The organism is Neisseria subflava (assembly GCF_024205705.1).
Taxonomy (GTDB): Bacteria; Pseudomonadota; Gammaproteobacteria; order Burkholderiales; family Neisseriaceae; genus Neisseria; species Neisseria subflava_D.
The window spans coordinates 57,672-115,342 of sequence record NZ_CP073115.1 but is presented as its reverse complement, the minus strand read 5'-3'; the positions used below and the strand labels follow the sequence as shown (position 1 = coordinate 115,342).

The 57,671-nt window shown below is 47.5% G+C and carries 50 protein-coding genes and 3 pseudogenes (2 of these 53 cut by a window edge); 33 read left to right on the top strand and 20 right to left on the bottom strand.

Translation table 11 applies throughout. The features are described from left to right. Positions 1 to 215, top strand: partial view of an STAS domain-containing protein gene (locus KCG54_RS00545; protein ID WP_036493932.1) — the 3' portion only. Its footprint begins 64 nt before the window's first position; only the last 215 of its 279 coding nucleotides appear in the window; the start codon falls outside the window, past its left edge; its stop codon occupies positions 213 to 215. Further along, positions 212 to 1,039, top strand: coding sequence for an MlaA family lipoprotein (locus KCG54_RS00540; protein ID WP_254324336.1), 828 nt, complete (start codon positions 212 to 214; stop codon positions 1,037 to 1,039). The genes KCG54_RS00545 and KCG54_RS00540 overlap by 4 nt, the downstream gene beginning before the upstream one ends. A 223-nt stretch (positions 1,040 to 1,262) precedes the next feature. Here KCG54_RS00540 and KCG54_RS00535 read toward each other — a convergent pair whose 3' ends face one another. Genes KCG54_RS00535 through KCG54_RS00500 form a run of 8 tightly spaced genes read right to left on the bottom strand, consistent with a single transcriptional unit; the run spans position 1,263 to position 11,510 of the window. After that, entirely contained in the window at positions 1,263 to 2,744 is a 1,482-nt protein-coding gene (locus tag KCG54_RS00535; RefSeq protein WP_254324335.1) for a hypothetical protein, read from the bottom strand. Positions 2,745 to 2,789: 45 nt separating this feature from the next. Then, positions 2,790 to 3,203, bottom strand: coding sequence for a type VI secretion system baseplate subunit TssE (gene tssE, locus KCG54_RS00530; RefSeq protein ID WP_049332879.1), 414 nt, complete (start codon positions 3,201 to 3,203; stop codon positions 2,790 to 2,792). Then, entirely contained in the window at positions 3,203 to 3,742 is a 540-nt protein-coding gene (gene tssJ / locus KCG54_RS00525; protein WP_049332881.1) for a type VI secretion system lipoprotein TssJ, read from the bottom strand. The genes tssE and tssJ overlap by 1 nt, the downstream gene beginning before the upstream one ends. A gap of 19 nt (positions 3,743 to 3,761) precedes the next feature. Further along, entirely contained in the window at positions 3,762 to 4,871 is a 1,110-nt protein-coding gene (tssG, locus tag KCG54_RS00520) for a type VI secretion system baseplate subunit TssG (protein ID WP_254324334.1), read from the bottom strand. Beyond that, complete coding sequence (gene tssF / locus KCG54_RS00515) at positions 4,835 to 6,124, bottom strand: type VI secretion system baseplate subunit TssF (RefSeq protein ID WP_254324970.1); 1,290 nt, start codon at positions 6,122 to 6,124, stop codon at positions 4,835 to 4,837. Before tssF ends, tssG begins: the two co-directional genes overlap by 37 nt. Before the next feature lie 53 nt (positions 6,125 to 6,177). Further along, the gene (locus KCG54_RS00510; protein WP_254324333.1) at positions 6,178 to 6,600 is read right to left on the bottom strand and encodes a type VI secretion system baseplate subunit TssF; all 423 of its coding nucleotides are present in this window, start codon (positions 6,598 to 6,600) and stop codon (positions 6,178 to 6,180) included. Positions 6,601 to 6,609: 9 nt separating this feature from the next. Further along, positions 6,610 to 8,232 (bottom strand): type VI secretion system protein TssA, encoded by a 1,623-nt coding sequence (gene tssA, locus KCG54_RS00505; protein WP_254324332.1) that lies wholly within the window; start codon positions 8,230 to 8,232, stop codon positions 6,610 to 6,612. Positions 8,233 to 8,234: 2 nt separating this feature from the next. After that, positions 8,235 to 11,510 carry an ImcF-related family protein gene (locus KCG54_RS00500; RefSeq protein ID WP_254324331.1) on the bottom strand — a complete coding sequence of 1,092 codons (3,276 nt, stop codon included), beginning with the start codon at positions 11,508 to 11,510 and terminating at the stop codon, positions 8,235 to 8,237. Positions 11,511 to 11,927: 417 nt separating this feature from the next. Between KCG54_RS00500 and KCG54_RS00495 the strand changes: the two genes are divergently transcribed. The 5 genes from KCG54_RS00495 to cysS all read left to right on the top strand — a co-directional run bounded on the left by KCG54_RS00495 (position 11,928) and on the right by cysS (position 16,117). Continuing rightward, a complete protein-coding gene (locus KCG54_RS00495; RefSeq protein WP_003681812.1) occupies positions 11,928 to 12,290 on the top strand; it encodes a hypothetical protein in 363 nt (120 codons plus the stop codon). Then, positions 12,290 to 12,673, top strand: coding sequence for an acyl-CoA thioesterase (locus KCG54_RS00490; RefSeq protein WP_254324330.1), 384 nt, complete (start codon positions 12,290 to 12,292; stop codon positions 12,671 to 12,673). Before KCG54_RS00495 ends, KCG54_RS00490 begins: the two co-directional genes overlap by 1 nt. Before the next feature lie 4 nt (positions 12,674 to 12,677). After that, a complete protein-coding gene (locus tag KCG54_RS00485; RefSeq protein WP_254324969.1) occupies positions 12,678 to 13,157 on the top strand; it encodes a peroxiredoxin family protein in 480 nt (159 codons plus the stop codon). 143 nt (positions 13,158 to 13,300) lie between these two features. Continuing rightward, positions 13,301 to 14,455 (top strand): GTPase ObgE, encoded by a 1,155-nt coding sequence (gene obgE / locus KCG54_RS00480; protein WP_254324329.1) that lies wholly within the window; start codon positions 13,301 to 13,303, stop codon positions 14,453 to 14,455. Positions 14,456 to 14,695: 240 nt separating this feature from the next. Next, positions 14,696 to 16,117: a cysteine--tRNA ligase gene (cysS, locus tag KCG54_RS00475; RefSeq protein WP_254324328.1), complete on the top strand. Its 1,422-nt coding sequence runs from the start codon at positions 14,696 to 14,698 to the stop codon at positions 16,115 to 16,117. A gap of 112 nt (positions 16,118 to 16,229) precedes the next feature. On the opposite strand, the gene KCG54_RS00470 is transcribed toward cysS, so the two are convergent. Beyond that, a complete protein-coding gene (locus tag KCG54_RS00470) occupies positions 16,230 to 16,835 on the bottom strand; it encodes a nitroreductase family protein (RefSeq protein ID WP_254324327.1) in 606 nt (201 codons plus the stop codon). 15 nt (positions 16,836 to 16,850) lie between these two features. After that, positions 16,851 to 17,246, bottom strand: a complete 396-nt coding sequence (locus KCG54_RS00465; protein ID WP_254324326.1) for a DoxX family protein — start codon at positions 17,244 to 17,246, stop codon at positions 16,851 to 16,853. Between the two features lie 127 nt (positions 17,247 to 17,373). On the opposite strand from KCG54_RS00465, the gene KCG54_RS00460 reads away from it, so the two are divergent. Continuing rightward, on the top strand, positions 17,374 to 18,264 hold the full coding sequence (locus KCG54_RS00460) for a LysR family transcriptional regulator (protein WP_150536997.1): 891 nt from the start codon (positions 17,374 to 17,376) through the stop codon (positions 18,262 to 18,264). A gap of 57 nt (positions 18,265 to 18,321) precedes the next feature. Here KCG54_RS00460 and KCG54_RS00455 read toward each other — a convergent pair whose 3' ends face one another. Together KCG54_RS00455 and KCG54_RS00450 are read right to left on the bottom strand one after the other, a co-directional pair. Then, positions 18,322 to 18,663 (bottom strand): hypothetical protein, encoded by a 342-nt coding sequence (locus tag KCG54_RS00455; protein ID WP_003683849.1) that lies wholly within the window; start codon positions 18,661 to 18,663, stop codon positions 18,322 to 18,324. Positions 18,664 to 18,793: 130 nt separating this feature from the next. Next, positions 18,794 to 19,528, bottom strand: a pseudogene (locus tag KCG54_RS00450) (Fic family protein); the annotation flags it as partial. Positions 19,529 to 19,591: 63 nt separating this feature from the next. Between KCG54_RS00450 and KCG54_RS00445 the strand changes: the two are divergent. After that, positions 19,592 to 20,599, top strand: coding sequence for an IS5 family transposase (locus KCG54_RS00445; RefSeq protein WP_254324231.1), 1,008 nt, complete (start codon positions 19,592 to 19,594; stop codon positions 20,597 to 20,599). A gap of 146 nt (positions 20,600 to 20,745) precedes the next feature. Here the strand turns inward: KCG54_RS00445 and KCG54_RS00440 are convergent. The 6 genes and pseudogenes from KCG54_RS00440 to KCG54_RS00415 all read right to left on the bottom strand — a co-directional run. Continuing rightward, positions 20,746 to 21,084 (bottom strand): annotated as a pseudogene (locus KCG54_RS00440) (Fic/DOC family N-terminal domain-containing protein); the annotation flags it as partial. A gap of 145 nt (positions 21,085 to 21,229) precedes the next feature. Next, entirely contained in the window at positions 21,230 to 23,503 is a 2,274-nt protein-coding gene (locus tag KCG54_RS00435; protein ID WP_254324324.1) for a Tex family protein, read from the bottom strand. A gap of 63 nt (positions 23,504 to 23,566) precedes the next feature. Then, positions 23,567 to 24,217, bottom strand: coding sequence for an ABC transporter ATP-binding protein (locus KCG54_RS00430; RefSeq protein ID WP_003747991.1), 651 nt, complete (start codon positions 24,215 to 24,217; stop codon positions 23,567 to 23,569). After that, positions 24,214 to 25,011 carry an ABC transporter permease gene (locus tag KCG54_RS00425; protein WP_254324323.1) on the bottom strand — a complete coding sequence of 266 codons (798 nt, stop codon included), beginning with the start codon at positions 25,009 to 25,011 and terminating at the stop codon, positions 24,214 to 24,216. Before KCG54_RS00425 ends, KCG54_RS00430 begins: the two co-directional genes overlap by 4 nt. Beyond that, a complete protein-coding gene (locus KCG54_RS00420) occupies positions 25,011 to 26,192 on the bottom strand; it encodes a capsule biosynthesis protein (protein ID WP_254324322.1) in 1,182 nt (393 codons plus the stop codon). The genes KCG54_RS00425 and KCG54_RS00420 overlap by 1 nt, the downstream gene beginning before the upstream one ends. Before the next feature lie 582 nt (positions 26,193 to 26,774). Continuing rightward, the gene (locus tag KCG54_RS00415; protein WP_254324321.1) at positions 26,775 to 27,938 is read right to left on the bottom strand and encodes a polysaccharide biosynthesis/export family protein; all 1,164 of its coding nucleotides are present in this window, start codon (positions 27,936 to 27,938) and stop codon (positions 26,775 to 26,777) included. Between the two features lie 245 nt (positions 27,939 to 28,183). Between KCG54_RS00415 and KCG54_RS00410 the strand changes: the two genes are divergently transcribed. From KCG54_RS00410 to KCG54_RS00345, 14 genes and pseudogenes are all read left to right on the top strand, one after another. Next, entirely contained in the window at positions 28,184 to 29,281 is a 1,098-nt protein-coding gene (locus tag KCG54_RS00410; RefSeq protein WP_254324320.1) for a stealth family protein, read from the top strand. A gap of 13 nt (positions 29,282 to 29,294) precedes the next feature. After that, positions 29,295 to 30,719, top strand: a complete 1,425-nt coding sequence (locus KCG54_RS00405) for a glycosyltransferase (protein ID WP_254324319.1) — start codon at positions 29,295 to 29,297, stop codon at positions 30,717 to 30,719. Then, complete coding sequence (locus KCG54_RS00400) at positions 30,716 to 32,035, top strand: hypothetical protein (RefSeq protein ID WP_254324318.1); 1,320 nt, start codon at positions 30,716 to 30,718, stop codon at positions 32,033 to 32,035. Before KCG54_RS00405 ends, KCG54_RS00400 begins: the two co-directional genes overlap by 4 nt. A gap of 16 nt (positions 32,036 to 32,051) precedes the next feature. After that, complete coding sequence (locus tag KCG54_RS00395; protein WP_254324317.1) at positions 32,052 to 33,206, top strand: glycosyltransferase family 2 protein; 1,155 nt, start codon at positions 32,052 to 32,054, stop codon at positions 33,204 to 33,206. A gap of 30 nt (positions 33,207 to 33,236) precedes the next feature. Next, positions 33,237 to 34,255: pseudogene (galE, locus tag KCG54_RS00390) on the top strand (UDP-glucose 4-epimerase GalE). A gap of 116 nt (positions 34,256 to 34,371) precedes the next feature. Further along, positions 34,372 to 35,439, top strand: coding sequence for a dTDP-glucose 4,6-dehydratase (gene rffG / locus KCG54_RS00385; protein WP_254324316.1), 1,068 nt, complete (start codon positions 34,372 to 34,374; stop codon positions 35,437 to 35,439). A 73-nt stretch (positions 35,440 to 35,512) separates the two neighbouring features. Next, the gene (gene rfbA, locus KCG54_RS00380; protein ID WP_049332928.1) at positions 35,513 to 36,379 is read left to right on the top strand and encodes a glucose-1-phosphate thymidylyltransferase RfbA; all 867 of its coding nucleotides are present in this window, start codon (positions 35,513 to 35,515) and stop codon (positions 36,377 to 36,379) included. Positions 36,380 to 36,432: 53 nt separating this feature from the next. After that, positions 36,433 to 36,972, top strand: a complete 540-nt coding sequence (rfbC, locus tag KCG54_RS00375; RefSeq protein WP_254324968.1) for a dTDP-4-dehydrorhamnose 3,5-epimerase — start codon at positions 36,433 to 36,435, stop codon at positions 36,970 to 36,972. Between the two features lie 56 nt (positions 36,973 to 37,028). After that, positions 37,029 to 39,113: a capsular polysaccharide biosynthesis protein gene (locus KCG54_RS00370; RefSeq protein ID WP_254324967.1), complete on the top strand. Its 2,085-nt coding sequence runs from the start codon at positions 37,029 to 37,031 to the stop codon at positions 39,111 to 39,113. A 136-nt stretch (positions 39,114 to 39,249) separates the two neighbouring features. Further along, a complete protein-coding gene (locus tag KCG54_RS00365) occupies positions 39,250 to 40,509 on the top strand; it encodes a capsule biosynthesis protein (RefSeq protein ID WP_254324315.1) in 1,260 nt (419 codons plus the stop codon). Positions 40,510 to 40,875: 366 nt separating this feature from the next. Further along, positions 40,876 to 42,282 (top strand): tetratricopeptide repeat protein, encoded by a 1,407-nt coding sequence (locus tag KCG54_RS00360; RefSeq protein ID WP_254324314.1) that lies wholly within the window; start codon positions 40,876 to 40,878, stop codon positions 42,280 to 42,282. A 216-nt stretch (positions 42,283 to 42,498) separates the two neighbouring features. Beyond that, on the top strand, positions 42,499 to 43,713 hold the full coding sequence (gltS, locus tag KCG54_RS00355; protein WP_254324313.1) for a sodium/glutamate symporter: 1,215 nt from the start codon (positions 42,499 to 42,501) through the stop codon (positions 43,711 to 43,713). A 105-nt stretch (positions 43,714 to 43,818) separates the two neighbouring features. Further along, a complete protein-coding gene (locus KCG54_RS00350) occupies positions 43,819 to 44,841 on the top strand; it encodes a lysozyme inhibitor LprI family protein (RefSeq protein ID WP_254324312.1) in 1,023 nt (340 codons plus the stop codon). 54 nt (positions 44,842 to 44,895) lie between these two features. Next, positions 44,896 to 45,891: a S49 family peptidase gene (locus KCG54_RS00345; RefSeq protein WP_254324311.1), complete on the top strand. Its 996-nt coding sequence runs from the start codon at positions 44,896 to 44,898 to the stop codon at positions 45,889 to 45,891. A 185-nt stretch (positions 45,892 to 46,076) separates the two neighbouring features. Here the strand turns inward: KCG54_RS00345 and pdxA are convergent, their stop codons facing one another. Then, on the bottom strand, positions 46,077 to 47,081 hold the full coding sequence (gene pdxA / locus KCG54_RS00340; RefSeq protein ID WP_254324310.1) for a 4-hydroxythreonine-4-phosphate dehydrogenase PdxA: 1,005 nt from the start codon (positions 47,079 to 47,081) through the stop codon (positions 46,077 to 46,079). Between the two features lie 156 nt (positions 47,082 to 47,237). Next, positions 47,238 to 47,768, bottom strand: coding sequence for a cytochrome b (locus KCG54_RS00335; RefSeq protein WP_254324309.1), 531 nt, complete (start codon positions 47,766 to 47,768; stop codon positions 47,238 to 47,240). Between the two features lie 234 nt (positions 47,769 to 48,002). Between KCG54_RS00335 and KCG54_RS00330 the strand changes: the two genes are divergently transcribed. The 10 genes from KCG54_RS00330 to waaA form a co-directional block, all read left to right on the top strand. Further along, positions 48,003 to 49,532, top strand: a complete 1,530-nt coding sequence (locus KCG54_RS00330; RefSeq protein ID WP_254324308.1) for an ABC transporter permease — start codon at positions 48,003 to 48,005, stop codon at positions 49,530 to 49,532. A gap of 114 nt (positions 49,533 to 49,646) precedes the next feature. Next, positions 49,647 to 50,210 carry a hypoxanthine-guanine phosphoribosyltransferase gene (locus KCG54_RS00325; RefSeq protein ID WP_254324307.1) on the top strand — a complete coding sequence of 188 codons (564 nt, stop codon included), beginning with the start codon at positions 49,647 to 49,649 and terminating at the stop codon, positions 50,208 to 50,210. Positions 50,211 to 50,268: 58 nt separating this feature from the next. Next, on the top strand, positions 50,269 to 50,697 hold the full coding sequence (locus KCG54_RS00320) for a PTS sugar transporter subunit IIA (protein WP_049344952.1): 429 nt from the start codon (positions 50,269 to 50,271) through the stop codon (positions 50,695 to 50,697). 49 nt (positions 50,698 to 50,746) lie between these two features. After that, positions 50,747 to 51,016, top strand: a complete 270-nt coding sequence (locus KCG54_RS00315; RefSeq protein ID WP_003683718.1) for an HPr family phosphocarrier protein — start codon at positions 50,747 to 50,749, stop codon at positions 51,014 to 51,016. Beyond that, entirely contained in the window at positions 51,016 to 52,779 is a 1,764-nt protein-coding gene (gene ptsP, locus KCG54_RS00310; RefSeq protein WP_254324306.1) for a phosphoenolpyruvate--protein phosphotransferase, read from the top strand. The genes KCG54_RS00315 and ptsP overlap by 1 nt, the downstream gene beginning before the upstream one ends. A gap of 505 nt (positions 52,780 to 53,284) precedes the next feature. Continuing rightward, positions 53,285 to 54,400: an ABC transporter substrate-binding protein gene (locus tag KCG54_RS00305; RefSeq protein WP_254324305.1), complete on the top strand. Its 1,116-nt coding sequence runs from the start codon at positions 53,285 to 53,287 to the stop codon at positions 54,398 to 54,400. Positions 54,401 to 54,925: 525 nt separating this feature from the next. After that, positions 54,926 to 55,972 (top strand): FecCD family ABC transporter permease, encoded by a 1,047-nt coding sequence (locus tag KCG54_RS00300; RefSeq protein WP_004519102.1) that lies wholly within the window; start codon positions 54,926 to 54,928, stop codon positions 55,970 to 55,972. A 10-nt stretch (positions 55,973 to 55,982) separates the two neighbouring features. Continuing rightward, positions 55,983 to 56,750 (top strand): ABC transporter ATP-binding protein, encoded by a 768-nt coding sequence (locus tag KCG54_RS00295; RefSeq protein ID WP_070712368.1) that lies wholly within the window; start codon positions 55,983 to 55,985, stop codon positions 56,748 to 56,750. A 168-nt stretch (positions 56,751 to 56,918) separates the two neighbouring features. Further along, complete coding sequence (locus tag KCG54_RS00290; protein ID WP_070590107.1) at positions 56,919 to 57,350, top strand: plastocyanin/azurin family copper-binding protein; 432 nt, start codon at positions 56,919 to 56,921, stop codon at positions 57,348 to 57,350. Between the two features lie 138 nt (positions 57,351 to 57,488). After that, positions 57,489 to 57,671, top strand: partial view of a lipid IV(A) 3-deoxy-D-manno-octulosonic acid transferase gene (gene waaA / locus KCG54_RS00285; protein ID WP_254324304.1) — the 5' end (the start) only. It continues 1,080 nt past the right edge of the window; 183 of the gene's 1,263 nt are visible here — the first part of the coding sequence; its start codon is at positions 57,489 to 57,491; its stop codon lies beyond the right edge, outside the window.

Sequence of the window (57,671 nt, the reverse complement as noted above, 5' to 3'; positions counted from 1 at the left end):
CTGCCTCCGCCTTTGCGCGCTACGAACAACAATGCCGTCTGAAAGAAACAGACAGCATAGACTTCAGCCAAGTAGGCAAAGCAGATTCCGCCTGCGTTTCCCTGCTGCTCAACGCTCTGCGCCGGACAGACAAAAAACCGACCATTCAAAACATTCCCGATTCCGTCCGCGCACTGGCCGAACTTTACGAAATCAAAGACTGGTTGCAATCATGAAAAAAACCACCGCTTCCCTCTGCCTCATCATCAGCCTTGCCTCCGCTCCCGCACTTGCCGAACGCAATCCGGCCGACCCTTACGAAGGCTACAATCGCACCGTTTCCAAGTTCAACGACAAAGCAGACAAATACGTCCTTTCCCCTGTAGCACGCGGCTATCGCAAAGTAACGCCCAAACCGGTGCGTACCGGCGTGAGCAACTTCTTCAACAACCTGCGCGATGTTGTCAGCTTCGGCAGCAACGTGCTGCGCCTTGACGTCAAACGCGCCAGCGAAGACCTCGTCCGCGTCGGCATCAACACCACCTTCGGCCTTGGCGGTTTAATCGACGTAGCCGGTGCAGGCGGCGTACCCAGCAATAAAAACACCCTCGGCGACACCTTCGCCTCATGGGGCTGGAAAAACAGCAACTACTTCGTTGTCCCCCTACTCGGCCCGTCTACCGTACGCGATACCGTCGGCAACGCCGTTACCACCGTCTATCCGGTTAAAAACGCCGTCTTCCACACCAGAGCAGGACGCTGGGGCACAACCGGCCAGCAAGCCATCAACACCCGTGAAGAACTGCTCGACCTGACCGACAGCCTCGAAGGCGCAGCCATCGACAAATACAGCTACACACGCGACCTTTACATGAAAGTCCGCTCCCAACAAACCGGCGGCACGCTTCCTCAAAGCGAAGACGACAACATCGACATCGATGACTTGGTGGACAGTAACACCACTTCCGAACCGGTAGCAGCACCCCAAACCGCTCCGGCAGAAATCCCCGATACAGCCAATCCCCAAACCCTGTATCAAACACTATCAGAAAATCTCTGATTTTCTGGGTATAAGAGCTACGAATAATTCATATGCTTACTGCCCATTAAATACAAAAAAAGCTTACTTAATGATATAAGTAAGCTTTTTTATTCACGAGAACGAATTTCTTAAGATCTTTTACAATTGCCTGAAGAATCAAAATCCATTTAACTTAAAACTAAGATTCTTCAGACGGCCTTTTCTCATAACTGAAGACTAACTCGACTATATTGGTTACCTTTTACTCAGCCACATCATCTTCATGCACAATAATGTGATTCACATAAACTGGCTGTGCAGAAACTTCATTCGATAATGAATCAGTTATTGGTGTTGATGCTTCGGTTCCCGATAAAGTATCGTGTGTAGAATGAGTTTCTTCTGTTACCTGGTCGGCTTGCGTCCCTACAGACGGAATACCCTCTAATTGTGTAGATTCTTGATTATCAGTTTTAGGCTGAGTTTCAAATACCGTTACACGATCTTCCACAGAGGACGATGCTGGAGTAACAACCTCTGGTACAGACGGTTTCTCTTCTACCCTATGATCAGCCTCTATAGAAGTCTCTTCTATTATAGGATTGTGTACCGTTTCAGAAGCTCCAGTCGGTTTAAATGCTTTGACTTCCTCCGGTTGTTCTACAACTTTAGGCTCTTCTACTACCGGTGGTTGTACTACCTCGGATGCTTCTACTGCCGATGACTGTTCTACAGTCTTAGCCGTTGCTGCATCCACTGGCTGCTCAACTTTAAACTCATCCACTATAGGTTGCACCACTACTGCAGGCATATCTGCTTCAGACGGCTGTTCTACAGTCTTAGTTTCTACAATCACTGGCTGTTCTGCAGCTTTAGATTCACTTGCTATTGGTGGTTGTTCTACTGCCTCAGGTGTTTCTACCATAGATGACTGCTCTACGGACTTAGTTTCTTCAACTACTGATTCTTCCACAGCCTTAGATTCATCTACTGCAGGTTGCTCTACCTTTTCAGGAGTCTCTACAGATTGAACATTTGGCTTAGATATATTTAACGTTGCAGGATCAACTGGAGTAGCATTTCCTCTATCCAATTTTTCAATATCTGCCTGTTTAGCATCTTCTGTTTTAACCTGCTTATCAAGAAGATTATCAGAAGAATATTGATCATCTTTAGACTTTTTACCGTCTTCAGCTTGTGTAATTTTTGAATGATGAGCCGGCTCAACTGATATCGTTGTTCCTGGTTCTTCTGCTGTTTGTTTCAGATTTTCTGGTTCTGTCACCGCTGGTTCTGCTTCCACCGGCTTCAATGCAGGATTGTGTGGCTCAGCCTTAGAATTTTTGTCTTCTAAATCTGGCTGCTGGTTTTCGCTTGGATATTTCTGAACAGCTTTTTCAGGAGATGAGGATTTAGTTTTGGCTGTATGGCAGTTTTCCCCTATTTTGATGAGTTCAATTCCAGAAACTAAAAAATTGGGGCTTTCTAATTTTCCTTTTAAAGCAACATAGATTGGCATGCTTTCAGGCATATTTTTTCTGGCACTGACAATCTCTGCTGTCGCTTCATAGCCATTTCCACTACCGGGTAATAAAGCATAAGTATTTTTCAGATTACAACTCTCAATTCGTACATAATTATTTTGAGTAACTAATGTACCTTCTAAATCATACTCTTTAGCTAAGGCTGTCTGGGCAGCTGCTGAAAGCAATACACTGCAAGTAAGAAAAAAGTGTTTAACCATATATTTAGTTCTTAATTTTAAAGTAATCTGTTGATACCTAAAAAGTTACGCTCGGCTGCGTTTAACAGAAACCGTTCCTTCAGGCATAAAATAAGTGTCTATGACTACAGCACCAGCATTTTCAATTTCACATTCAAGCTGATAGCATAAAACCATAATATTGTCTTTAGACTCAGTCAGTCGAATGTCTAAATTTCTCAATCTGGGTTCATATTTTAATAAGGTCTTCCGCATGAAATATCGTAAATCATGTGCACTAGACGGTAAATTCTTATAAACCATACTAAGGTCAGGGATTCCATAATCAGGCAAATGCTTCAAGGAACCACTCCGACTATTGAGAATGCGTTGGATATTATCTAAAACACTCCTAACTAACTGGAAACCATCTGGAAGCCCATCTAGTGGCAAGCCATCAGAATAAAACCCCGTTAATTTCTCATAGAGGGCTGCATCCATTATTTGACTTTCTTTTCGGTCTCTTGAATGACAACTTTATTATCTACCAACTCAACAACTAAAGGCTTTTTATTTTTCAGCTGTTTTTTGGATAGAAGCATTTTCCACGGTTGATCCTCTCCTACCCGATTATAAAAAGCCACGATACCAACATACTTGGTCTCTTTATCCAAGGTTTCATCCAAGCTGATAGTTTCACCAGGTCGAATGGTATATTGCTTATACCCTTCTACCAAATCATTGCCCAAAATGGTTTTATCTTGATTAAGCAAGTCACGATAAGATGCAACTTCATAATTCTGCTTATCTCTAAGCTGATAAATGCGAACAACTGTTGATAACGATTGACCCCGTTCATTTTGATTCAAACCATTACGAGCAACCAAGTCAATCTTTAATATCTTTAACTTAGTATAAAAGATACTTTTAGTTACATTGGTCGTACCATCTTTCACGCCTTGCAAAACCCCGCAACCTGATAATACCGCGCACAACAAAGCTAATGCACAGACTGACTGAATTCTAGTTTTCTTATTCATGATTTTCCGTTTTCTTAAATTAGTTTGAATATGTATAGTTCGCTATCTTTATTTGCTTGTCTTGATGCATCGTACCTAAACCGGTATTAATCCCCAACATTTGTTTTTTTGCTAAACGGCTTTGAGGTATCCATTGCTTCTTGATGTTTAGGTAAATGCTTGCATCAAAACGGCAACCCAAATAAAGCTTCAATAATTCAAGTAATTTTTGGTGTAATGTTTGTTTTGGTAATAGAAGTTGTGCATTCTCAAATGTATCTGGTGTAATCTCAATACGTATCAGATGACTATGATCTTTTATTCTACTGCCTAAAGATGCACTTCCTCCATCCAATCTCAAACCGGCTTTCCCCAACTCACGATTTTTTTCCAATATTACCCACTGAGGCTGAAATTCTTTTACTGTTACATCTGCAAAAGGTAACAAATATCTAACTATACTGATAATACCTTCTTTTGTTCGGGTGCGCTGATAAAAAACACTGAACAATCCCAAGATTCTGCTATCTAGCAAAGGATGTATAAATTTGCCGTTTACCATCCCCTGCCCAATAAGGTGCAGAAGAGAGCGAGATAAATCATCCTGCCCTTCATTTTGAAACAAAAACGGATAGCGGTATTTTTTCCATGCCTGAAAAAACAGGGTTGTAATTCTATGGTTAAAAATATCCAAAAATGCGGCTAAGCTTTCACTACCGTCTTTATGCGTTGCAATATCGTTCAGAAAATAATCCGGCAAGACAGCATCTACGCCATACAAACCTAAAAATGTTGTCCTTACAGTTGGTAACTCGGCTTCCGCATCATATTCAACCGATGCAATTTCCCCAGAAGGGAAAGATAGAGACTTCACCCTTCTGAATCTTACCATTGACTCTACAGCTTTTTCTTCAGCACCATCGGCAAGCGTTTCCAAAACCCGACAAAATTGGAAAAAATTCATTGTTGCTGCATTGCGTACAATAAACTCTCCCAATTTCTCTTGAAAAATTTCAGATGCTATACCTTCGCGATGAGATTTATTTCTGGGAATCTCCCATAGAGGAAGTGTCTGTCTGCCGTTATTTTCTTTAGCACTTTTATGCGCTGTTTCTAAAACCGTGTGATAGTTGTTTTGCTGTCTTTCCATGTATATGTTTTCCCGGATGGCAGAGAAACTATGCTGAACCGGGTAAATAGGTTCAAATCAGCATACATTGCAAAAAATTCGTTCAATAATTCTCCGAACAAATAAATTTCTGCTTCCCCATTAAATGCAGTTGAATCAAATGTTACCGTAATATGAACTCCACGATGAACTGCACCACGCTCAATTCTTTGTACCGTTTCATGCTTAACATCAACAATCCCGTTCAATCTGCGCTTATTCAATTCATCTTCGGTCCAATCGTAAATCGACAATGCACCTTTTAAACTATCAACGTTTAGTAATGATAAATAATTTGGTGACAAATGGGACAAGATACGCCATTGAAATCTGTCTTCTGTTGGAGGATAACATGACAACGTCGGAGTCGTAAGGTTTCTTACCATTTTAATATTGGGCTCGGCTATATCCGTGTCTTGAATCTGGGTTTCCCTCAAACTCTTACGTGGCAAAGCACCATTGGTCCCTACTACTTTTAGAGAAAGTGTTTCAGTAGGCAGAATATCTTTTCTATCCCACAACAATCCTCCAAGCATAATAAATGTTTCATGCTTTCCAGATACTCCTCGTTTTACCTTCGTATGGTAATACCGTTCCGGAGCATCATATTTCATCAACCCACCACGATGTTGGAATGACGAGAAAGGAATATATGAGTAGCGCTTGCCTGTCTCATGATTTACAGCTTTCACTTCATTTACTGAATACACCTCTACTGCCATACCTTCATGCAACAAAGGCTTAACAGGGTATTCAAATGCCTTGTGATCCACCCGAATAGGCTCAGCCTCCATGTCAAAGAGGTTAATGGCAGGAACACAGTTTAATTTCAGGCAATCTGGAGGAAATCTAAGCTCTGAAGGATATTGTTTGGATAGAACTACATTAATACTAAACTCATTAATGCGTTCCGACCATTCTTCGGCATCAATACCAATCAAATCAATAAAGAAAAACTTCTGTTTAAAACAAAAATATTCCAATAGTAATTGATATCCACTGAAACTGTTATTTACTTTTTCCCACAATCTCTCATCTTCGGCAAATCCGACAGCCTTAAACCGTATATTACCTCCAGATGGTAGTTCGGCATGATGGATACTAATTTGAGCAGCCTGATTTAACAAGGCATGACGTAATGCAAAAGCAACTGGTTCATCAGCAGAAATATAAATTCTGATTTTAGAAAAATCCAAATTGTCTTTCTGTGTCTGCCTGTGAATACCAAAAGTCAATTTGATGACACTTTGACCATTTGCATCATAATCCAATAACGTATGCAAAATACTCAGGGCTGGAGTTTAACATCACCTGTAGTTCGGTACAGGCATCTCGTCAACCTGTCATTAATATTAATGGGCTCAGATTGTACGGATAGTCCTTTTTTAACAAGCTGCCCACCCTGCAACTTTTTATCATCTGGAATTAACTCTAAAACAGTCAAAGAAGGAATCATCCTCAGATAATGAGGCCACAGCATATTGACCAAACCCTCAGTCAATTCTGGAAAGTCATCATCAAGTTTTTGTCTGATTCTTCCTGTTAAGAAAGCAAAGCCTTCAAACAATCGCTCCACATAAGGATCGCGTGTACCTACTCTGTCTAAATTCAGCATTGCGGCACGATCAGGGTGAGCTTTTGAAAACTCTAACCCTGCTTCCTTGAGATACCGCATCTCTTCTTCATAATAACGTAATGTGAGATCTGACATAATATATGTTTAATCGATTAATTCTAATGCACGGACAATATCAGCCTGCATTAATTCAGTTCGTAAAAATTCAAGTTGCCCAGTAGCTTCAGTATCTTTCTTATCAAGATTTTCATTTAACAGTTGATACCACAAAGCATATACATCAAATGCAAAATGTTTATCCCACTCTTTTACTGTCAAAACCTGCATCTGCCGTGAAGCCTGTTCCAACAGTTTCAATGCCCAATCTGCTTTTTGATTGTTTGCAGCCAAACGGGCCATCATCAGCCACTTTTTAACCTGCCCTGCACCTGACTTCAACTCTGGTAATGTTTCCAGCCAAGCAAAAGCAGCATCCAAGCCTTGTTCTTGTGTTTTTAACAAAGCCTGTTGCCATTGACTTTCTTGGTTTTCTACCTGAGATGATGATTCTATTACTGCTTTTTGAACTGTTCGGCTACTAGTCTGCTTACGCGTGGATGGCATAACCTTTTGCTCCAACCACGTAAGCGTATCGGCTGAGACAAATGGAAATCCGTTATCAAAACTTAATCCGGTCAAGCCATCACATCTGGTCAGTAAAGATTTCAGCTCAAATAATGATGAGTCAACCTGAGAAAGATATAAACCACCCAACGCCTGCTGTCCTTGCCACGCGTAATATTGCAAATCGAGCCAATACTGATTAGCACCTTCTAAAAAAGCCGCTTCTACTCTATCAAGCAAATCCCGCCATTGCTGCTCATTAACCAAACGATTTAAAGTTGCCAATAAATCTGTCCTTGGAGCTTTCAAACGAGTCTGACCATTTTGATGAGGAGGGGTACCATTTAGCCCACCCCAACGTACAGCACGAATCATCTTATATGCAGGCCAATATCCATCATCCTGCTCTCTTAAATAGGCAGCATTAATCCTAACTTGATCGAGTAAGGCTTTAGAAGAGTTAACTTGAGTGACAGCTAAACTTTCAGACGGCCTCTGACCCTCTTGACGAATCTGTGGTACAACTTCCTGATCAATAGGCGTACTGACTTCCTGACTTTGACTTGTACCTGTCTGAGGTGATGAAAAACGAACAGATGACTCTTCAAAATATTGCAATAACGGAAACAGGCTGGGGCGTACTGATTCTTCCCATCCCTCAAGATGATGTTGCAACGACATTAACGCCGATAATGTCCGCTTGAGGTCTACCGAATTAGATAATTCAGTCCCTTTGAGCGTATCCAACACTCTTTCCCCAGACAGCCAATTTAATGCATTGCGTTTTTGTACCGGCTTTTTCGGCCATAGTGATTGATCAAATTTTTGCAGCAATCCACATAAAATTTCCAAACCATCTGAAAAACCTGCCAACCCCCTATCTCGCAAAGCGGCAAAAATATAATAAGTTGCTACTCTCAAGTCTTTAGATTGACGTTTTAACAAGCGTTCAGAAGCATCCAAAATCAATCGGCAATCAATACCTGAAAGCTTGGCCAATTCAATTTTAATAGCCTCAAAATCATCGGCATATGCAACATCCTCGCCACAAGGGTGGCCGTCTGAAACAGGTTCCAGCCACTCTTGCCAGCGATGAATATTGTTATCGGTGATTGATGTACCCTCATCACCAAGTATCGGCTTTACCCATTGGGGTAATGTCATGATTATTTAACCTCAAAAATCTTATTCGGCAGATGGATATTCTTCAGTTCCAACAATCCCAAAGGTCCTTTACCGGAATTAGTTCTCATATAGAACCTCATCAATTTGTCTTTTTCCAATGGGAATTCGACTAAATAAGTGCCACTGTCAATCGGTGTAACCCTAGATTTTTCAAGCATACGGATAAAACCGAAGCGACCACTAATTTCTTGAGTCTTACGCATACCTTCTGCCTCAGTTTCCCAAGAAATACGAAGACCGGCATTGCTGACATCTCCAGGCCATTTGAATGTCTTCCACTCTGTTTGTTGGTTGAAATAATCTAAAGACTGGCCGTCGATAATTAAATCATACTGAACAATACCTTGAGTAGATGTCGGCTTCAGCTCAAAGCTATAACCACCCTCTCCGTTAACAAAGAAGTCTTCAGAAATAGCACTCAATTTATTCAATTGTTGCAGCAATCCCGGATTAACTTTCAATTCACTTCCGGGAGCAACAATCCATTGGTTACCTTGTTTGGTTAAAACACCTGCCAATTGGGTTGTGATAAACTGATTAAGTGCACCTTTGTTAACATCCAAATATTTTGCCAATACAGGAATCGAAACTTCGATTTCTGATCGAACAAATGGATATCTGCCACCCAGTTCAGACTGCATAGGATTGACAAAATTGCTTGCCCACAAATTATTGATGTCTTTTTGAGCAACACCGGCAATTGAATCCCATACGGAATTAAACGGCAATACAAAAACATTTCGTGCAAACGGCAACAATCTGTCACCCACACCGGCCTCAATCAAACGTGCGTACTGTATGCCATCGAGGAACTCATTATCACCACCGTTTAAAACACCTTGCACGGCTGTTCTTGCCGCACCTCCGGTATCAGAGGATGCCGTCATTTGAATCAAACGCTGCTTCACAGTAGTTACACGTTCAAGGTAACGCTGCAAACTCAAATCACTCTTTGGATTAATTTGTGCATCAATCAATTGCAACAGAGTTTCAAATTCCGCTTCTAACGGCCCTGCCAGATAATCATTTACCTTATCTTCCAAAGCATTAATATTTTCAGTTTGAGAATTCAATACCACATCCGCAACCTTACGCGAGCGAGTAGACAGTTGTCTTGCAGCTACACGTTTAGCTGCATCTGCAACAGCAGGATTGACATCAACTTTCTTGCTATCCAGCTGACTGCTTTCTTTTACTGCATTAAATAATGCCACCAATGGCGAACGTTGAGGATCCGCATAGACGTGAAGCTGATTAACTGCATCCAAGCTGGTTGTTCTCGGTTGCCATGTAATGCTGTTCATCATGTTATACCAAGCGGTAGCATATTCCTTAAAGTAGCGTTCTTTCAGGCTATTGATTGCCGCTTCTGTTACCGAAGCTTGGTACACATTACCGCCCAATACCCAATCATTGCTCTTGCTGTCTTTAATTGCCTGCTCTAATCCCGGCTTAATATATTTTTCCCAACCCTCAACCGTATATATACGCGGCAAAGGTTTTCCAACATTCCAAATACCTTTCAAATCCTTATTAAGCAATTTGTCTAAGGTAATGGTTTGCAACTTGGCATTCGTACCCTGAATAATGCGTTTATACAATTGCTCACTGCCTTGGTCGCGATTGATCCAGTCCACCAAGACCTGACGGCTTCTTGATACCAATTCAGTTTGTTCAGGCTCTGCCAAATTATTTTTCTGTGACATACGCGACACAAAAAATTGTGCCAACGTTTGCGCATCTTTTGCCGCCACATTTTGCGTCGTCAACATCTGCGTCAATTTGGTTACTAAGAATTCCGCATCTTTTGTGCCTTTTGTTTTCTCAACATGAGACGTCAGCATCAAATATGCTTTCAAATCTTGATAAGCACTATCCTGAAGTTCAAAATCATCAGGAATTCTGCCTTCCAACATTACCAATTCATCTAACTTGTTCTCAAAAAATGCAGTAGCAGGACGGCTGATAACATCTTTTGCCAAATTATTATATTTACGGTAAGCAACAGCCAAGAGCTCTTGTCGATGCTCATACCCCAAAAACTTAACTGCATATTGTGAGAAGCTTCGACGAGACTCCAAATCTGTAATATCTTGTTGCAATCGAATAAGTGTAGCTACTTTCTCTGCACGAGATTTTACTTTCTGTACGCTTTCAAAATCGGCCTTCAAACGGCTGAGTTCTTGATAGCTGCTATATGCACTGACTGCAAACGCACCACCGACAAGCAAGGCAACTGCACTTAAGCCCAAATAAATTTTTTCCGTTTTAGAAAAACGCAGTTTCTTTCCGGAACCCAAAACAGATAAATCGTTGAATGCACGGAAAATCAAATCTCCTGATTGTTCAGGTTGATTTGATTGGATAAAAGAAATACCTGCAACAGTATCCAGTTTTCCTAATCCCCGCTTTTCTGCAGCAATATAATCAGCCAACGCCTGAGTTTGTGACGGCAGTTTGGCGGACAATTTCGCAATGGGTGTTTGTTCTAAATCTGCTTCAATCAATCGTGTACCCACAGCTGCCAACCGATTAGCAAATTGATCCAACTCTTTCATCAACTCTGCTGAAGATACTGTTGAACCATATTTCAAAGCATGACTGACTGCTGATGGCATTTCATTGGCATCATTTACAAAATGAACTTGATTAATTGGAAGTTTCCAGCCAAGTTTTTTCATTAACTCAAGCAGTTGAGCGGTATTTTCCTGAACTGAAAACTCTCCTTGAAGCTCAACAATACCTTCTGCAGGACGTTTTCCCACACCCCTCAGATACTGCCAACCATTCGCAGGTTCCATTGCCTGAGCATCTATCCAAATCGCAGAAGCCGTTTCTACCCAAAGTTGCGGGCGAATATTAGGCAAAACTCTATCCAAGAGCATTGGTTCTTGGGTTACAACGAAAATCCAAGGCTTACGATGTTTTTTATATTGTCTAGTCAATAAGTAAATATGGCGTAGCTGCTCCCAACGTTCCGCTATACCAATCAGAGTTGAAGACTCTCCATTATCCCCACTTAAATCTTCAGGATTTAAATGTTTCAAACCGGAGTATTTATCGGAGCTCCTAGCCCAAAAAAATCTCGTAATCAAAGGAGTAAGGAGTATCAATGAGATCACCATTGATACACATGCCCAGACCACAATTTTTGCAATAGTCGACGTAATGCCAAGATTTTGGCCAAAAAAGTATAATAGGATTGCGCTGATGGCACTTCCAATAAAGATGATTACCCCTGTTGTAATAGGCTTCATAGTAGAGTTTTCTCGAAAAAGATAAGGGATGGATTATAATAGGATATTTCCTCTCCGTCATTATTACATATAAATCTTATTTGAATAAATATTCATTTAACCCAATATTTATCATCACCTTTCGATGTTGCTTCAGCCTCTGACTCATAAAAACTATTCGCTAGTCGCACATATAATCAACCAAACCAACACACCCTCCGAAAGTATCAAAGTTATATTCAAAACTTGATATCTTCTCCTCATACCAATATAGATGTAGAAAATAACCGTGTTGTTTACACAACAGATTTAAGAAACAAACCCTATCTGGCTATACCTTGAATCGTATTTTTTTCAGACGGCCTTTATCCCCCAAAAGATAGCCAGTCCCTCACCTTTGCTATATCATTCAACTATACAGAAACCAAGGAAAACACCATGTACGAAGTCAACCGCAGCGTCTTCCTACTTATCCCCCTCGATCCTTTTTGGAACTGGCTGAAATCCCTGCCCGGCAATCACCTTGATGGCCTGACACTTGAAGATATCCAAGCCGATGCCAATTCCTACCTCGTTCGCCCGTGCGAAACCGCCGACGAAGTATGGGACGAAATCGAAGCGCGTTTTGAAGATATTTTTGCTGCCGAATTGGCCGACTGGTGCGAAGACGAAAGCGAATGGCCGGATTTGGATGCTGACATTTTCAACGAATGGTTCGACATCCAACTCTCTACCGTGATTACCGACCTCGAACACGAACCAATCGCACGCGAAGAGTTCCAACCCATCAATCTCAACTGATGAAACTGACCGTCCGCAACTACCACCTCGACGGCTACGGCCACGTCAACAATGCGCGCTATCTCGAATTTCTCGAAGAAGCGCGCTGGACGTTTTTTCAAGAGCATGACCTTCTGTCCGAACTCAAAGGCATCATGCTCGTTGTTGCACGCGTTGATATCCGTTATCGCCGTCCGTCGCTTGAAGGCGATGTCTTGACCTTTACAGGCCGTCTGAAAGACATCGGCACACGCCACATCATCCTCAGCCAAACCGCGACTCTGCCCAACGGCAAAGCCGCCATCGAAGCTGAAGTTACCCTTATGCCCGTCAGCAGCGAAAGCGGCCGCAGCATCAGCGTTCCCCCAACCTTAGCACACGCCATTCAAAACCTCGAATTATGAAAAAATACTCACACTCCTTGTCGTTGCCACAATTGGCGCGCTTCTTGCCTTTGTCCTTATCCCCAGCAACAAAGCCGCCCCTGATTTCGCCCTGCCCGACCTGCAAGGCAAAACCATTACCAACGCCGATTTGAAAGACAAAGTTACCCTCATTAACTTCTGGTTTCCCTCCTGCCCCGGCTGCGTGAGCGAGATGCCTAAAATCATCAAAACCGCCCAAGATTATCAAGGCAAAAATTTCCAAGTCCTCGGCATTGCCCAGCCCATCGACCCTATTGAGAGCGTCCATCAGTACGTCAAAGAATACGGCCTTCCCTTCACCGTCATGTACGATGCCGACAAAACTGCCGCAAAAGCCTTTGGCACACAGGTTTACCCGACTTCTGTCCTGATTGACAAAAACGGTAACATCCTCAAAACCTACGTTGGCGAACCCAATTTCACCCAACTCTATCAAGAAATCGACCAAGCCCTCGCCCAATAAATCCAAGGCCGTCTGAAACCATATTTCAGACGGCCTAAAACCGAAATATCCTTTATAATAAGCAACATTTTATCCGTTCAGACACCAAACTCCTCTATCAACAAAGGTCGTCTGAAACAACCGAATACCCATAAGAGAACATCATGAAATTTATCGACGAAGCAAAAATCGAAGTCGCCGCAGGCAAAGGCGGTAATGGCGCAACCAGTTTCCGCCGCGAAAAATTCGTGCCCCGCGGCGGCCCTGACGGCGGCGACGGTGGCAAAGGCGGCAGCGTTTGGGCAGAAGCCGACGAAAACACCAACACCCTCGTCGAATACCGCTTCGTCAAACGCTACCAAGCCAAAAACGGCGAAAAAGGCCACGGCTCCGACCGCTACGGCGCAGGTGCGGACGACATCGTCCTCAAAATGCCCGTCGGCACCCTTATCCGCGACCTCGACACCGACGAAATCGTTGCCGACCTCACTTATCACGGCCAACGCGTCTGCCTCGCCAAAGGCGGCAAAGGCGGCTTGGGCAACATCCACTTCAAATCCTCCGTCAACCGCGCGCCCAAACAATCCACTCCCGGCGAAGAAGGCGAAACCCGTTCCCTGCAACTCGAGCTTAAAGTCCTCGCCGACGTCGGCTTGTTAGGCATGCCCAACGCCGGCAAATCCACCCTGATTACCGCCGTATCCGCCGCACGCCCCAAAATCGCCAACTACCCCTTCACCACCCTGCATCCAAACTTGGGCGTCGTGCGCATCGACGAAAACCATAGCTTCGTCATGGCCGACATCCCCGGCCTGATTGAAGGCGCAGCAGAAGGCGCAGGCCTTGGCCACCGCTTCCTCAAACACTTATCGCGCACCGGCCTGCTGTTGCACGTCGTCGATTTGGCTCCTTTTGACGAAACCGTCAACCCCGCCGAAGAAGCCCTCGCCATCATCAACGAATTGCGCAAATACGACGAAGAGCTCTACGACAAACCACGCTGGCTGGTTCTGAACAAACTCGATATGCTTGATGAAGAAGAAGCCCAAGCGCGTAGCGCCGCCTTCCTCGAAGCCATCGGCTGGGATTACCCCAAACCCGATGACCGCTTCCAATTCGACATGGAAACCCCGCGCCTCTTCCAAATCAGCGCACTAACCCACCAAGGTACGCAGGAATTGGTACACCAAATCAACCAATACCTAACCGAGAAAAAACGCATCGAAGCCGAAAAAGCAGAAGCGGAACAGGCAGTGGCAAAAGCCGAAATTGCCGAGCAGCAGCCTAAAACGGATACTGGCGTGTTTAAACCGGAGTAAAAAATTTCAGACGGCCTTTTTTATCCACAGGCCGTCTGAAAATACAAAACATAGGGCGGGTTTTATACCTGCCCTTTCGGTAAGCAGCATTCTCCTTTTTTCAAAAATCAAACGATAAAGTAGCAACGGACACAGCCATAAATTTGTTTTAGAATTCTATAACCGTATTCAATTTATAAACGCCGTTAAAGTATGATTAAGACGGCCTCTACACCAAACGACAACCTTTAGCGAAACCTCATGACCACCATCTACAATACCCTTACCCGTCAAAAAGAACCCTTCACCCCCATCGACCCTAAAAACGTGCGTATGTACGTTTGCGGCATGACTGTTTACGACTATTGCCACTTAGGCCATGCCCGTGTGATGGTTGTGTTCGACATGATTGCCCGCTGGCTGCGCGAGTGCGGTTATCCGCTCACTTATGTGCGCAATATCACCGACATCGACGACAAAATCATCGCCCGCGCGGCTGAAAACGGCGAAACCATCGGCGAACTGACTGCGCGTTTCATTCAGGCTATGCACGAAGATGCCGATGCTTTGGGTGTGTTGCGTCCGGATATTGAGCCGAAGGCAACAGAAAACATTCCGCAGATGATTGCCATGATTGAAACCCTGATTCAAAACGGCAAGGCATACCCTGCTTCAAACGGCGACGTTTACTACGCCGTGCGCGAGTTTGCCGCTTACGGCCAATTATCGGGCAAATCGCTAGACGACCTGCGCGCAGGCGAGCGCGTGGAAGTGGACGGTTTCAAACGCGATCCGCTTGATTTTGTGTTGTGGAAAGCGGCCAAAGTAGGCGAACCGGCATGGGAAAGCCCTTGGGGCAACGGCCGTCCGGGTTGGCATATTGAATGCTCGGCCATGAGTGAAAACCTGTTTGGCGATACTTTCGACATTCATGGCGGCGGCGCGGACTTGCAGTTCCCGCACCATGAAAACGAAATTGCCCAAAGCGTCGGTGCCAGCGGTCATACCTGTGGCCACGACCACGCGCAAACCCATCACGGTCAAAGCATCGCCAGCCACGTCAAATACTGGTTGCACAACGGCTTCATCCGTGTGGACGGCGAAAAAATGTCCAAATCGTTGGGCAACTTCTTTACTATCCGTGAAGTGTTGAAACAATACGACCCTGAAGTCGTGCGTTTCTTCATCCTACGCGCCCACTACCGCAGCCCATTGAACTACTCCGACGCGCATTTGGACGACGCAAAAGGTGCGCTGACCCGTCTGTACACTACATTGAAAAACACACCAGCGGCTGAGTTTGATTTGTCTGAAAACGCCAACGACTACACCCGCCGTTTCTACGCCGCCATGAACGACGATTTCGGCACGGTTGAAGCAGTTGCTGTGTTGTTCGAACTGGCAGGCGAAGTGAACAAAACCAATGATGCACACCTTGCCGGCTGCCTGAAAGCTTTGGGCGGTATCATCGGCCTGTTGCAACGCGATCCGATTGAGTTCCTGCAAGGCGGTGCTGTTTCAGACGGCCTCTCTAACGAAGAAATCGAAGACTTAATCGCCCAGCGAAAACAGGCGCGCGCCGATAAAAACTGGGCGGAATCCGACCGCATCCGCGACCTTCTGAACGAACACAAAATCATTCTGGAAGACAACGCCGGCGGTACGACTTGGCGCCGCGGTTGATTTTATGGCATAGATAAAAGGCCGTCTGAAACTATTTTCAGACGGCCTTTTTAATTTTGTTATTTCAAAAAGGGCGCAAACATCGCACCCTTTATGTAAAACATCATTTCATTTATGCGCCGAATACTTTCAGACGGCCTTCGATTGGTTGGAAGGCTTTTTCACCGGCTGAAGCCGCGATACCGCCAATCACCATTTGCGCACGCAACAACCAGCTTTCCGGCAGATTCCATTCTTTGGCAATGGCCGTATCAGGCAGCGGATTGTAGTGTTGCAGATTGGCGCCGATACCGGCAGCCGCCAATGTTGTCCAAACAGCATATTGAACCATGGCATTTGCCTGATCCGCCCAGATCGGGAAGTTGGCCGCATAAGATGGGAACTGCTCTTGCAAGCCTTTGACAACATCTTGATCTTCAAAGAACAAAACTGTCGCCGCACCTGCTTTAAACAAGTTCAGTTTTTGTGCAGTTGCTTCAAACTGCTCGGCAGGAACAACCGCACGCAACGCTTCTTCAACAAAATGCCACACTTTGGCATGTTCTTCGCCAAACAATACGACCACTCGGGCAGATTGCGAATTGAAAGAAGACGGCGTATGCAAAACGGCGTGTTCGATGATTTTGGTTACTTCCTCATTGGACAGAGGCAGGGTGTTGTTCAATGCATAGATAGAACGACGGGTTTCAGCAGCTTGTTGCAAAACAGAATAAGTCATGATCTTTTCCTTAAATTAATCTTTATCTTTACCAAAAGCGTTATCCAAAGCCCACGCTCCGCCACCGGCTACTGCCAGATACAGGAACACGAAACAGAACAAAACGGCAGATTCGCCATGGTTGGCCAATGGGAACAAAACATTACCAGAAGACGCGTGTGCCATAAAATAGGCGGCTGCCATCTGACCGGATAAAACAAACGCGGCCGGACGGGTGAACAGGCCCAATATCAATAAGATACCGCCGACAATTTCCAAAATACCGGCCACCAGCATCAAACCCTCAGGCGCGCCACCCATGGACATCGGAAAACTGAAAAACTTGGCCGTACCATGCAGCAAAAACAAATACGCCGCAACAATACGCAAGACAGACAATACAACAGGTTGGAATGATTTGAGGGCTGACATCTTAATAATCCTTATTTTAATGGCTACCTGAAGAGGTATAGAGCAATTTCAATAAGTGCAGTATAGATAATTCCCAGTAAGAGATATATACTCGAATTATTGATACAACGTTTCCTAATAAGAAATAATGGATACCCTATTTAGCCTAAAAGTTTTCCGCCAAGTTGTTCAAAGCGGCAGCTTTACCCGTGCCGCCGATCAGCTCGGCATTTCCACCGCCATGGCCAGCAAACACGTCAGCCATCTGGAAAACACCATTCAAGCCAAGCTCTTACACCGCAACAGCCGCAACCTCCATCTGACCGAAGCAGGCGAAGAATACTACCGCCAATGCAGCTACGCGCTGGATACCTTGGACACCGCCGCCCAAAAAGCGGCAGGCGGTACCGACACGCCGCAAGGTATGTTGCGCGTTACCATGCCCCTATGGTTTGCAGGCGGCAATATGAGCGCATGGCTAGCAGAATACCGCCAGCGTTATCCCAAAGTAACGCTCGACCTCGTCCTCGACAACCGCCATATCGACCTCATTGCCGAAGGTTTCGACCTCGCCTTACGCGTTTCCAAAACCCCCTCCCCTTCGCTGATCGTCAAACCGCTGGCCAAAATCGAGTTCGTCCTGCTTGCCGCTCCCGACTATCTGGCCCGACACGGCACACCCGATACGCCCGAAGCCGTCATGCAGCATCAAGCCATCCTGCCTTCCTATACCAGTCAACAAAACTGGGAGATTACCCACCGCATTACCGGAGAAAAAGCCATTCTCCACCTCTCCCCGGTTATCCGCAGCGACAACACGCTGATGATCCGCGAACTGATTAAAGCAGGCGCAGGCATAGGCTATCAGCCCCTTTGGGCAGTTCAGCAGGAATTGAAGGACGGCACATTGATCCAACTCCTGCCCGATTACACCATCTGGACAGACCAACTGAACGCCACTTATGTCGACAGGGCATTCCTCAGCGCGAAAGTGCGCAGCTTTATCGACTTTCTCAATGAAAAAATATCGGAAGGATAAACATCAAGGCCGTCTGAAACACTTTTCAGACGGCCTTTAATCAAAGCAACAATCCAATCAATAATTGGTCGAGCAGAACTGTTCGCGTTTGTCCGCATCAGCGGCATAGCATGTCAAACCCATGCCTGACGCATTGCTGTTGTTCGCTTTCGCACCCGGTTTCTTGTTCACCAAAACCTTACCGTTTTTTCCGATTTCCACGGTTACGCCTTTGCCGTTTTTCAGCTTCCATTTCAACACTTGCGCATCAGCACTTTGGCACTTGCTGACCGTACAGCCGCCTTCTGTCGCAACATTGCCGTTTTTATAAATCACGCACTGTTGCTGGCTGTCGGTACAGGCCGCATACGCAGCAACGGAGAAACAGGAAATCAGCGCGGCAAACAAAACAGGTTTCATGGTTTGAACTCCTAAGGTTGTGATGATGGGTTTGTGATATTTGGAACTATACGCTTGTTTATATCGATAAGCCATCAAGCATGATGGCAAACAATATATTGATTTAATATTGTATAAATTTCAAATATTATCAATTAGTTGGTATTAATATACTCATTAGCGCAATATTGATATAGTAGTTGCTTCTGCCTATCTTTTCTTTGTAAAGGAACCCACCTTCTGTCAGTTCGTCTAGATATTTGGCGGCACTAGGGCGAGAAACGTTCAGCGTTTTCATCAGGAAATCGATTTTTGTGTAGGGATGATTGAATAGGTGGTTAATCAGGTCTTGGCTGTAGAAGCTGAAGTTTTGCCTGATGCGGTGTTTGTAGTCCAGCATCGCCTGATGGATGTGCTGCACGGTATCGATGCCGTCCTTGGCGGTTTGTTCCGCGGCTTCCAGCATATACAGCAGCCAGCCTTCCCATTCACCCGTATCGCGTACATATTGTAACAGTCGGTAATATTCGCTTTTGTTCCGTACCAGATAACGGCTGAGGTATAAAACGGGAATATCCAGCAACCCGGTTAAAACCAGATACAGCACATTAATAATCCTACCGGTTCTGCCATTGCCGTCGTAAAACGGGTGAATGCTTTCAAACTGGTGATGGAGCAACGCCATACGGATAAGCGGATCGATAGGTTTTTCCGTGTTGTCGTTGTTGATAAATGCTTCCAATCTGCTCATCAGGCAAATGATGTCGTCTATATGTTGCGGCGGCGTATAGACGGTTTCGCCTGTACGGTCGTTTTTCAGCATCGTTCCTGACTGTTTGCGGAATCCGGCACAGTTCTTTTCCAACTCGGCCTGTATTGTCAAAATGAGACCTTTGCAAAATTCCCCAAAATCCCCTAAATTCCCACTAAGACATTTAGGGGATTTTCCATGAGCACCTTCTTCCAGCAAACCGCCCAAGCCATGATTGCCAAACACATCGACCGTTTCCCACTATTGAAGTTGGATCAGGTGATTGATTGGCAACCGATCGAACAATACCTGAATCGTCAAAAAACCCGTTACCTTCGAGACCACCGCGGCCGTCCCGCCTATCCCCTGTTGTCCATGTTCAAAGCCGTCCTGCTCGGCCAATGGCACAGCCTCTCCGATCCCGAACTCGAACACAGCCTCATCACCCGCATCGATTTCAACCTGTTTTGCCGTTTTGACGAACTGAGCATCCCCGATTACAGCACCTTATGCCGCTACCGCAACTGGCTGGCGCAAGACGACACCCTGTCCGAATTGCTGGAACTGATTAACCGCCAACTGACCGAAAAAAACCTAAAAATAGAGAAAGCATCCGCCGCCGTCATTGACGCCACCATTATTCAGACCGCCGGCAGCAAACAGCGTCAGGCCATAGAAGTCGATGAAGAAGGACAAGTCAGCGGACAAACCACACCGAGTAAAGACAGCGATGCCCGCTGGACAAAGAAAAACGGTTTATACAGACTCGGTTACAAACAACATACCCGCACCGATGAGGAAGGCTATATCGAGAAACTGCATATTACCCCCGCCAACGCCCATGAGTGCAAACAGTTGTCGCCTTTATTGGAAGGTCTGCCCGAAGGTACGACCGTCTATGCCGACAAAGGCTATGACAGTGAAGAAAACCGGCAACATCTGGAAGAGCATCGGCTGCTGGACGGCATTATGCGCAAAGCACACCGTAACCATCCGCTGACGGAAGCGCAAACCAAACGCAACCGGTATTTGTCGAAGACCCGTTATGTGGTCGAACAAAGCTTTGGTACGCTGCACCGTAAATTCCGCTATGCCCGGGCAGCCTATTTCGGGCTGGTTAAAGTAAGTGCACAAAGCCATCTGAAGGCGATGTGTTTGAACCTTTTGAAAGCCGCCAACAGGCTAAGTGCGCCTGTTGCCGCCTAAAAGGCGGCCGGATGCCTGATTAATCAGGTATCCAAGGAGGATTAAGAGGGTATTTGAGTAGAATCAGTGGATATTTGAAACAAAAACAGCCGAAAACCTGTGTTTGGATTTCGGCTGTCGGAAAGAAAGGAATTTTGCAAAGGTCTCAAAATATGATTGTTGGTTAGCATTCCGTGTTCTTGGATAAGTTCGAAGCCGCAATGCAGTGCTGAAGCATAATTCTGCACTTCTTTGATGGCAGGACTAGACGGGCTTGCCGATATTCCTGCGCGGAACAGTTCGTCATGGGTGGTAATGATATTTTCGATTTCGGAACTGTCTTTGGCTTCCTGCAAAGACAGCGTGTTAATCAGAATGCCTTGGTTGGGAATACTGCGGCAGATGCCTTTTAATTCGGCCAGATAACGATGGGCGGAAGCCAGTTTTTTCAAGACGGCGACAGTTTCGAAATCTATTTCGGGAGGGAATTGTTCGATCGAGTACATTTTAGGGTTTCGGTTAAATGATAAAAAAATCCTGTTTTTTTGCTATATCGCTTCGATATGATAAAAAAACGGGATTTTTTTTACAATTTAATTTTATTTATTTGTTTTAAAACGTTTTTACTTTAAAATAGCACTTCGACTACTGTTACCACTTCAACTTCGCAAACGCATCTGCCATCGCCGAATTGGTCGGGGCGCGGTCGTTGCGTTGGGGTTTGCGGTCGCGGCGTTCTTGATGTCGGGTTTCAGACGGCCTGTTGCTTTTGGTGGCACTGCCTGGTTCGTCATCCAGCCGCATGGTCAGCGCGATGCGTTTGCGTGCGGCATCGACTTCCAGCACTTTCACTTTCACCACGTCGCCGGCTTTCACCACTTCGCGCGGGTCTTGGACGAATTTATTGGACAGGGCGGAGATGTGCACCAAGCCGTCCTGATGGACGCCGATGTCCACGAATGCGCCGAAGTTGGCGACGTTGGAGACCACGCCTTCGAGTATCATGCCGACTTGCAAGTCGCTGATTTCGTGGATGCCTTCGGCGAATAATGCCGTCTGAAACTCGCCGCGCGGGTCACGGCCGGGTTTTTCCAGCTCGGACAGGATGTCCAGAATGGTCGGCAGGCCGAAGCGTTCGTCGGTGAAGTCGGACGCTTTGATTTGCTTGACGCGCTCGCGGTTGCCGATGAGTTCGGCGGCGGTAATGCCTTGTTGCGCCAGCATTTTGGCGACGACGGGATAGGCTTCGGGGTGGACGGCGCTCGCGTCCAGCGGCTCTTTGCCGCCGTTAATCCGCAAAAAGCCCGCCGCCTGCTCGAAGGTTTTTTCGCCCAAACGCGGCACTTTCAGCAATTTTTTGCGGCTGTCGAACGCGCCGTTTTCATCGCGGTAGGCGACGATGTTTTGGGCAAGGGTTTGATTCAAACCGGAAATCCGCGCCAAGAGCGGGGCGGACGCGGTGTTCACGTCCACGCCGACGGCGTTCACGCAGTCTTCGACCACCGCGTCCAGCGATTTGGCGAGCTGGCTTTGGTTCACGTTGTGCTGATACTGCCCCACGCCGATGGATTTGGGGTCGATTTTGACCAACTCGGCGAGCGGGTCTTGCAGCCTGCGGGCGATGGACACCGCGCCGCGCAGGGAAACGTCCAAGTCGGGGAACTCGCGCGCCGCCAGTTCGGACGCGGAATAAATCGACGCGCCGGCTTCGGAAACGACGATTTTGTGCAGCCCCATTTCCGGCATTCCGCGCACCAGTTCGCCCGCGATTTTGTCGGTTTCGCGGCTGGCGGTGCCGTTGCCGATGGCGATGAGCCTCACGCCGTGTTGCTTAATCAGGCGCGACAGCGTTGCCAACATATTGTTTTCTTGATGCAAATAGACAATGACCGTATCCAGCAGCTTGCCCGTATCGTCCACCACGGCGCATTTCACGCCGTTCTTGTAGCCGGGGTCGAGGCCCAAAGTGGTCAGCCGTCCGGCAGGCGTGGCAAGCAGCAAGTCTTTGAGATTGCGGGCAAACACGGTAATCGCGTCGGTGTCGGCGGCTTCTTTCAGACGGCCCAAGGCTTCAAGCTCCAGCGACAAAAAGATTTTCGCGCGCCAAGTCAGGCGTACGGTGTCGCGCAGCCATTTGTGGCCGTCTGAAACCTTAAAGCGATGGGCGATGATTTGCTCGTATTCGCTTTGCTGCGTAATCGGCGTGTCGTCGGGCTGGTATTTGAGGGCAATGTTCAACACGTCTTCGTTGCGGCCGCGCAAAACCGCCAATGCACGGTGGCTGGGCATAGTGCGAATAGGTTCGCGATGGTCGAAATAATCGCTGAATTTTTCGCCTTCGGTTTCTTTACCTTCAACGACTTGCGCGTGGATTTCGGCTTCGTTCCACAGCTTGTCGCGCAGCGTGCCGATGAGTTCCGCGTCTTCGGCAAACTGCTCCATCAGAATCGCACGCGCGCCATCCAGCGCGGCTTTGGCGTCGGGGACGTTTTCGTTCAGGTAGCCCTGCGCGGCGGCTTCCACGTCCTGCGGCTGCTCGGCAAGCAACATGTCCGCCAGCGGATGCAAACCGTGTTCGCGCGCGATTTGCGCTTTGGTGCGGCGCTTGGGTTTGTAGGGCAAATACAGGTCTTCCAGCGCGGTTTTATTGTCGGCGGCTTCGATTTGCGCTTTGAGGTCGTCTGAAAGTTTGCCTTGCTCTTCAATGCTTTTTAAAACAACAGCTTTGCGATCTTCCAACTCGCGCAGGTATTGCAGCCGCTCGGCAAGCTGGCGCAGCTGCGTATCGTCCAGCCCGCCTGTAGCTTCTTTACGGTAACGCGCGATAAAGGGGACGGTCGCGCCGTCGTCTAAAAGCTCGATAGCGGCATTGATTTGCGCGGTAGTGGCGGAGAGTTCTTGGGAAAGAATGTGAGTAATGTTCATCAATAGAATTCCAACAGACAGGCCGTCTGAAATTTCAGACGGCCTAATTTAAAAACAATCGCTTTAAGGCAGCGAATTATAATATTCGTAGGCTTTGTCCATATCTTCAAACTGGTACATATGCCCTTTTTCCAGCACCATCGCATTATCGCAATATTGCTTCATGGCGCTGTGGCTGTGCGACACCAAAATGATGGAACGGTCTTTGCGCTTTTCAAACAACTCATACTTACATTTATCGGCAAAGCGCGAGTCACCAACTGCAATCACTTCGTCAATCAGATAGCAGTCAAACTCTACCGCCAACGACAAAGCAAATGCCAAACGCGCCTTCATACCTGAAGAATAACGCTTAACCGGCTCGTAAAGATACTGACCCAGCTCGGAAAACTCTTCGGTAAAGTTCTTCACATAATCGATATCGACATTGTAAATCCGACAGATGAAACGCAAATTGTCCATACCGGTCAGACTGCCTTGAAACGCACCGGAGAATGCCAAAGGCCAAGAAATACTCATCGTCCGCTTGATTTCGCCCGTAGTCGGCGGCTCAACGCCACTGATCAAACGGATGAGCGTCGATTTACCTGCACCGTTGCGGCCGAGAATACCGATTTTCTCGCCCTTCTCCATTTTGAAGTTGATGTCGTGCAAGACTGTCCGCCAACCCTGGCGGGTCAGATACCGTTTGGAAACGTGTTCAACTGAAATCATTGCGGCTCAACCCCTTTGCTGAAATCTGATACCATCACTAAACCTAATAGTGTCAGTATCATATTGGTCAATATTAGAAACCAAGGGTTTTCCATGGTTATTACACTACTGCCAAAATAACCATGGCGGAACATTTCTGTGCCATGAATCATGGGCACCCATAGCAAATACTCTTGCATCGACAAAGGTAAAGCATGAACAAAGAAAAAAACTCCTGATAAAGGTAACGATACGAAAGTAATCGTACTCCAAATTTTGCCAAATGCCTCATACTTAAAAGCAATAGAACAAACAATCAGTCCCAGCCCTATAGCAAACCAAGCCATCAATACCCAAGCCAACAGCATATAAAATATGTCTGAAGGTTGTTCAATCCAGCCTATAACCAACAAAATTGCACTGATTGCAATCTGTGCAACCGTTGCACCAGCAATTTCTAAAAACATTCGGGCAAAAATAGTGTCAAGAACACGTACATTACGGTGATATAAAAGACTAGCATTTGCATCAATAGAACCAACTGCTCGACCAGTTACATTACGCCACATCATAACCATCGGATAACCGGTAATTACAAAGCTAACAACATTAAGCCCTGATACTTGACCTGCTCGCAAGAATTTCCATATGAGAACAATAATAAACGTAACAAGCAACGGTTCAACAAACAACCATAAAAAACCAATATTATTGCGCCCATAACGGGTAATAGTTTCACGGATAATCAATGCACCAATAACCCGACCTTGTATTACCAATGATTCCCAAAATGAGGTAATATGCAATTCTTTCATCAATTTTTATGCTCACGTACACTGGCAGCTAGAAGACTCAAAATACCGTAGAGCATCAGACCAATGAAAAATGTAGATACAATGTTATAAAGTCGTTTAGGCTGCAAAGCCAGATCAGGTTTGCTCGGTTGAGAAATGACTTCCAAATAAAGCTGTTGTCGGTCGGCCTCTGCTTTAGCAGTTTCCAAAGCTGTTGTAGCTGCTGCCAATTGTTTTTCTGCTAACTCATTTTCCAACATCAATTGTTGGTACTCTGAAGCCTGTCCTGCCAAAGAGTCACCACTTTCACCCGAAATAATTTTCATTTGTTGTGCAATTTCCTTACGCAGGCTTTGTTCACGTGCTTTCAGGCCAGAAATTTGTGGATTATCGGGAGTGATGGCACGCACTTGATCTAGCTGTGTACGAATTACAATCAGCTCATCTTGGAGTTTCGATACCAATCCTATTTTTATTTCCGACTGCGCTTTTAAATCAAATACGCCATGGTTAACACGATAGTTTGTCAATTCGTTAGCAGCAGCCTGCACTCTTGTCATTGCAGTATCTAATGCTTCCTGAGCATAGCGGATAGTATCTTGACGTGCTCGCTTATTGAGTCGGTTAATCAGCGCTTCCCCTTGTTTTAATAAAGCTGTATTAATTTGCTGCGATTGTACTGCTTCAAAAGAAGATATACTTAAAGTGGTCATACCCGTTACTGAGTCAAATTGTACGCCTACTTTATCACGGAAATATTGAAAAAATGCTTCATTCGAATTAGAAAAACCGAAACTATTAAAGCGGCTAATAGCATCTCCGTTTTGTTCATAGAAACTACGAACAGGAAGCGTTTTTTGTAAATCTATTAGCGCAGTACGTGAACGCATGTATTCCTGTACCGTATAGGTATCATCTTGAGCTCGTGTAAAACCTACATTTTGCAAAATTGCACCAAAACTAGTAGATGATGCTTGGTTGCTAGGAGAGCGAATTACAAAAGTCGATTCAGACGTAAAACGGTCAGATGCTATACATCCAAAATACACAACCGACACCGCTGTTGGAATAATTACGGTTACCCAAAATAATAGTTTAATTTTCTTCAATCGGGATTTTAGTTTATTTTTTCCTGCCTTTTCCTTAGCAGATGTGGTTTTTACTTGTGGTATTTCCACATTTTCAGATTCTTGTTCAGTCATTGTTCACTCAATAATTTTGATATGTTGTAAATAGTTTTCTGACAGCTTTCTTTGTAAGAAAACACCGCATTGTTTACACAACAGTTTAAGAAAAATAAGCCTGTAAGACCTCAAAAGGTGTAGCTACCTTCAAGCACTTATGTGGCTTTACCGTATTAAAATTTACAAAGCAACACAGCCCCTTTTGCCAAATTCCGAATCCCTAAACGGCAATTTATCATGCAATATCTTCATTAAGGTACGGACCACCCACTCCACCTTACCGTTGTCCTGCAATCAGGCAATGCAGGTAAAATTGGTCTTCTACACACAGGCGGATGTGACGTATTGCAGTGATACATCATGCCATTATCCAAATAAGCGTATTCAATGGTATACGGGCAGCATTAGGCAGAATAGCCACATACAGCTAGCAAGAACATTTACCAATGGCGACGAACAGCTTGACGTGGGTGAGGTATGAGGCGGGTATTCTTAGAGTGTTCACAACAACAGTATTGTGTTTCAAATACTGTGAACAACACTAGGACTTCTTACACCCTTATTCATCTAGATTACCTAAACACAATAAAACTATTTTGATTAGCGACCCAAATTACTCAAACTATTTACACCACTTGTAACCGGTGAAAACACAAACTGCAGGAATTTTTGAACCTCAGATAAAGGAGCATTTGATACATACACAACATCCTTATTTTTCATAGGAAAACGCTGCATCCAAAATAATGAGTTGGCATCTGATAGATTTAAACGGTAAACAACCGGGATTTCAGCATCCCCACTATAACCTTTATTAAACCATTTTTGTTGTCTATCTACATCTAATACCTCCACTGGCTGATAACGGAACACAAACACCCCACGTGCATCTGCACGATAATCCTGCAACCCACCCATTCTACCTACCGCTTCTGCGAGTGAAAGACCTTTTACAGAGAAACCTATTTCTTGTGTACGCCCTACCGCACCCATTGCTGTAAACGTATTCGGATTAGTAATCAATGTAACGATATCACCTTTTCGTAGGCGAATATTTTGATATGGACTAGCAACTAAGTCCTCCAATGCAACTGTTTTAACCTGCTTACCACGTGTAAGCTGCACATTAGTATCCTGCACATTGGATGTAGAACCTCCTACAGCAGCAACTGCATCCAAAACACGCTCGCCCACTGAAGTCAACGGAAATCGTACACTATTCCCTGGACGGATAACCGACACTGTCGCCGCATTATTTTGTGAACGTCGTACCAGTACCTGCGGCTGATTGGCTTTTAGTCTCAGGCGTTCTTTAATCAAATCCTGAATCTGAGCCGGTGTTTTACCTACTACTCGAATATCTCCTGCAAATGGTATGGAAACGGAGCCTTGGCTAGTAACTGCCTGATCTGGCAATCTTACTACTTGCGCCACCCCTGAACCGACGGACGATAAGGAACCACCGAACAATACCGCAGGTGCCGTTTCCCATATTGTAACTTCCAACATATCGCCAACATCTACTGCATCAGAAGAGATATACCCCTCACCTAAAGACGAAAAAGTTTGCCCTGAATGCATACGATATAGACTCTCTACAACTCTTGCATCAATTTCCACTATTTCTACTTCAGGAACAACACTCTTATGCTGCCTCCCCAAAGTTGTTACATTCTTACCACTAGGACCAGAAGAAGGCAGAGAGCCACAGGCTGAAATTAGTACTGCAGACAGCCCCCAAAATATTACATATTGTTTTAACATGAAGAATCCAAAAATAAATACAATACCAAAAGGATTTCAAAATTCAGATAGTATTATACTCCGTATGTAAATACTAGTAAGAATTCTGACCTAATTTTGCAATTCATCTACAGAAACCATTGAATCAGAATAAATATTTTCGAATAATTACCACAAGAACAGATTTTGAAGTTACAATACCCCCAAGTATCTGCACCTTTTAGTATGCACATATGCTGAATACATAAATACTGAAGATATTATATATGAAAAAAATCCAGAAATTTTTCAAGCACCCGGGACTATTTTTCCGAGATTATTTCAACAAGAAATACCCAGTTATCAATAATGAACAAAATGTTTATGAAGATGACGAATATACTCTCATTAAAAATAGCCTTAAACTTTCTGTGCTAGATGCTACTGTTAAGAAAGATGCTAATATTGATGTTGTCTTTACGTGGGTAAATAATCAAGACCCTGCATGGCAAAAGAAATACTCTGTTGTTGCTGAAAGTTTTCCTTGCACTGCCCTCTATAGTAATGATGAAGCACGCTTCACTAATCATAATGAACTTTATTACTCAGTACTCAGTGTACAAAAATTTATGCCATGGATACGAAATATCTATATTATTACTGATGCGCAAACTCCCTCATGGCTTACACCAGGTAAGGTGGATAATATCCACCTTATCGATCATACAGAAATTATTGAGAAGCAGTATCTACCCACTTTCAACTCTCATGTAATTGAGGCAAATCTACACAAGATTCCCAATTTAAGTGAAAACTTTATCTATTTTAATGATGATGTTTTTGTTGCACGTCCATTAACGAAGGGACATTTTTTTCGCTCAAATGGTATCGCATCAATTTTTATTGCTGAGAAACAGCTAACTACCATGCAGAAAAAAGGAGTAATGACACCAACGTTACATGCATCTTTTAACTGTATTAACCTACTTAAAAGAAGGTACAGTTCCTATATTAACATGCCTTTGGTTCATACCTATGTTCCATTAAAAAAAAGTATCTATAATCTTGCATGGGAACAATTTGAGACTGAAATCAGATCATTTTTACCCAACAAGCTTAGAACAAATTACGACTTGAATATGGCTACCTTCCTGGTACCTTGGTTGATGTATCTAGAAGGACAATCCGTATTTACACATGAAATCTGTTACTACTTCAATATCCGCTCCGCACATGCACTGACACAATACTGTAGACTTTTAAATAACAAGCGCGTAGAACGGCAACCTCATTCTTTCTGTGCAAATGATTTCAATAGTTTGAGAAGCATACCAAATTATCAAGATAAGTTGATTACAATGCTCAAAAACTATTATCAGATTTAAGAAGGAGATTTGGATGAATAGAAAAATTAAAAAATTACTACGAGAACCAAATCTATTTTTTAAGGACATGTATCGAAAATACGAAATAAAAATTAAAAGAAAAATTCCATTTAAATACAATGGTACTAATCAATTTACTGTCGTGTCAGCTGTCTATAATGTTGCTCCTTATTTAGATAAATATTTTGAAAGCTTAGTAACTCAAACACTAAATTTTAAAAAACACATTAGTTTGATATTGGTAGATGATGGTTCTACTGATTCTTCGGCTAAAATTATTAAGGAATGGCAGAAAAAATTTCCGAATAATATTCACTATATTCATCAGAAAAATAATGGCATTTCAGCTGCACGGAATACAGGATTAAAACATGTTTCAACTCCATGGGTAACTTTCATTGATACTGATGATTTTATTCATCCTGATTATTTCATGGTTGTAGATAGTATTTTGACTAAAAATAAATCGATCACGTTAGCTGTTGGTAACCTAAAATTCTATTTTGATGAGACTAAACTAGTTAAAGATCGACACGCGCTAAGGTATCGTTTCTATAAAAAAGTAAATATTGTACCAATAAGTAATCTTGGTAAAAATATTAATCTGTTTGTAACTGTTTCCTTTTTTCAAACAGCTTTGCTACATAATCAACATATTGTTTTTGATGAAAGGATTAAGCCAAACTTTGAAGATGGGAAATTTCTTGCAGATTATCTTCTACATGCTGAGCACGGCAATGTTGCTTATTTGCGAAATGCTGTTTTCTTCTATCGCAAACGTGGAAATGGTAGCTCAACTATTGATAATTCTTGGCTAAAAAAGGAAAAATACTATAATACTTTTCTATATGGTTACATACCAATGCTAGAAGCATATAAAGAAAAATATGGATCAATACCAAAAAATATACAATGGACTGTTTTGTATGAAATTTTTTGGCATATAAAAAAGCTAGTGAATCATAATGAATATTTAAAAGTCCTAACAACTGAAGAAACTGAAAACTATAGAAATCTTCTAAAAAAAACATTGGCCTATATTGATGATAATCACATTATCAATTTTGATTTAATTGGTATTGAAAATTTACATAAAATAGGTCTAATAGGAATCAAAAATATTTATAAATCATCTGTAAAAATAACTATAGAGTATATCAGCTGCTATAAACAATCTCTCCTACGTTGTTATAGTAATCATAATATAGAAATATCATTTTTACTGAACGGCCAACAGATCCATCCAGACTCTTCCCAAACTACTACTCATTTTTTTACAGGAAAGCCTTTCGTTTACGAAAAAAATATACATATTCCTTATTATTTAGATACAGATATATTATTAGCTTTTACCCCATATATATTCGAAAATGTATTATCAGGAATTATCTTTAATTTTGACTCAACCAACAATATGCTAGATTGGGAAGTACTATGAAGAAAGAAATTTTTATTAAAAAAAAATGGTCATTATATATAGATGGTTGGTTCCATCATAGCCTAATAGAATTTTTACCAAATGGAAAAATTAACAATAACGGTACAGAAGGATTTTATCGCTGGAAAATCAATAATAGTATCCTTGAGTTATATGATGAGAGAAACAAACTCTGCTATAGTTTGAAATATATTAAATCAGCGAATTTACTAATCAATACAGCAGAACATAGAATTAAAAATAACAATATATTTTTAGCTCCTGAATATACGGAAGAAGAATTAGAACAATTTTTCCAAAATGATAACTTCTCAAAATTAATTGCTAATAAATCTGCTTTATATAAAAGCTCAACTGGAGAAATTTGGGGGCAAGGTATTTTTTTTGGAATTAATGGAGAAATTTATAATTACCACAACCCAAATGAAAAATATTGGAAAGTTGAAGATGGATGTCTAAAAATATATAATGAAAATCAAGAGCTAATTCTAGAGCAAGAAACAGTCAGCTATACGAACACTCACCAAAAATCTATCAAACAAATTTCCTTAAACTTTCTTTTTGGAAAAGACAAACACTATTTGGATTTTTTACGGATAAAAGATACTTCACGGACTGTCAAACCACTTAATTTTTTGAACATTGATGCCTGTTTTAGTAATCGCTCGGATACTTTGCTGGTTATTTTCAACTCCGCAGGTGGTGAATATAATGGACAAACTGTATTCCATGAATTTTATCATACGCCATATCAATTTGCAGTCGACTACATCAGAATATCCCAGTCCAAACCAACTAGAGTTTATTTAGATAGCTATCAAAAAATTGAAGCTTTAGTTAATATCAACAACTATAAAAAGATTGTATTTCTAGGAATGTCTATTGGTGGATATGCAGCACTATGGTTTGCAGAAACAATAGCAAGAAAAAATCCATTGACTGATTATTGCTCTATTGCAATTCAACCATTAACCTCATTAAAACAAGATTTTGCAGATCAAATGAGAATGAGATTTAGCGATGGAGACAGAGCAAAAACCTTAACAAACGAAATTATAAATGAATATATAGCACAAGGCTTAGAATTAGATTTATCCGAATATTTAAAAGAGCATATTAATAATGTATGTCATTATGTTGTTTATGATGCATTAAATGAAGCAGAAGCTATTAGTTCCATGAAAATAATTTCCAATAGAACAACTTTAACAGGTTTTGATTACGGGTTAAACCATTCAGAAGGATGTATTAGAATTTATGACTCCGGCTTTCTAGAAATGTTGTTAAAAAAAGTATTAATTACTTCATATCAATAAATTATAGGGATAAAAAATGTTTCTTAGTATTATTGCTCCTTATTACGATTGCGGTCCTTACATATATGCTTGTTTAAAATCACTTCAAGACTGTCTAAATAAAATTCAAAATTTAGATATTAATGTAGAAGTAATTGTAGTAGATGACTTCAATCATAATGACAAAGGAGCGTTGTCACTGTTACATGGGGCAGTCTCTGCAATTGACCATATTGCATTCAGAGTTGTCAGGCCAGAAAAAAATCTTGGTCTAGCTGGAGCACGTAATTTCGGTAAAAATCTCGCTAAAGGAAAATATTTATTCTTCTTAGATTCTGACGACTATATTAACTCTGAAAACTTAGCTGAAATTTTGCATATTTTAAGAGTTGTTGATACTGATATCATTTATTTTGACAGCCATTCTTTTAAAAATGAACATACTTGGAACGATATGCATAAATTCTCGTTTCACCCACGTTCAATTCAACCCGTAACAGAAGAAGTTATTAGTGAATATCTCCGTGATTCAACTTTTTATGCATGGAGATTTATTGTTAAAGCTAAAATTATGAATGACATTGACTTCAAATCCATGTATATGGAAGATGTTGCGACCACTCCAACAATTTTGGCAGCTTGTAAAGATCTATGGTATGAGCCTATCAGTGTCGTTAACTATCGTATTCGCCCAAATTCAATTATGACAAGTTGGAACCCAAAAAAGATTACCGATATGGTTAGCGCACCTGCCATAACAAAAACTAGTCTGACGAATAGATTTAATGACTCTACCATCTTATATGTTGAAAACAAAATTATGGGGTACCGTTTTTTCTATTGGGCAATTAAAGATGCTAGAACATTGAACAAGAATATGGATAAAGATTTCTATTTAAATATTAAAAATCTTTATATTGAGAATTTTGGTACATTCAATTTTAGAACCGATTTACCACTTTTGAAGCAGATATATGAAACTCATGAAATTATTAAATGGCTGCTAATGTATTACAACTGGAAACTCTTTATCTGTCTGGTTACTCCTGCAAATAATTTCAAATTTAAAGCACTGAGAAAGAAATTATGGGTACTATTTATTTCATTTTGGAAAATTACTTTACCAATATTAGTTCTTTTATTACTAATATTGAATGCTTATAATTACCTACATGCTGGAAAATTATCTTAAATTTTCTTTTTTCAATTATTTTTGAGTACTATGAAAAAAATCCTAATTACCGGCGGTACCGGTTTTATCGGTTCTCATACCGTTGTTTCCCTGTTGGAATCAGGCTTTAATGCCGTGATTTTGGACAATTTGTGCAATTCGTCTGCCAACATCCTCCCGCGCTTGGAAAAGATTACCGGCAAGTCTGTGCCTTTTTACCAAGGGATATCCGTGATCGTGAAGTGTTGCGTCAAATCTTTGCAGAACACGATATTGATGCCGTCATCCATTTTGCCGGCTTAAAGGCAGTCGGTGAAAGCGTGGCCGAACCAATGAAATACTATGACAACAATGTGTCGGGCAGCTTGGTTTTGGCTGAAGAAATGGCGCGTGCCGGCGTATTTAAGATTGTGTTCAGCTCATCGGCTACGGTTTACGGCGATCCGGGTAAAGTGCCTTATACGGAAGATATGCAACCGGGGGACACGACCAGCCCTTACGGCACGTCTAAGTCTATGGTGGAGCGCATTTTGACGGACATCCAAAAGGCCGATCCGCGTTGGAGCGTGATTTTGTTGCGCTATTTCAATCCTATCGGTGCGCATGAAAGCGGTTTGATCGGCGAGCAGCCAAACGGTATCCCAAACAATCTGCTGCCTTATATCTGCCAAGTGGCTTCAGGCAAGCTGCCGCAGTTGTCGGTTTTCGGCAACGACTACCCTACCCCAGACGGTACGGGTATGCGCGACTATATCCATGTAATGGATTTGGCAGAAGGCCATGTGGCGGCGATGCAGGCGAAAAGCGATGTTTCGGGCGTACACCTGTTTAATTTGGGTTCGGGACGTGCTTATTCGGTATTGGAAATCATCCGTGCCTTTGAAGCGGCCTCTGGCTTGACTATTCCGTTCCAAATCAAACCGCGTCGCGATGGCGATTTGGCCTGTTTCTATGCCGACCCTGCCTACACCAAAGCACAAACCGGTTGGGAAACCAAGCGTGATTTAGCGCAGATGATGGAAGACTCATGGCGCTGGGTCAGCAACAACCCAAATGGCTACGACGATTAAGTTGACTTAATACAGGCCGTCTGAAAGAGATGTTTTCAGACGGCCTCTTTATCTGAAAAACACACATTCTGTCTGCTATAATCCGTTTATATTATTTTGACTATCCTCTGAAACTTATGAAAAAAATCCTTGTTACCGGCGGCGCGGGCTTTATCGGTTCTGCCGTTGTCCGTCATATTATCCAAAACACCCAAGACTCTGTCGTCAATGTCGATAAGCTGACTTATGCCGGCAATTTGGAATCTTTGACTGAGGTAGCAGGCAACCCTCGCTATGCTTTTGAGCAAGTGGATATTTGCGACCGCGCCGAACTCGACCGCATATTCGCACAACACCAGCCTGATGCCGTGATGCACTTGGCTGCGGAAAGCCATGTCGACCGCTCTATCGATTCGGCAGGCGAGTTTATCCAAACCAATATCGTCGGCACATTCAATCTGCTTGAAGCAGCCCGCGCCTACTGGCAACAAATGCCGTCTGAAAAACGTGAAGCCTTCCGCTTCCACCATATTTCTACCGATGAAGTCTATGGCGATTTGCACGGCACAGACGATTTATTTACCGAGACCACGCCATACGCGCCGTCCAGCCCTTACTCTGCTTCTAAAGCGTCCAGCGACCACCTCGTCCGCGCATGGTTGCGTACATACGGTTTGCCGACCATCGTAACCAACTGCTCCAACAACTACGGCCCGTACCACTTCCCGGAAAAACTCATTCCGCTGATGATTCTGAACGCGCTTGACGGCAAACCGCTGCCCGTTTACGGCGACGGTATGCAAATCCGCGACTGGCTGTTTGTCGAAGACCACGCACGCGCACTGTATCAGGTTGTTACCGAAGGTGTTGTCGGCGAGACCTACAATATCGGCGGCCACAATGAGAAAGCCAATATTGAAGTCGTCAAAACCATCTGCACCCTGCTGGAAGAGCTTGTTCCTGAAAAACCGGCCGGTGTGGCACGTTATGAAGATTTGATTACTTTCGTACAAGACCGCCCCGGCCATGACGTGCGCTACGCTATTGACGCTGCCAAAATCGGCAGGGAACTGGGCTGGAAACCGCAGGAAACATTCGAATCCGGCATCCGCAAAACAGTGCAATGGTATTTGGACAACAAAACCTGGTGGCAAAACGTATTGAACGGCAGCTACCGTTTGGAACGTTTAGGAACAGGAAAATAAGTTTTCAGACGGCCTGTTCCCATATTAGGCCGTCTGAAAATCACGCAAACACACACTACTCAGGAGAAAACCCATGAAAGGCATTATCCTCGCCGGCGGCAGCGGTACACGCCTATACCCCATTACGCGCGGCGTATCCAAACAACTGCTGCCCGTGTACGACAAGCCCATGATTTACTATCCCCTGTCCGTATTGATGCTGGCAGGAATCCGCGATATTTTGGTCATTACCACGCCCGAAGACAACGCCTCTTTCAAACGTCTGCTCGGCGACGGCAGCGATTTCGGCATTTCCATCAGTTATGCCGTGCAACCCAGTCCGGACGGCTTGGCACAGGCATTTATCATCGGCGAAGAATTTATCGGCAACGATAATGTCTGCTTGGTTTTGGGTGACAATATTTTCTACGGCCAATCGTTTACGCAAACATTGAAACAGGCCGCCGCCAAGACACACGGCGCAACCGTATTCGGTTATCAGGTCAAAGACCCCGAGCGTTTCGGCGTGGTTGAATTTGACGAAAACTTCAACGCCCTGTCTATCGAAGAGAAACCGCAACAGCCCAAATCCGATTGGGCGGTAACCGGCTTGTACTTCTACGACCAACGCGTTGTAGAATTTGCCAAACAAATCAAACCGTCTGCCCGCGGCGAATTGGAAATTTCCGATCTCAACCAAATGTATTTGGAAGACGGTTCATTGTCGGTACAACTTTTGGGACGCGGTTTCGCATGGCTGGACACCGGCACCCACGAGAGCCTGCACGAAGCCGCCTCATTCGTCCAAACCGTGCAAAACATCCAAGACCTGCAAATCGCCTGCCTGGAAGAAATCGCTTGGCGCAACGGTTGGCTTTCCGATGAAAAACTGGAAGAGCTGGCGCGCCCGATGGCAAAAAACCAATACGGCCAATATTTGCTGCGCCTGTTGAAAAAATAGTGTTTGAGGCCGTCTGAAACTTTTCAGACGGCCTTTAGATGAAAGATAAAACGATGAACATCATTGATACCGCCATTCCTGACGTAAAACTGCTTGAGCCCCAAGTCTTCGGCGACTCGCGCGGCTTTTTTATGGAAACCTTCCGCGACGAGTGGTTCAAAACCCAAGTCTGCGAACGCACCTTCGTGCAGGAAAACCATTCCAAATCCAGCAAAGGCGTATTGCGCGGCCTGCACTATCAAACTGAAAACACACAAGGCAAACTCGTACGCGTGGTTGTCGGCGAAGTATTCGACGTGGCTGTTGATATGCGTAAAGACTCCCCCACGTTCGGCAAATGGGTAGGCGAGATTCTGTCTGCAGAAAACAAACGCCAACTGTGGGTACCTGAAGGCTTCGCTCACGGCTTCTATGTACTGAGCGATGAAGCCGAGTTCGTCTACAAATGCACGGATTATTACAACCCCAAAGCCGAACACTCGCTGATTTGGAATGATCCAACCGTCGGCATCGACTGGCCGTTGCAAGGCGAGCCGAACCTGTCGCCTAAAGACTTGGCAGGCAAAGTATTGGCTGAAGCAGTCACGTTTTAAAAAAATAATTCAGGCCGTCTGAAAGAATGCTCCTCTTTTCAGACGGCCTATAATCCATTAATAACAATAATCGACGAAAACGCATTGTGAAAAACGCCTACATTCCCTCTCGCGGCATCCGCAAAATCCCCCATCTCTCCACCCTATTGCCTGAGTTTCAAATCTGCAAAGACGGAAAAGGAGCAGAGGCTGTTGTCGGCTGGGGTTTGCGCCCGACGACACACAAAGCACGTGCTTTTGCCGCCGAACACCAGCTTCCCTTTATTGCTTTGGAAGACAGCTTTTTACGATCACTCGGACTGGGTGTCGCCGGTTATCCGCCCTATTCCATCGTCTATGACGACATCGGCATCTACTACGACACCACGCGTCCCTCGCGTTTGGAACAACTGATTCTTGCCGCCAATGCCATGCCGTCTGAAACCTTGGCTCAGGCGCAGCAGGCGATGGATTTCATCCTGCGACACCACCTGTCCAAATACAATCACGCGCCCAAACTTTCAGACGATCATCCTTTACGTTCCCCATCCAAACCCGAAACCGTCCTCATCATTGACCAAACCTTCGGCGATATGGCCATCCAATATGGCGACGCAGACGCCTCTACGTTTGAACTGATGTTTCAGACGGCCTTAAATGAAAACCCACAAGCCGATATCTGGGTCAAAACCCATCCCGATGTTTTGTGCGGCAAAAAACAAGGCTATCTGACCCAACTGGCGCAGCAACACCGCGTCCATCTTTTGGCAGAAGACATCAATCCGATTTCTTTGTTGCAAAACGTCGATAAAGTTTATTGCGTTACCTCGCAAATGGGTTTTGAGGCGCTTTTGTGCGGCAAACCACTGACCACCTTCGGTCTGCCGTGGTATGCCGGATGGGGCGTGAGCGACGACCGCCATCCAAAAATCGACAGTCTTGTTCAAACCCAACGCCGCGCCCCCCGCAACTTGCTGCAACTCTTCGCCGCAGCCTATCTGCAATACAGCCGCTACCTCAACCCCAATACCGGCGAAGCAGGCAGCCTCTTTGATGTCATTGACTATCTGGCGACGGTCAAACGTAAAAACGACAAATTGCGTGGAGAGTTATATTGCGTCGGCATGTCTTTGTGGAAACGCGCGGTTGCCAAACCGTTCTTTAACGTACCCTCATGCCGTCTGAAATTTATCTCTTCCACCCAAAAACTGGCCGGAGTCAAACTGTCCGACGATGCACGCATCCTTGCCTGGGGCAACGGCAAAGAGGCCATCGTCCGTTTTGCCGAACAACATAATATCCCCCTGCTGCGCATGGAAGACGGCTTTATCCGCTCGGTCGGGCTTGGTTCTAATTTAGTCCCACCACTGTCGCTCGTTACCGACGATATGGGCATTTATTTCAACGCCGAAACCCCGTCCCGTCTTGAACACATCCTGCAAAACCAAAACTTCGACAATCAAGACTTTCAGACAGCCTTGAAGCTGCAAAAAATGTTGACCGAAAACCACATCAGCAAATACAACGTCGGCAGCTCAGACTTCACTGTCCCGTCAACCGACAAAACCGTAATCCTCGTTCCCGGCCAGGTTGAAGATGATGCGTCTATCCGCTACGGTTCGCCCCAAATCTATCGCAATCTGGATCTGCTCCGTACCGTACGCGAACGCAATCCCGATGCCTATATCATCTACAAACCGCATCCCGATGTAGTCAGCGGTAACCGTATCGGCCATATTTCCCCTGAAGATGCTGCACGATATGCCGACCAAACCGCCGAACAAGCCGATATCCTGACCTGTCTCCAATACGCAGACGAAGTTCATACCATGACTTCGCTGACCGGTTTTGAAGCCTTGTTGCGCGGCAAAAAAGTCAGCTGCTACGGCCTGCCTTTCTATGCAGGTTGGGGGCTTACCCAAGATCTGCTCCCCATTCCGCGCCGCAGCCGCAGGCTTGAGCTTTGGCAGCTGATTGCCGGTACGCTCATACACTATCCCGACTATATCCATCCCGAAACCCATCAGGCCATCAATGCGGAAACCGCTGCCCAAATCCTGATACGACAAAAAAATATGCAAAAAAACAACAACGGATTACATCGCGGGTACTTTGCTAAAAAATTAGGTAAAATCAAACAACTATATCGATCTTTCAAATAAACACCATCTAAATTAACGACACGTCATAAACTTGCCTCTATTGCGGCATCATTGCCTTTGCATCGTTAATTCTCTTGGCGTATGCTTGAAAGTTCAACCTAAAACTATTACATAAAAAACAAAACCACATTGCGACATGAAACAGACCGTCCTCAAAAACAACCTGCAAAACCTGCTTGAAAGCGCAGAAAATATCCTGCTGCTTCAAGGACCTGTCGGCAATTTTTTTCTGCGTCTTGCCAATTGGCTGACTGAAAATGGCAAAACTGTACATAAATTCAACTTTAATGCAGGCGACGACTATTTTTATCCGCCCACTCAAGCGCATACCGTTGTTTTTAACGACAACTACGATGCCTTTCCTGAATTTTTGCAAGAATACATCGTTCAACATCACATCCAGGCCGTTGTCTGCTTTGGTGACACACGCCCTTATCACGTCATTGCAAAACGCATTGCAAACGAAAACCAAGCCAGTTTCTGGGCGTTTGAAGAAGGCTATTTCCGCCCCTACTACATCACCTTAGAAAAAGACGGCGTCAACGCATTTTCCCTATTACCGCGCCGTGCCGACTTTTTTTTGGAACAATTCCCTAAGCTTGCCCAGCAGGAATACAAAGCGCCGACGCCGGTACGCGGCGGGTTTATGCCCATGGCCAAAAATGCCGTCCGTTACTATATCGAATTGTTCCGCAATCCGAACAAGTACCCGAACTACATCCACCACCGCGCATCCAATGCCGGCCATTACCTCAAACTGTGGTCGATCTCCATCCTCAAGCGTTTGAACTACTATATTGAAGACATCCAAATCGCCAAACGCGTGGAGGCGGGCAAATACGGCAAGTTTTTTATTGTTCCCTTGCAGGTATTCAACGACAGCCAAGTCCGCATCCATTGCGACTTTTCCAGCGTCCGCAGCTTCCTGCTCCATGTTTTGGCCTCCTTTGCCGCGCACGCGCCTGCCGATACCAACCTCATCATCAAGCATCATCCGATGGACCGCGGCTTTATCGACTACTCGTGCGACATCAAACGCTTTATCAAAAAACACCCCAAACTCAAAGGCCGTATCACTTACGTCCATGATGTCCCCCTGCCCGTTTTCCTGCGCCATGGCCTCGGTATGGTCACCATCAACAGTACCAGCGGCCTGTCCGGACTGATTCACAATATGCCAGTTAAGGTTCTCGGCCGTGCCTATTATGATATTCCCGGCATTACTGACCAAAATACCTTGGCAGAATTTTGGAATCATCCGACACCGCCTGACAAAGAGCTGTTCCATGCCTACCGAATGTACCACCTCAACGTGACCCAAATTAACGGTAACTTCTACAGTCAGGTGTTTTTTCCCAACAAAAACACATCCGACTTTTCTACACCGACAACCTGACTTAGCGAAGGAAAAGTTCAGACCGTCTGAAAATATTTCAGACGGCCTGAAGCAATCAATACCTTGGCTACTTACATGTAAATAAAACACAAAAACCTGCATTTATCATTAACAATAAATTACAAAGACAGTATAATGACCGAGCTGTCATGAGCGCATACCGACTCAAGCTGAGCCTTTTGTAACACACAAAATATGGATGTATCCCTAGGCAAAACAATATAACAAGCCAAACATCCTAAAAATAAGCCAGCAAGACAATACACTCTACAAAACTATGCCGAGCAAAATTTTTACAAAGCTCTCAACCGGTATCGCCGCCCATATGCCGCAGCACCCGTCTTCCACTTTATCCGCCCGCAAACCATGACCGCCGCTCCTGAAATCCTCTACCGGCAAGCCGCCGCCCTTTTGGAACAATCCCATACCGCCCAAGCCCTGCCCCTGTTGCAACAGGCGGCAGAGCAAGGTTATGCGGAAGCTGCTTTCGTATTGGGCAACCATCTGCTGCAAAACGGCCAACCGGAGCAGGCACTTTCATGGTTGGAAGCCGCCGCGGCCCAACGCCATCCCAAAGCACTCTTCTCCCTGCTGCAACAACGCGAACACAACGGCACCCCGACCGGACAGCTTCTCAACGACTATGCCTGGCTGGGTGAACAGGGGCACTCAGAAGCCCAATTAATCCTCATGCGTTACCACGCGCAACGCAACGATCCACAATCCCTCTACTGGGCGGAGCTTGCCGCCGCCCGATATGCCGCGCCCGCGTATTACCATCTGGCGCGCCATCATCAACGCCAAGGCGACGTTGCGACAGCCGTCGAACAATACGAAAAAGCGGCCGCACTCGGCGTAACTACCGCCTGTTGGCAACTCGGTCAAATCTACTTCTACGGCACAGGCATCAGCCCCGACCACGCACAAGCCGAACAATACCTCGAACAAGCCGCGCAAGCCGGCCATATCGCCGCACAAACCCTGCTGGCCGACCTTCTTGCCGCCCAACGCCGACCCGAAGCCTTGGAATGGTATCGTCGTGCCGCCGACAAGGAACAAGCGGAAGCTCAAGCCAAGCTGGCCCAATACGCCCTGACCGGCGAACTTTCCGAACGAGACCCGTTCCAAGCGGCACGCTACGCCAAAGCCGCCGCCGAGAAAAACCATCCCGAAGCCCTGAAAATCATGGGCGACCTCTACCGCTACGGCCTCGGCATCAAAGCCGACAACCATGTCGCACACGATTACTACCACCGTGCCGCCGCGCTGGGTTCTGCCGCCGCCGCACAAAAACTCGTCAGCGATGCCGCGCTGTACCATCCGCAACAATACGAACAAATCAAAACAGCCGCCCTGCAACAGCAACAAACCGAGACCGCATACCGCTTGGCGGAAGCACAGGCCCGCGCCATCGGCCGTCCTGCCGACTACAATGCCGCGCGCAAAAATTACATGGAAGCGGCCGAATACCACCACAAAAACGCGGCGGCAGCCTTGGGCCGCATCTACCATTACGGCCTCGGCACGGCTCAAGACCCTCGTGCGGCCGCCTACTGGTACGCCATCGCTGCCGAACAAAACCACCCTTCCGCCCAATACCACCTCGCCTGTTTCTACTATCACGGGCAAGGTGTAAGCTGCCATGTTCCGACTGCCTGCTACTGGCTGCAGGCCGCCATCGGCAACGGGCATACCTCGGCCGGGTTATTAACATCCCTATTGGAACAATGGCGCCGCGAAGCGCATCATGCCATCGGGCAAAAGGCCGTCTGAAAATATTTACACTCGCATTTTTTGACAATCTTTAACTATTCCCCTAATATTTGCCAGTTATTTTTCACGGACACGTCATTGTTTTCATTTCTTTCTGAAAACGCCTTGTTCGCGCATCAATACCATGACACTCGGCGGATAACGCCAAGCGTTGAAACACACTGCATCCGGAAAGAAACGGATACTCGGAAAAACATTTCTAGGAGGTGAAACAACATGGAATGGGAATTCAACAGTTATTACACACTGATTGCCGCCACGCTCGTGTTGCTGGTTGGTAAATTTCTGGTTCAAAAAATCAAATTCTTACGAGACTTCAATATTCCCGAGCCGGTCGCCGGCGGTCTAGTTGCCGCTATCGTCCTGTTCGCCCTGCACGAAGCCTACGGCGTCAGCTTCAAATTTGAAAAACCGCTGCAAGATGCGTTCATGCTTATCTTCTTTACATCCATCGGTTTGAGCGCCGACTTCTCCCGTTTGAAAGCGGGCGGCCTGCCTTTGGTCATCTTTACCGCCGTAGTGGGTGCATTCATCATCGTCCAAAACTTCGTCGGTGTCGGCTTGGCAAGCGCATTGGGTCTGGATCCGCTGATCGGCCTGATTACCGGTTCGATTACCCTGACCGGCGGTCACGGTACAGCCGGCGCATGGGGTCCTGACTTTGAAAGCAAATTCGGCCTGACCGGCGCAACCGGCTTGGGTATGGCTTCCGCCACCTTCGGCCTGGTATTCGGCGGTTTGATTGGTGGGCCTGTTGCACGCCGTCTGATCAACAAAATGGGCCGTAAACCTGTCGTCAAAACTGCCAAATCCGACGACAACGATGCTGCCGACGACGTCTTCGAACAAGCACAGCGCACCCGTCTGATTACGGCTGACTCCGCTGTCGAAACACTCGCGATGTTTGCCGCATGTTTGGCTTTTGCCGAAATCGTCGACGGCTACGACAAAGCCTTCTTCGACCTGCCTAAATTCGTATGGTGTCTGTTTGCCGGCGTGGTCATCCGCAACGTCCTGACTGCAACCTTCAAAGTCAATATGTTCGACCGCGCCATCGACGTATTCGGTAACGCCTCCCTGTCGCTCTTCCTCGCCATGGCTCTTCTGAACCTGAAACTGTGGGAATTGACCGGTCTGGCAGGCCCGGTAACCATCATCCTGGCCGTACAAACCGTCGTCATGATTTTGTACGCAACCTTCGTTACCTACGTCTTCATGGGCCGCGACTACGACGCCGCCGTCTTGGCAGCCGGCCACTGCGGTTTCGGTTTGGGTGCCACCCCGACTGCCGTTGCCAATATGCAGTCCATTACCCAAACTTTCGGCCCTTCGCACAAAGCCTTCCTGATTGTGCCTATGGTGGGTGCGTTCTTCGTTGACCTGCTCAACGCCGCCATCCTCTCCGGCTTCGTCAGCGTCATCAAAGGCTGATACGTCCGACATAGAAAAGCACTTGCCGCATTTACTTGCAGCAAGTGCTTTTGCTATGATAGGCACGTCAGGCCGTCTGAAAGGCCGTCACCTTCAGGAGTACCTATGTACAAAAAAACCGCTTCCGTATTGATTTTAAGCACGATTCTGCTTGCCGCATGCAGCAAAGAAGAGCCCAAAGCCGCACTTGATTGCGCCCAACCGGCCACACTGCAAAACATCCGTACCACCATCGAAGACACCCTCAAACAACAAGCGCGCTCCTTCGCCCGCAATGACAACCGCCAATTCGTCGATGCCGACAAAATCATCGCCGCCGGCCTCGAATTAGAAACCCTGCTTGAAGACCCCAAAGAAACCGAAGACGACGGCAAAGCCATCTGCCGCGCCAACCTCAAAATCCGTATTCCCGACACCATCCTCAAAACGGCCATAGACAACAGCCCGCTAATTTACGGCAACACCCCGTTGGCCGACATGCTCGAACAAAAACTGATGGGCAGCAACCTGACCTTTGAAAACAACACGTTCAGCACCACCCTGCTCTACACCCCCGACAAAGACGGCAAACCGGTTTTCGAAGACAATACCCTGAGTTCCACCGCCCAAACCCTTTCCGCCACCCTGCTGCCCTACGGCGTGAAAAGCATCGTCATGATAGACGGCAAACCTGTATCGAAAGAGCAGGCCATCAAACTGCTGCAAAACCAAAACACGGAAGAACCGCCCACCCTCAATCCGCAAGACATCCTTGAAAACAACGCCGCCAGCCAGGCTGCCGGCCTGACCGATGACGGCGACGATTCAGATTACGAAGTCCTGCGCCCCGACCATGAAACCCAACGCAACGAGCCGCCCGGCCTCAGCCAAAGCGAACTTGACAACGCGCGCGCGCAAAACCGTCAGGCGGACGGCGAGATCAACGACCTCTGGGGCGGCATGGACAGCGACGTCAAACAACAAATCCTCGGCGAACAACGCGCCTGGATTCAAAGCAAAAAACTCAACTGCCAACAAGCCGCCGCGTCCGCAGACAATGCCGCACAAGCAGAATACCTGCGCCTGCAGTGTGAAACCCGCATGACCCGCGAACGCACGCAATACCTGCGCGGCTATTCCATCAACTAAAACCGATAAGGCCGTCTGAACATTCAGACGGCCTGCACGAAAGCACATCACATCATGCAATACCGAATCCACCGTGAAGGCGATGCCCAAAACACACCCTCTTCAGCCTCCACCCCCGTTGACAACTGGGAGCGCAACACCCTGCGCGAAGTCCTCCTCGCAGCCTACCAAGAACAACGCCGCGCCCGCATTTGGCGCAATATCTGGCGCGGCGTCGCCGTCCTCATCTTCCTCAGCCTGATTTTCGGCCTTGCAGAAGAAGAAGGAAAAACCACGTCGGTCCAAGCCCGCAGCGAACACACCGCCGTTATCGACCTGACCGGCGAAATCGGCAACGACATCGACGACCAAGTCCAAATCCTGCGCGACAGCATGGAAGCCGCCTACGAAAACGGCAACGCCAAAGCCATCATCATCCGCGCCAACAGCCCCGGCGGTTCGCCTGTCGTGTCCAACACGGCCTTTAACGAAGTCCGCCGCCTCAAAGCCGAACACAAAGACATCCCTGTTTACCTCGTTGCCGAAGACATGTGCGCTTCCGGCTGCTACTACATTGCCGCCGCTGCCGACAAAATTTACGCCGACCCGTCCAGCATTGTCGGCAGCATCGGCGTGATCGGCGGTGGTTTTGACTTTACCGGCTTGATGGACAAAGCCGGTGTCAAACGCCGTCTGAAAACCGCCGGCAGCAACAAAGGCATGGGCGACCCTTTCACGCCTGAAACGCCGGCGCAAACCCAAATTTGGGAAACCATGTTGGGCGATATCCACCAAGAATTTATCAAAGCCGTCAAACTCGGCCGCGGCGCAAGGTTGAAAGACAAACAGTATCCCGATGTTTTCAGCGGCCGCATCTATACCGGCAAAGAAGCCAAACAGGTCGGCCTGATTGACGACTTCGGCAGCATTTACAGCGTTGCCCGCAATGTCGTCAAAGCCCCCGAGCTGGTCAACTACACGCCGCAAGACGATTTCAGCAAAATGCTCAGCCGCCGCTTCGGTGCGGAAGTGAAGGCCAAAGTCAAAGAAACTTTGTCTGAAATTTGGTAAAAAAAACCAAAAGGCCGTCTGAAACCCAAAACATGGGGCTTCAGACGGCCTTTTTATATGGTTTTTAAAATAAAACGCTGATTATTGTCCAAACATTTGTCGGCTTCATCAACCGACAGGTAAATACCCCTGATGATACTTTTATGGGAACTCTTTACGCCTGCAAACGATTAAACCTCCACGCTTCAGACGGCCTGTTTCTGCATATTGTGCGCCATATCAAGCGCGGCGCGGACGGCGGTAATCAGGCTGCCGGAGTCGGCTTTGCCCGTGCCTGCCAAGTTCAAGGCCGTGCCATGATCGACAGAGGTGCGGATAAAGGGCAGGCCGAGGGTGATGTTCACGCCTTCGCCGAAACCGGCGTATTTGAGTACCGGCAGCCCTTGGTCGTGATACATGGCGAGGACGGCATCGGCATCTTTGAGCAGGAAGGGTTGGAACACGGTATCGGCCGGATAAGGGCCGCGCGCGTCTATGCCTTCGGCCTGCAGGGCATGAAGTGCCGGAATAATGGTGTCGATTTCTTCGTGTCCCAAATGGCCGCCTTCGCCCGCGTGGGGATTGAGGCCGGTAACGAGGATGACCGGTTTGGCTATGCCGAACTTATGGCGCAGGTCGTGTTCAAGAATGCGGACAACCGACTCGATTAAAGGCTTCGTGATGGCGGCGGAAATGTCTTTAAGTGGCAGATGAGTGGTGACCAATGCCACACGCAGGCCGCCGCCGGTCAACATCATGACGACTTGTTCGGTATGGCTTTTTTCGGCGAGGTATTCGGTATGACCGCTAAAAAAGCCGTTGCCTGCGTGGGCATCGTTGATGATGCCTTTATGCAGCGGCGCGGTAACCATACCGGCAAACAGGCCGTCTGAAATGCCCTGATACGCCGTATCCAGCAGCCGGAGGACATACGCGGCATTGGCAGGATTGAGTTCGCCTGCCCGACACTCGGCATCTAAAGGAATATGCAGGACTTCGAGTTCGCCCTTGGGCAACGGATCAGCCGCTTGGGCTTGGAAGTCGCGCAGGATGACGGATTTGCCGAGCTGTCCGGCCCTTTGCGCCAATAGGTTTTTGTCACACAAAACAACGGGGCGGCAAGGAAGATCGGCGAAAGCCAAATCGAGGCAGATGTCGGGGCCGATGCCGGCCGGTTCGCCGGAAGTGATGGCGAGAATGGGAGCAGTCATGGTGTTTCTCGGTACGGTTTACAGTATTTGGACAACGTCAGGCAAAATGCCTGCCCTACTTTTGCAGATTAACACAAATACAAAAAGGCCGTCTGAAAACAGTTTTTGCTTGGTCAAACTGTTTTCAGACGGCCTTGGCTGTTTACCGTTTTACACTTAAGAACGGCGGCCGATCATGCGGTATAAAACGTCGTGGCCTTGAAGGCGGTGGACGACGACCATGGCGATGTGGCCGGCGACAAGTGCGAAGAGCAGCCAGCCGAGTTTGCCGTGTGCCATATTGCCGAGGTTGGACATCCATTCAATTTTTTCAGGCGAACCCTGCATCACTTCGACACCGAATACTTTCAAAGGGCCGCGGCCGCCGCCGTATTGGCGGATCATGCCGATAACGGGAACGGCGAGCATGAAGACGTAAAGGGCAAGGTGGCCTGCTTTGGCGGCAAAGCTGTCGGCGGCAGGACGTTTGGACGCATTGAGCAAAGCCCAAACAACGCGCACAGCAATCACCAACAGCGTGATGAAACCGATGGATTTATGCACGCCGAAGAGCGATTTGACCCATTCTTCGCCATCATAGATGGTCCAAACGGTAATGGTGGAGAGGATGCCGATGAAACCGAGTACGGTCAGCCAGTGCAACACGCGCGCGACGGCATCGTAGGTTTGTGGACGTGTAGCGGTCATAATGTTTCCTTGTTTTTTGATTTGTTTGGTTTTTTGAATCGGCGGCATTGTAACAAAAATGCCCAACCAATTATGTTGCCTTTTTGAAGAGATTTCGTAAATGTTTGGAAAACTTGAAGAAACAGCGGTTTTATCCGTAAAGCTACACAGGCCGTCTGAAAACAAGGGCAGGAATACCACCTTCTATACCGAACTCGGGCTAAAATAGGCGTTTTTATTCTCGGGTACGCATCGATGCAGGTTTGGATTCGGCGGTTTGCGCTGTTGCTTCTGCCTTTGGGTTTCTTAGCGGTCATGGTGGCCGCGCCTTTGCTGTCACTGGCGTTTTACGACGGCGAAGGCGCTTGGGCGGAAGTGGTGGCTGATGACTATATGCGCCTGCGCTTGGGCTGGACGGTGGCGCAGGCAGTTTTGACCTGCGTTTTGGTCACGGCTTTGGGCGTGCCTGCGGCGTGGGTGCTAGCGCGGATGGACTTTGCCGGACGGCGCACGGTTTTACGCCTGCTGATGCTGCCTTTTGTGATGCCGACTTTGGTGGCGGGCATGGGCGTGCTGGCCTTGTTTGGCGCACACGGTATGCTGGTGGCAGGTTGGCAGGACACGCCGTGGCTGCTGATTTACGGCAATGTGTTTTTCAACCTGCCGGTTTTGGTGCGCTCGGCGTATCAGGGATTTGTGCGTGTGCCGCAGGCGCGGTTGCTGTCGGCGCAATCTTTGGGCGCGGACGCGTGGCGGCGGTTTGTCTGGGTCGAATGGCCGGTGGTGCGTGCGTGGGTTGCCGGTGGCGCGTGTCTGGTGTTTTTATATTGTTTTTCAGGCTTCGGACTGGCCTTGCTGCTCGGCGGCGAACGTTTTGCGACGGTGGAAGTGGAAATCTACCTGCTGGTGGCGTATGAGTTGGACATGGCGCGTGCATCGGTGTTGGTGTGGCTGGTGCTGGCGGTTACGGCGGCGGCAGGCGGTTTGTATGCGTATTGGAGCAGGCGCGTGGCTGTGGATAAGTCGGTCTCGCCTTTGCCTCCGTGTGCGCCGATATGGGCTTGGGAAAAATGGCTGACGGCAACGGTATTGGCCATGTTGGCAGTATGCTGCCTGCTGCCCTTGGCGGCGGTGTGGCTCAAGGCGGTATCGGCAGGCTCTTCTTGGGCAGTCTTGCTGGAAGCGCAAACGTGGGCGGCGGTGTGGAACACCGTCCGTTTCTCTGCGGCTGCCGTGGCGGCGGCGACGGTATTGGGCGTACTGTATGCGGCGGCGGCACGACAAATGGCGTGGTTGCGCGCGCTGATGTTTTTGCCGTTTATGGTGTCGCCCGTGTGCATCGCGTTCGGCGTTTTGCTGCTCTATCCGCAGTGGACGGCTTCGCTGTGGCTGCTGACGGCGACTTACGCGCTGTTGGCGTATCCGTTTGTGGCCAAAGACGTATTGGCCGCATGGGACAGTTTGCCCAAAGATTACGCGGCGGCGGCGCGCACCATGGGCGCAAACGGTTTTCAGACGGCCTGTTATGTAACCGCGCCTTTATTGAAACCGGCCTTACGGCGCGGTCTGACTTTGGCTTCGGCAACGTGTATCGGCGAATTTGCAGCCACATTATTCCTGTCGCGCCCCGAATGGCAGACGCTGACCACTTTGATTTACGATTATCTTGGACGTGCCGGTGCGGACAATTACGGACGGGCGATGGTGTTGACGGCGGTATTGACCGCTTTGGCTTTGACGGCATTTTTGCTGGTGGACGAAGCGGAGGGGCAAAAGGCCGTCTGAACGTGATCGGCTCAAATTCCCTTCACTTTCACTACACTATTGCCGCGCCTTGTATCGAAAATTGATTGAATCCGCTATATAATTTGTTTTTAACCGCACTCAACACGACCTATCATGACCGACTTAGAAACCAAACGCCTTGAAACCCAAGCCATGCTGGACAATGCCGACTTGCTGTTTGGCCAAGAACAATGCCGCGCGGCCTTGCAAAAAGTTGCCGACGACATTACCCGCGACTTGGGCGACAAATACCCCCTGCTCCTGCCTGTAATGGGTGGAGCGGTGGTGTTTACAGGACAGCTGCTGCCGCTGTTGCGTTTCCCTTTGGACTTTGACTACGTCCACGTTTCCCGCTACGGCGACAAGCTCGCAGGCGGCGCGTTCAACTGGAAACGCATGCCCGACCCCGAGCAAATCAAAGGCCGTGATGTAGTCGTTTTGGACGACATTCTGGACGAAGGCCACACCATGGCCGCCATTCAGGAAAAACTGTTGGAAATGGGCGCAGCAAGCTGCCGTGCGGCCGTATTTGCCAACAAGCTGATCGACAAAGAAAAACCGACCAAAGCCGATTATGTCGGTTTGGACGTACCCAACCGCTACGTTTTCGGTTACGGCATGGATGCCGCCGGCTGCTGGCGCAACCTCGGCGAAATCTACGCCTTAAACAATAAATAAAACAAAGGCCGTCTGAAAAATCTTCAGACGGCCTCAACCCCAATAATAGGAACACATCATGATAGGTTTGTTAATCATTACACATGAAACCATAGGTGAAGCCTATCGCGGTTTGGCCGACCATTTCTTTCCCAACGGCTTCCCCGAAAATCTCCACATCCTCGGCGTACAGCCCGACGAAGATCAAAACGACATCATCAACAATGCCATCGCCGCGTTGCAGGAATTTCCCGACAACCGCGGCGTGCTGATCATGACCGACATCTTCGGCGCAACCCCGTGCAACGCCGCACGCCGACTGGTGCGCGAAAACAAATCCGCCATCCTGACCGGCCTCAACGCCCCGATGATGATTAAAGCCATCCAATACTCATCACAAGCCGAAAACCTCTCCGACTTCACCGAAACCGTCAAAGAAGCCGCCATCCGGGGCATTTTCGCCATTACATCCGCACCTGAAGACCTAGTGTGCAAAGAACACGGCTAAGGCCGTCTGAAAACATTCACTTTACGAACATTACATTTAGGGGACATCCATGCTCAAACAAGAAATCGAAATCATCAATAAACTCGGCCTGCACGCGCGCGCCTCCAGCAAATTCACCCAAACCGCCTCCCAATTCCAAAGCGAAGTCTGGGTCACCAAAAACGGTAACCGCGTCAACGGCAAAAGTATCATGGGCCTGATGATGCTGGCCGCCGCCAAAGGCACCGTGATTGAGCTGGAAACAGAAGGCGCAGACGAAGCCGCCGCCATGCAGGCGTTGACCGACCTCATCAACGACTACTTCGGCGAGGGCGAATAATGAGCATCGTCCTACACGGTGTAGCTGCGGGCAAAGGCATTGCCATCGGCCACGCCCACCTCATCACGCGCGGCACAACGGAAGTCCCCCAATACGACATTGATCCCGACAAACTCGATGCCGAAGTTGCCCGTTTTGACAACGCCATCAAAGCCACGCGCAAAGAACTGGAACAGCTGCGCGGCGCGATTCCCGAAAACGCCCCGACCGAATTGGGCGCGTTCATCTCCCTGCACCTGATGCTGCTGACCGACGTTACCCTCTCGCGCGAACCCATCGACATTTTGCGCGAGCAGAAAATCAACGCCGAATGGGCATTAAAACTGCAAAGCGACAAGCTTGCCGCCCAGTTCGACAGCATCGACGACGACTACCTGCGCGAACGCAAACAAGACATGCTCCAAGTCGTCCGCCGCATCCACAACAACCTTGTCGGCCAAAGCAACGAAATCAACCTCGCCGGCAACCTGTTTGACGACACCGTCCTCATCGCGCACGACCTCTCGCCTGCCGATACCGTATTGTTCAAAGAGCAGCACATCACCGCCTTCGTAACCGATGCCGGCGGGCCAACCAGCCATACCGCCATCTTGGGCCGCAGCCTCGACATCCCGTCCGTCATCGGTCTGCATAACGCCCGCAAACTCATTACCGAAAACGAAATCGTCATCGTCGACGGCATCAACGGCGTCCTCATCATCGATCCCGACGAAGTCGTCCTCAACGAATACCGCCGCCTCGCCCGCGAATACCGCAGCCACAAGCGCGAACTCAACAAAATCAAAAAAACCGCCGCCACCACGGCCGACGGCATCAACATCGAACTTTTGGCCAACATCGAATCCGCCGAAGACATCAAAGCCCTGCACAACTTCGGCGCAGACGGCGTCGGCCTGTTCCGCAGCGAATTCCTCTACCTCAACCGCGACAACATGCCGACCGAAGATGAACAATACGAAGTCTATGCCGGCATCGTCAAAAAGCTCAAAGGCAAAAACATCACCATCCGCACTGTCGATTTGGGCGTCGATAAAAATCCGCGCTGGTTCGGCCAAAACAGCACACCCAACGGCAGCCTCAACCCCGCACTCGGCCTGACCGGCATCCGCCTGTGCCTCGCCGAGCCGGTCATGTTCCGCACCCAAATGCGCGCCATCCTCCGTGCCGCCGCCCACGGCCCCGTGCGCATAATGTGGCCGATGATTACGTCCATTTCCGAAGTGCGCCAATGCCTTATCCATCTGGACACGGCCCAACGCCAGCTGACCGAACGCGGCGAAACCTTCGGCCCGGTCAGCATCGGCTGCATGATTGAAATCCCGTCCGCCGCCATGACCGTCGGCAGCATCCTCAAGCTCGTCGACTTCGTTTCCATCGGCACCAACGACCTGATTCAATACCTCCTGTCGGTCGACCGCGGCGACGACAGCGTCAGCCACCTCTACCAACCCGGCCACCCTGCCGTCCTCAAAACGCTGCAACACATTATCCGTACCGCCAACCGCATGGAAAAAGGCGTATCCATCTGCGGCGAAATGGCCGGCGATACCGTCTTCACCCGACTGTTGCTCGGCATGGGCTTGCGCCGCTTCTCCATGAACCCCAACAACCTGCTTTCGGTTAAAAACATCATCCTGCACAGCCACACTGGCCATCTCGAAAACGATGCCGCCAAAATCCTGCGCTGCGAAGACCCGGAAAAAGCCGAAAAACTGATTAAAATCCTCAACCAAAGCGAACAGGCGGAATCACAGGCCGTCTGAATCTCTAAAAAGGGCGTGTTTCGATACACGCCCTTTTATTCGTCCCCATTTTGGGTTTACGCCCGACTCTCCCTTAAGCCCTCTTCTTCCCTATTTCGCCATTTCAAAAACCAACCTTTTTCATTTTTCCCAAATACTGCTTACAGGCCGTCTGAAAAATATAGGGCGCAAGTGAAATAAAAGTTTTTATGCCCACACCAAAGGCCGTCTGAACCCTGATTGCAAGGTTTCAGACGGCCTTGTTTTCAACCGGATACCTTTTATTTTTTACAATAAAAAACCCTTTACCTATCCATTCCAGCTACTGCCCACTATGGCTTTAGGTACCCCATATCATTCCTTTTTACTAGGTCTTCAGCACACCCAAACACTATCCCTTCGTTTTAATGATGAAACTTTTTATTTCGAAATATGTCTACTCACTCGTTTCACTTGAAAAAAGATTCAATACCTTTTAAATTCACAAAAAGATAATGGTTATCATCATATTTTAAAGGAATGATTCATGAGATTTACGCAACTTTCTGCTTTGATTGCCACCGCAGCTTTATCAGTCGGCTCCGTATCCGCTTTTGCCAAACCCGTTCAGCTGACCGATATCCTCGGCCGTAAGGTAACTGTCGACCTGCCTGCCAAGCGCGTGGTGTTGGGCTTCTACTACCAGGACTACATGGCCATCGGCGGCAAAACCGCGCTGGACAACGTCGTCGGTTTTTCCAAAGCAGTTTGGGCCGACTGGGCGCCGCCGAGCTGGGCGGCGTTCAGCAAAGCCGTGCCCAAGTTGAACCAGCTTGCCGATGTGGGCGAGTTGGAAGTCGGCACGTTCTCCGTTGAAAAAGTCTTGGCATTGAAACCCGATTTGCTGATTCTGGCAGACTGGCAGTACAAAGCTCTGGGTTCCGACCTTGCCCGCATCAACAAAGCGGGCATTCCGATTGTGGTGTTGGATTACAACGCGCAAACGGTCGCCAAACACGTCCAATCGACCAAACTTATCGGCACGCTGACCGGCCAGCAGCAAAAAGCGGACAAGCTGGCGGCAGACTACAAACGCATCGCCGACACCATCCAGGCGCGCGTGAAAAAAGCCAACCTGCCCAAGCCTAAAGTGTATGTCGAATTCGGCAACAAAGGCCCTGCCGAACACAGCGTTACCTTCGGCAAAAGCATGTGGGGTCCGATGGTGACACTGGTCGGCGGCAACAATATCGCCGCTTCTTCGGTCGAATTCTACGGCCCGATCAATCCTGAAAAAGTCCTCGCCGCCAAACCCGACGTGATCGTGATTACCGGCCGCGAAACCGAATTGAAGAAAAACCCTGCCGCCATGGTCATGGGCTGGAGCATTCCGAAAGCGGAAGCGGAAAAACGCTTGGCAGGCTTTGCCAAACGCGCCGGCTGGGCCAACCTGCCTGCGATTAAAAACAACCGCCTCTATGCCGCCTACCACGCCAACTCGCGCACGCTGTCCGACAGCGCATCGATTCAGTTTATGGCCAAAGCGATTTATCCGCAGTTGTTTAAGGATTTCAACCCTGAGAAGACCTATATGGACTTCTACCGCCAAAACCTGCCGGTCGTGCCGAACGGTACGTTCTACCTGTATCCGAAAGGTCAGTAAGGCCGGTTTGTGGATTTCAGACGACCTTTTTATGCGGAAGGTCGTCTGAAAGCAGCATGGGTTTTGTACAGAACCGTAGCGTGGGCTTTGCCCACGGGTGATGTTTTCAGAAATGATGGCGAATGGTATGAGGTTCCCCGTTTTCGTGGGCAAAGCCCACGCTACGACTTTCCGTCTTGTCGAATGGGAAGCTTCAGGTGGGTTTGACTGTTTTTGCCCTCTCCCTAGCCCTCTCCCACGGGGAGAGGGGATCAGATAACTGAAGTCCGACCATTGTTTTGATTCCCTACAATTTGTTCTCTCTCCCACGGGGAGAGGGAATCGGATGACTGAAATCCGACCATTGTTGTGATTCCCTGCCATTTGTTCCCTCTCCCCGTGGGAGAGGGCTAGGGAGAGGGTAAAGCCGTTTGGAACGCCGTTATCCCGATTTTCAAAAAAACACCCTTTCAAAACGGATACAGACAAAAGAGATGGTCGGGCATAGATACCCGACCTTGTTCCTTAATTTCAAAGGTTTGAAACATGAATGATTCGGTTGTCGCCGAGATTGTGAAAAACCAGCGCAAGTTGGAAGGCAAGCGTTGGTTGATTGTGTTGATGTTTTTAGTCATCGCGGCGGTCAGTTTCCTATTCGACATCGCCACCGGCCCTGCGATGACGGACACGCTGCCCGTCGGCGAAGTTGTCAATGTTTTGCTGGGCAAACCCGAAGTCGATGAAATGAACCGCCTGATTGTGATGGATTTGCGCCTGCCGATTGCAGTGATGGCCTTAGTGGTCGGTGCGGCTTTGGGTGTCGGCGGTGCGGAAATTCAAACGCTCCTGAACAACCCGATGGCCAGCCCTTATACGCTGGGCTTGGCGGCGGCGGCGGGTTTGGGCGCGTCGGCGGTGATTGCGTTCGGCGGTTTCGGGCTGCCTGAAACGGTCGCCGTTCCCATCGGTGCGTTTGTGATGACCATGCTGGCTTCGGGCATCTTGTTTCTGTTTGCCTCAGCGCGCCGCTTCAATTCGGCGATGTTGGTGTTGGTGGGGATTGCGCTGTTGTTCCTGTTTCAGTCGATTTTGTCGCTGATTCAATTTATCGCCGCGCCTGAGATTTCGCAGCAGATTCTGTTTTGGCTGTTCGGCAGTTTGAACAAGGCAACTTGGGAAACAGTCATCGTTACGGCGGCGGTTACGGCGGTATGCGTGTTTCTGCTTTCGCGCGATGTGTGGAAGCTGACTGCGCTGCGCTTGGGCGAAGAACGCGCCGTCGGGCTGGGCATCAATCTGCAATTTTTGCGCCTGAAAACGCTGGTGTTGGTGGCGGTAATGACGGCGACGGCCATCAGTTTTGTCGGCGTGATCGGCTTTATCGGCTTGGTTGCGCCGCATGTGGCGCGGATTCTTTTGGGCGAAGACCAACGTTTCTTCCTGCCCGGCGCGATGCTGGCAGGGGCGGCGTTTTTATCGGTAGCGAGCGTGTTGTCCAAGGTGATTATCCCGGGCGCGCTGTTTCCGGTGGGGATCGTTACGTCGTTTGTCGGCGTGCCGTTCTTCTTCTGGATTGTATTAACGAAACGATAGGCCGTCTGAAATGTTGAAACTTGAAAACGTACACATCCGGCGCGGCGATTATGTGGTCGCCGACAATATCGATTTGACGCTGGAACAAGGCAAAGTCTATTCCGTGCTCGGCCCGAACGGCACGGGCAAATCCTCGCTGATGAAAACGATTTTCGGCGAAGTGGCGCACAAAGGCACCATCCGCTACGGCGACGAAGCATTGAGCAAAATCCACCTGCAAAGCTGGCGCAAACGCATAGGCTATATGCCGCAGGACACTGCCGCCGAAGCCTCGCTGACCGCGCTGGAAGTCGTGTTGCTCGGCCGCATGGACGCGCTACACATGCACGTCGGCGACGAGCTACTGCACGAAGCCGCAAGTATCATGGCGGAGCTGGGCATCGGCCATCTGGCGCACCGCGACGTCATGCGGCTTTCCGGCGGACAGCGGCAGCTTGTGATGTTTGCCCAAGTCATGCTGCGCCGTCCCGAAATCCTGATGCTGGACGAACCGGTCAGCGCGCTGGATATGCACCACCAGTTGAACCTCTTGGAGCGCGTGGTGCAATACACGCACGAACACAATCTGGTTACGCTGATGGTCTTGCACGATTTGAGCCTCGCCGCGCAGTTTTCAGACGGCGTGATTCTGCTCGGCGAAGGCAAAGTACAGGCGCAGGGCGCGCCGCAGGACGTGTTACAGGCGGACATGATCGGCAGATTGTACAAAGTGGACATCGAGCTTTTGTACGACAGCAAAGGCCTGCCCGTTATCCGCCCGATGCGGAAGAGTGCGTAACTTAACCGCTCCTGCAAATGTCGGATTTGAGCATCCGGCCTGCAAACTCCCTGCAACTTATCCCCTCTCCTGCGGGAGAGGGTTAGGGAGAGGGCGGTAAGCCCAAGGCTTGCCTCTCCGACTCATCAGCCCGCCCCATATTTTTTATCCTTAGAAAGGACTTTCTCCATGAAAAAATCCCTCTTCCTCCTCATGCTGACCGCTTCCCTTAGCGCATACGCCGCCAACCACGAAGTCAAAATGCTCGACAACGGCAAAGACGGCAGCATGGTGTTCGAACCCGGCTACGTCAACGCCAAAGTCGGCGATACTGTTACCTTCAAAGCCGCCAACAGCGGCCACTGGGTACAAAGCAAAGCCCTGCCCGACGGCGTTGCCGACTTCCTCTCCGAAGACGGTAAAGACTTCACGCTCAAGCTCGACAAAGAAGGCGTGTACGTCTATACCTGCCCGCCACACCGCATGATGAACATGAGCGGCGTGATTCAGGTCGGCAAACCGGTGAACAAAGCCAAAGCACAAGCCGTTGTCGATGAAATGGAAAACCGTGCCATGCAAAGCAAAGGCCGTCTGAAAAAATATATGGCGCAAGTGAAGTAAACGCGTTTATACCTGCATTAAAGGCCGTCTGAAACCTTTCAGACGGCCTGTTTCCTTTGCGTAAAACACGCATCAAAGCTATATCTTCCGTTTCAGTTTCCGATAAAATAGGCCTATTCCGACATAAGACCCGTAAGCATGATACGCCGCCTTTACGCCACGCTGTGGCACCTCGCCCCCTTCCTGATCCGCCGCCACCTGCGTCGCCGCGCCCTCAAATCCCCAGCCTATCTCAAGCATTGGGACGAGCGTTTCGGGCAGGCGTATCCCAATCCCGTACAACGTCCGATTTGGATACACGCCGTATCCGTCGGCGAAACG

Excerpts from the sequence above, each read along its gene's own strand:
- KCG54_RS00540 (WP_254324336.1), top strand. The coding sequence starts at position 212 with ATGAAAAAAACCACCGCTTCCCTCTGCCTCATCATCAGCCTTGCCTCC.
- KCG54_RS00535 (WP_254324335.1), bottom strand. The coding sequence starts at position 2,744 with ATGGTTAAACACTTTTTTCTTACTTGCAGTGTATTGCTTTCAGCAGCT.
- tssE (WP_049332879.1), bottom strand. The coding sequence starts at position 3,203 with ATGGATGCAGCCCTCTATGAGAAATTAACGGGGTTTTATTCTGATGGC.
- tssJ (WP_049332881.1), bottom strand. The coding sequence starts at position 3,742 with ATGAATAAGAAAACTAGAATTCAGTCAGTCTGTGCATTAGCTTTGTTG.
- tssG (WP_254324334.1), bottom strand. The coding sequence starts at position 4,871 with ATGGAAAGACAGCAAAACAACTATCACACGGTTTTAGAAACAGCGCAT.
- KCG54_RS00510 (WP_254324333.1), bottom strand. The coding sequence starts at position 6,600 with ATGTCAGATCTCACATTACGTTATTATGAAGAAGAGATGCGGTATCTC.
- tssA (WP_254324332.1), bottom strand. The coding sequence starts at position 8,232 with ATGACATTACCCCAATGGGTAAAGCCGATACTTGGTGATGAGGGTACA.
- KCG54_RS00500 (WP_254324331.1), bottom strand. The coding sequence starts at position 11,510 with ATGAAGCCTATTACAACAGGGGTAATCATCTTTATTGGAAGTGCCATC.
- KCG54_RS00495 (WP_003681812.1), top strand. The coding sequence starts at position 11,928 with ATGTACGAAGTCAACCGCAGCGTCTTCCTACTTATCCCCCTCGATCCT.
- KCG54_RS00490 (WP_254324330.1), top strand. The coding sequence starts at position 12,290 with ATGAAACTGACCGTCCGCAACTACCACCTCGACGGCTACGGCCACGTC.
- obgE (WP_254324329.1), top strand. The coding sequence starts at position 13,301 with ATGAAATTTATCGACGAAGCAAAAATCGAAGTCGCCGCAGGCAAAGGC.
- cysS (WP_254324328.1), top strand. The coding sequence starts at position 14,696 with ATGACCACCATCTACAATACCCTTACCCGTCAAAAAGAACCCTTCACC.
- KCG54_RS00470 (WP_254324327.1), bottom strand. The coding sequence starts at position 16,835 with ATGACTTATTCTGTTTTGCAACAAGCTGCTGAAACCCGTCGTTCTATC.
- KCG54_RS00465 (WP_254324326.1), bottom strand. The coding sequence starts at position 17,246 with ATGTCAGCCCTCAAATCATTCCAACCTGTTGTATTGTCTGTCTTGCGT.
- KCG54_RS00460 (WP_150536997.1), top strand. The coding sequence starts at position 17,374 with ATGGATACCCTATTTAGCCTAAAAGTTTTCCGCCAAGTTGTTCAAAGC.
- KCG54_RS00455 (WP_003683849.1), bottom strand. The coding sequence starts at position 18,663 with ATGAAACCTGTTTTGTTTGCCGCGCTGATTTCCTGTTTCTCCGTTGCT.
- KCG54_RS00445 (WP_254324231.1), top strand. The coding sequence starts at position 19,592 with ATGAGCACCTTCTTCCAGCAAACCGCCCAAGCCATGATTGCCAAACAC.
- KCG54_RS00435 (WP_254324324.1), bottom strand. The coding sequence starts at position 23,503 with ATGAACATTACTCACATTCTTTCCCAAGAACTCTCCGCCACTACCGCG.
- KCG54_RS00430 (WP_003747991.1), bottom strand. The coding sequence starts at position 24,217 with ATGATTTCAGTTGAACACGTTTCCAAACGGTATCTGACCCGCCAGGGT.
- KCG54_RS00425 (WP_254324323.1), bottom strand. The coding sequence starts at position 25,011 with ATGAAAGAATTGCATATTACCTCATTTTGGGAATCATTGGTAATACAA.
- KCG54_RS00420 (WP_254324322.1), bottom strand. The coding sequence starts at position 26,192 with ATGACTGAACAAGAATCTGAAAATGTGGAAATACCACAAGTAAAAACC.
- KCG54_RS00415 (WP_254324321.1), bottom strand. The coding sequence starts at position 27,938 with ATGTTAAAACAATATGTAATATTTTGGGGGCTGTCTGCAGTACTAATT.
- KCG54_RS00410 (WP_254324320.1), top strand. The coding sequence starts at position 28,184 with ATGAAAAAAATCCAGAAATTTTTCAAGCACCCGGGACTATTTTTCCGA.
- KCG54_RS00405 (WP_254324319.1), top strand. The coding sequence starts at position 29,295 with ATGAATAGAAAAATTAAAAAATTACTACGAGAACCAAATCTATTTTTT.
- KCG54_RS00400 (WP_254324318.1), top strand. The coding sequence starts at position 30,716 with ATGAAGAAAGAAATTTTTATTAAAAAAAAATGGTCATTATATATAGAT.
- KCG54_RS00395 (WP_254324317.1), top strand. The coding sequence starts at position 32,052 with ATGTTTCTTAGTATTATTGCTCCTTATTACGATTGCGGTCCTTACATA.
- rffG (WP_254324316.1), top strand. The coding sequence starts at position 34,372 with ATGAAAAAAATCCTTGTTACCGGCGGCGCGGGCTTTATCGGTTCTGCC.
- rfbA (WP_049332928.1), top strand. The coding sequence starts at position 35,513 with ATGAAAGGCATTATCCTCGCCGGCGGCAGCGGTACACGCCTATACCCC.
- rfbC (WP_254324968.1), top strand. The coding sequence starts at position 36,433 with ATGAACATCATTGATACCGCCATTCCTGACGTAAAACTGCTTGAGCCC.
- KCG54_RS00365 (WP_254324315.1), top strand. The coding sequence starts at position 39,250 with ATGAAACAGACCGTCCTCAAAAACAACCTGCAAAACCTGCTTGAAAGC.
- KCG54_RS00360 (WP_254324314.1), top strand. The coding sequence starts at position 40,876 with ATGACCGCCGCTCCTGAAATCCTCTACCGGCAAGCCGCCGCCCTTTTG.
- gltS (WP_254324313.1), top strand. The coding sequence starts at position 42,499 with ATGGAATGGGAATTCAACAGTTATTACACACTGATTGCCGCCACGCTC.
- KCG54_RS00350 (WP_254324312.1), top strand. The coding sequence starts at position 43,819 with ATGTACAAAAAAACCGCTTCCGTATTGATTTTAAGCACGATTCTGCTT.
- KCG54_RS00345 (WP_254324311.1), top strand. The coding sequence starts at position 44,896 with ATGCAATACCGAATCCACCGTGAAGGCGATGCCCAAAACACACCCTCT.
- pdxA (WP_254324310.1), bottom strand. The coding sequence starts at position 47,081 with ATGACTGCTCCCATTCTCGCCATCACTTCCGGCGAACCGGCCGGCATC.
- KCG54_RS00335 (WP_254324309.1), bottom strand. The coding sequence starts at position 47,768 with ATGACCGCTACACGTCCACAAACCTACGATGCCGTCGCGCGCGTGTTG.
- KCG54_RS00330 (WP_254324308.1), top strand. The coding sequence starts at position 48,003 with ATGCAGGTTTGGATTCGGCGGTTTGCGCTGTTGCTTCTGCCTTTGGGT.
- KCG54_RS00325 (WP_254324307.1), top strand. The coding sequence starts at position 49,647 with ATGACCGACTTAGAAACCAAACGCCTTGAAACCCAAGCCATGCTGGAC.
- KCG54_RS00320 (WP_049344952.1), top strand. The coding sequence starts at position 50,269 with ATGATAGGTTTGTTAATCATTACACATGAAACCATAGGTGAAGCCTAT.
- KCG54_RS00315 (WP_003683718.1), top strand. The coding sequence starts at position 50,747 with ATGCTCAAACAAGAAATCGAAATCATCAATAAACTCGGCCTGCACGCG.
- ptsP (WP_254324306.1), top strand. The coding sequence starts at position 51,016 with ATGAGCATCGTCCTACACGGTGTAGCTGCGGGCAAAGGCATTGCCATC.
- KCG54_RS00305 (WP_254324305.1), top strand. The coding sequence starts at position 53,285 with ATGAGATTTACGCAACTTTCTGCTTTGATTGCCACCGCAGCTTTATCA.
- KCG54_RS00300 (WP_004519102.1), top strand. The coding sequence starts at position 54,926 with ATGAATGATTCGGTTGTCGCCGAGATTGTGAAAAACCAGCGCAAGTTG.
- KCG54_RS00295 (WP_070712368.1), top strand. The coding sequence starts at position 55,983 with ATGTTGAAACTTGAAAACGTACACATCCGGCGCGGCGATTATGTGGTC.
- KCG54_RS00290 (WP_070590107.1), top strand. The coding sequence starts at position 56,919 with ATGAAAAAATCCCTCTTCCTCCTCATGCTGACCGCTTCCCTTAGCGCA.